The organism is Anaerolineae bacterium, from assembly GCA_016931895.1.
Classification (GTDB): domain Bacteria; phylum Chloroflexota; class Anaerolineae; order 4572-78; family J111; genus JAFGNV01.
Genome location: JAFGDY010000163.1, coordinates 1 through 41,738 on the forward strand (window position 1 = coordinate 1; position 41,738 = coordinate 41,738).

A 41,738-nucleotide genomic window follows, 5' to 3' on the forward strand; every position below is an offset into this window, starting at 1 on the left:
TTGTTAATGAACCCTTTGATCCAAGATTATTTGCCCCTATGTACCAGACAATCACCCTAAAAACTTTTGGGATACACCACTAGCAGCCATAGCCCACCGGTTTCTGCCGGCGTGAGGGCTACCGCAGGGTAACAAAGGAGCCTGGTTTACAGGCCAGGCTCTTTTTTCTTGGTTATTTCATTAGTACAACATCCGTTCAACGCGAACCAAAGTGGCTATGCTGTATTACGGGTTATTCTCCACGCCAACAATCAACTCGTCCTCGGCCAGCCGTTCCCCAGCCGGGCCAAAGGTGGGCAGTCGTTGGCCGGTGGCGGCATCATACAAACCCAGGGCAATGTGGTCAACCTGGGCATAATCAGCGGGCGGTAAAGGGTGAATGTCTTGCACAATCTCGCCGGGCTGCCATTGGCTGGTGGGGTAATGTCCACTGACCGGCGGGCCATCAGCTTGGCTGCGCACAAAGCCGTCGGCAGCGCGCAGGTGAACAAAAATGGTGTAATCGGTGGCGGGTGATGCGGCGGATTGCCAGTAGAGGATGAGGCGAGAAGAGGAGTGTGAATTGTGAATTGTGAATTGTGAATTGTGAATTTCTAACGGTTTGGACATAAACTGTGTGGGAGTTGCGGGTAAATCTACTGTAATTTTGAGGAGGCGAATGGTTTGGTTGGGGCCGAAGGTGGCCAGGGGAGGAGGGGTGAATCGGTGCGGGTCATTGGGCAAGACATGGTAGAGATAATCGCCCGCAAATTGGCCGAGGGGATAGAGGGCAGGGTTACACTCGGCGCGCCAGCGGTCGGTGGTTTCCCATTGAGCGCGATCCAGGGGAGCTTCGCCGGGATGAACGAGGAGGAACAATTGTGAATTGTGAATTGTGAATTGTGAGTTATGAATGAGGGACCGTAGGGCCTTGATTGACTGTTCATCAGGGAAGTTGGCCAGGGCCTGGGCCAGTTGGGGCTGGCGGGGCGGGGTGTAGCCGGAGTAGCCGTTGACCAATCGCCACCAGCCCAGGGTGCTGGCGTAGAGGCGTTTGACCTCTGGATATTCCGGGGCCGGGGCGCTGTGCAACGGCAGTTCAACCAGGGCAAAGTTATTATCGGGTTGAGCGGCCAGCCAGGCGTAGACCGGGTTCAGGGTGTCTCGATTTTCTACCGGGGCCAGGGGAAGGGGGATGGAGAGGGTTTCGGTGAGCAGAAGCAAGACACAGAGAGGGAATAAGAGATTAGAGATTAGAGATAACGATTTGCGATTTGCGATTTGAAATTTTAAGTTTGCAAAGCCAAAGGCAGCCAGAGCGGCGAGGGCAAACAGGGCCGGAATGATCCAGCGAGAAGGAACCCGGACGATGGTGCTGGGGGGGGAAAGGGTGGCGAGGACAGCATACGGAGTAGGGAAGACCAGGGCCACGGAAAAAATCAGGATGAAGAGTAAGGCGTAAAACCTGGCCCTTGATGCCTGCCACCTGACCCTTGACCCTTGGTAGGTTAAAGCTACGAGGGCCAATATTGGCGCGATAATGCCCACAAACAACACATGCTCTTCGGTGAAGCCGGGCCGGCTGCGGAAAGTTTCGGTGAGAGGGCCAAAGATACGATTGAAGGGTGCGGCCGCGGCAAAGTCGGTGGGGGCGGCGGCCAGGGAAAGGGCCAGGGAAAGCGGGCGAGCGGCGCGCAATTCATCAACGATGGCAAGGTAAGGGAGGATGAAGGGCAGGATGAGCAGGGTAACAAGTAGCAGGGTAGCAAGTAGTAAAGTAAGAGGTGGCAAGGTAGCAGGAGGGGATGGCTTGAAGTAGCGGGCCAAGAGGACGGCGAACAGGTAGAGAACAAAGATTAGAGCGGTGTAGAGGGCCAGGTACCAGGAGGCGAGAATTTGGAGCAGTAAGAACAGAGTTAGGGCCAGGCAGAGAAGCAAAGGGACAGGCAGGGAGGGGAGGGAAGTTTTTTGAGATTGGCGGGTTCTTCTGAGTAACAAATCAAGAAATAACAGGGCAAAGGGCAACCATTGAAACGTGAGTAACTGCAAATGAGCAATGGCGGCAAAACGATAGGGGTTGAAGGCAAAAATCAAACAGGCAAGAAAGGCCGCATCACGCCGGCCCGTCCAGCGGAGGGCCAGCAAGTACATCCCAAACGCAGATAGGGGAAAGGTGAGCAACAAACTTAGATTATATGCCAGGATTGGCTCGCCGGAGATAAGTTGCAGCGGCAGGGACAGCAAGGCGGTGCTAAAAAGATGCTCGGAGTAGGCCAGCGTATTGGCCAGGGGATGAAAAATATTGGCATTGAACAGGTTGAGCGGGTCGGTGAGCAGGGCGTGGCTATCCCAGGCCAAAATCCAGGTATTGAGCAGGGGGTCGCCGATGTCGTTGGGCACGACAATGGTCAAATTGAAGATGAGGGGGTAAGTCAGGATCAGGGTGAGCAGGATGTAGACGAAAAAAACAAAAAAACTATGTCTCAGAAGTGAGGTCAGCAAACTCATTCTCGGCAATCTACAATCAATGGTCTGCGCTTGTTTCATGGCGCTACCGAGATAATGAAACTATTATTGGGCAACGGTTTGCCGGCAGCGTCGGCGGCGGGCAGGCGTTCGCCGGTGGTGGGATGGTAAAGGCCAACGGCGATGGCGTGGAGTGAGTCCGGCGAGGCCAGGCGGGAACCGATAGGGCGCGCATCGGTGATGATTTGTTGAGGCAACCAGTCAGAAAGAGAATACAGGCCATCGTAGGGGACACCGTCGGCCTGGACTAATAAGTTGCCCTCGGCATCAAGCAGGTGAATGAAAATGGTGTCGTTTTGCTCAAGAAACTGATCAGTTTGCCAATACAACACCAGGGTGTCGCCCTGGACATGAACCTGCCGGAGCGTGACGTGCGGGCCAAAGTGAGCCAAAGGCGTAGCAGGCAATTGGGGAGGCGGCGCGACCAACCACACTGAACCAAGTTTAAAGTTTGTAGCGCCATCCGGCCAGATTGACAGCCGCTCGTCAGTTTCACGATTGTAGAGTCCCACGTGAACATCATAGCGAATGGGAGGCAAGTCTGTTGGCACTTTGAGCGAAAGGGGGTTGCGCAAATATAAACCGGGCGGCCAATTATAGGTGGGAATATCTTCGGGGGTATCTTCGTCAACTGCGGCAAAGGTTTGTTGGTTTGGCGCGTCGAGATGAAGAAAAACTGAGTAACTTGTGTTCAAATCGGCCAAAGCGCGCCAGTAAAGCGTAACCGTCAGCAATTCGCCGGGGGAGATGGTTTCCGGTAAATCGTCAAAGCCGACCAGCCGGATTTGGTTGGCAAAATCAACCCGCACCACGTGGTCGGCGGGTTGGGGCCGGTCGGGGTCTGATTGCAAAGTAAACAGGGGAGCCAGAGGACGCGAAAGCAGGTAAAGGGCAAAAAACGACACCGCTGCTATCACAAAGAATCTGGGAGAGATGGCCGTTGCATGGGGGTCGCCAATCCCTGTTCCACTATCTCGTCGTCCACCTGTCTCATTGATATATTGCTTAAAGAAAAAAACAGCAATCAGGCCCAAGACAAACAGCGAGCTTACGGTCAGCCCCAGCCCGATGGCGCGCAAAGGGGTTGATTCCAATTGCAGGGTCAGGCTGTGCCGGCCGGCGGGAATAGTTGTTTGAATCAAGCCGGTATTTGGGGTCACGGTAAAAGCAACGGGTTGGCCATCCAGGTAAACCTGCCAGCCGGGCCAGTAAAGGGTGCGGATGGTAGCCACAAACTTTTCAGGCGTATTAATTTGCCAGGAATCGGACTCGGCCTGGTGGCTCAGAGTTTCCACGTTTGCGCCGGGCGGCAGAGAGGCCGGATCAATTTTTTGCGGCGGCCGGCCGGCCTCGTAATCGGGGCGAAGAGTTTTGGGGGAGGGGTGCTGCCGGGCGCGGCGAGGCAAAAATTCGCCGGTGCTGGTGGTGCCAATGGCGTAGGAGGCTGCTTCGTAGGCAAAAGCCTCCGCCGGAGAGGGCGTGCCCCAAGAAATGAATTGGGAGGGGAAGAGATAGTAAACGTTGAAGGTAATAACCATAAGGATAGACAGAAAAAGGATGAGGTCCAAATTGCGATTGGCAATTTGCAATTTGACAATCCAGAAAGCAGCCGCAGCCAAAACGCCGGCGCAAAAAATTGCCGGGCCGAGCATGCGCCAGGGGAACTCGGCCAGTTCGATGAAGGGCACAGATTCCCATAGGAACTGGGATTGGGGCAGGGCCAGGAAGACGTAGAGTAAAAAGAAAATGGTGAAGAAAAGGGTGTGACCGATACGTGATTGGATCATGTCACTGCGAGCGATAGCGAAGCAGTCTCCCCTTTCGAAGTTGGAGATTGCTTCGGCCTGCGGCCTCGCAATGACGCCTGAACGTGTGTGTTCGGCTTCATTCTCGACGCCATCCCGCGAGGACGGTCTGACTGCCTTGAAGACCAGGAAAAGCAGGGCCACCATTCCTAACACCGCGCCCATGATTTGAGGCAGGCCGAGGCTGAAGGGAAAGGCGGGATTGATGGTGGTCAGGTCAAGGGGCAACGGCGGGGAGAGCAGTTCTGAGAGGGGTATAAAATTTTCCCGAAAATCAAAAAAACCCTGGGTGATGCCTTCCAACTTAATCTCGTGCCGTTCGCCAAAAGCCGGCAGCCAAAAAATGGCGGCCAAACCCAGGCCAAGAAGCCCGGCGGCAATGGTGCGGATGAGCAAAGGCATAAACCAAAATGCCTGTTGACCCGTTGGCTCGCCCCCTCGTCTCCTCGACTGCCAGGCTGTCAGCATCAGCAAAAAAAGTGAATAGGCCACGAAGAGGGGGGCAAAGAGCATAAAGCTGATGTTGTGGCTCAATAACAAACCGGCCAGCGACACTGCCGCCGCCAGCCAATAACGGGGCCGGCCGGTGGTAATGAGGCCGTGAAAGGCCCAGAAGATAAGGGGGTAAAAAGCCAGGCCGGTAAATTGGCCGTAGTTGCCTTGAATATAAGCCTCACGCAAACGGTAAGGGGCATAAACATACACGGCTGCCGCGAGCAGCGCCGGGGCAGGCCCATAAAGGCGGCGGGCAAAAAGAAATATACCCAAGCTATACAGCAGAAAATCAAAAATGATAACCGCCTTCATGGACTCGTCGAGGGGCAGGCCGGAAAGATGAAAAATTTGGGTTAGTTGATAGAGGGCCGGCGGAGCGTAGCTAAAAATGGGCATGCCGTGTCCAAAAGCCAAATCGGCGCCCCAACGAGGGTAGAAGTGGCCCTGCTGCCAGGCCTGGTTCAGTTGGACCTGCCGCATCAGGTGCACCGGGCCATCGGCGGTGTTGGGCAGGCCGGCATGAATGAGCAGGGGCATCACCGCGAAAAATGGCAGGAGTAACGCCAAGAGCAAACCATAGTCCCAAATCACGATTTTCAATTTAAGATTTACGATTTGTGATTTCATAAGTCAGCCAATTTACCGCTCGCCAACCGTCACGGTCGTTAATTCCACAAAGTCAAGCCCGCCGGTTGTGGTCAAACGCGCCAGCGTCAGCGGGTCGTACAGACCCACCACCAGCAAATACTCACCGGGCGCAACCTCGTTCAGCGGGATGGAGCGGGGGTCCAGGATGGTTTGGTCCGGCAGCCAAGTTGACGTGGGGTAAGCGCCGTCCAGGGGAGGGCGGTCAAAACCGGCCACCAGATTTTGATCCAGATCAAACAATTGGGCAAAAACCGTGTAATCTTTTTGGGGCGTTTGGTCACTTTGCCAGGCCAGGGTAAAATCAAGCCGCGTCTCAGTTTGGGCCTCAAGTTGAAAGCCGGTCAGATAAATAGTATCACTATCATTGCTAAAAATCACATCCAGTTGTTCAGCCAACGGCGTTATCTGGCCTGGCGCCGGTTTGACCCTGATAATGGTCAACTGCGCCGTATCACCGCTACCATCGGCCAGAGGCAGCAGGCGATCCCGGTCGGGGTCAATCAAGCCCACCCGCACAGCGTAGGCCAGGGGCGGGAGGTCCGGCGGCAATATCAAATCGTGTTCATCGCGCACGTAACGGGCCGTGTCCCAATGAAAGGTGGGCAGCACGCTCTCCGTGGTGGCGTCGCCGGGGGTGTAATTGGTGGCGTCGGCGACGGTGGTCCAATCGTTCAGGCGGTCTAAATGCACAAAGGGCTGCAAATTGGCCTTGATGGGCGCGGTATCGGTTGCCCAATACAGCACTACCTGCAACCGCCCGCCCGGAGAGACAATAGGCTTATCCAGGTCATACCCGATCAGACGAAGGCCATCGGCAAAACGGATGTCGGCTTTATGGCCCGCCGGGAGCGCCTGGCCGGGCGGCGATTGAATTGTGAAGACGGAGCGTAATAGGGGTTTGAGCCAAAAAGCACCAATTACGGCCAAAGCCATCGCCAGTAGAATGATCAGGATTTTTTGGCGAGGGGCAGGAGAGCGCGCTTTTTTATCTTGTTTTTCGACGCGACGTCTACGGCTGACTTGCCAAGATAGGCCGGCTACCAGCAAACTCACCATCGCCAGGCCACTCCAGAGCATGGCCGTCACTCGAACCGGCGTCTCGCCAAAACGGACGGTCAAGGTGTGCTGGCCTGCCGGAAGGTCAATCAGCATCAAGCCGGTGCCGGGTTCAGGCGTGATGTTGACCGGTCGGTCATTTATCCAGGCTTGCCAGCCGGGATAATAAAAATGAAAAAATCGTAGGGTAAAGTCTTTTGGGCCGTTAAGCCGGTAGATGTGCGTGATGGCATTTTGTTTGAGCAAGATGGCCTTTGTGCCGGCGGGCAAGCTGGCGTAATCCAACCGTCGGGGATTTTGACCGGCCAGAAACGCCTCCAGCAGGGGCGAAGTGGTGGGGGCCTGGCTTACCGTTTGGGGCAGGTATTCGCTCACCGTGGTCGTCCCTACCGATTGGGAACGGCGCTCATAATCAACCTGATCGGCCAGGGTGGGCTGGCCGTATTGGGCAAAGGGGATCACGGGGTATAACAAGGGCGCCACCGCCACAATTTGGATGGCCACGCACACGGCTACCCCCAAACGCCGGACTTGGGACGGCAGCAAGAGCAGCGCCGCGCCGGCCAAAAAAGCCAGGCCCAAATTGGCCAGGCTCAATAACCGCCAGGGGAATTCGGCTACCTGCAAAATGGTAAGGGTTTCCCAAACCGGGCGAGAGAGAGGGAGGGTCAGGAAAATGCCGGCAGCCGCAACCAGGGCAAAAAACAGGATAAAACAGACGGGGGAAGCGCCTGGGGCAATGGCCCGTTTTTTGATGAGTAACCATAATCCCGTTAATAGTCCAAAGAGCGCCAAAATCAAAGTGACCACGCCCAGAGTCAAAGGGACGTAAGGGTTGGCCGCGCGGGCGTCCAGGGGGTAAATCCAGGCGACCAGTTCAGACCAATGCGGGTAGCGCACGTAAAAAGGGCTTTTTTCCAGGTAGATATTGGCCTGGGCGCGCGTGTAAAATCGCTCGGTAAAAGCGGGCAGCCAAAAGAAGGCGGAGAGGAGCAGACCCAAGGGAATGGACACCAGAGGCAGTAGGCCAACAATGAGCCGATAGGGTTTAGCAGAAAAATGAGAATTTAGAAATGAAAAATGAGAAACTTTTGAGGCCTGGCTTGCCCCTGACGGAGTTCGGACTGAAAGCCAAAATAGCATTAATCCATAAAGGCCCACGACAGGCGTAAACACCAGCACCTGGTACAAGTGACTCAACATTACCCCGGCGTAAAAAATGGCCGCCAGGATCAGCCAGCCCCAAAAATAAGTTCGGGCCGAGCGAGTCATGGCCCATAACGTCCAGGGGAACAGACCAATGGCCAAAAATTGAGGCACGTTGCCGCCGTAAAGCAGCGCCTCGCGCAAGGCAAAGGGCGCAAACGCATAGGCTACGGCGGCCACCAACCCGGCTTCAAGGCTGCCTAAAACATCGCGCGCCAGCAGATACATGCCAGTTGCGTAAAGTAAAATTGTGAGGATAATCAGAATCTTGAGCGCAGTCTCTAAGGTAAAGCCGGCGCCATAAAAAACCAGGGCCAGGAGATGTGGCAAGGGCGGGGTAAACACAAACAGTGGATACCCATAGCCAAACGCCAGATTGGGCGCCCAACGCGGCACAAGCACTCCCGGCGCCCAGGCTTGTTTGTATTCCAACGTGCGGTAAAGATGAATAGGCATGTCGGCCGCCGCAGGCAGGCCCGGCTGCCACAGGCTTTGGATGATGAGTAGAGTCAGTAGAGCGGCAATGATTAGCCCAACGTCCATTCTATTGATAAAATGTGAAGCGTAACCCTTGACCTTTGCCACTTGACACCTGACATTTAACATTTGACCCTAAAAATCAGAAATTGGACTATACCATTAACCCTATGACTGAACAAAATTTAACCCATCAACCACAAATATCCATTATATTGCCCACTTACAACGAAGCAGGCAATATTGAAACGTTGCTTGACCGGACTTTACAAGCGTTGAGAAATTACCCCGGCGGGGTTGAGGTGGTGGTGGTTGACGACGACTCTCCGGATGGCACCTGGCAGGTAGTCGCCAAGAAAAGCAAAAACGACGCGCGGGTCCGGCTGATTCATCGAAAAACAGAAAAGGGGCTAACCAGCGCCCTCAACCGGGGCATTCAAGAGGCGCGGGGACAGTGGGTGGGCTGGATGGACTGCGATTTGAGCATGCCGCCTGAAGAATGGCCTCGCCTGGCCGAGGCCCTGGCCCAGGGCGCGGATATGGCTGTTGGTTCGCGCTATGTGCCGGGGGGTGGGGATGTGGCCCATTCTTTCACGGGGCGGCTGTTCTCGCGGATAATTAATCTGTGGGCCGGACTCATCCTGGATTGGTCCCTTAAAGATTACACCAGCGGCTTTATTTTGGGCCGCCGGGATATCTTTGCTAAAATCAACTTGCGGGGCGATTACGGCGAGTATTGCATTGACCTGCTCTATCGCGCCAAACGCGCCGGTTACACCATCCGCGAGCTGCCCTACCTGTGCCTTCCCCGCGAGGCGGGGGAGAGCAAAACTGCCGCAAATGTGTGGGGCTATCTCAGCCGGGGAATCAATTACGTTATCACCGTATTACGCCTGCGCTTTAAGCCGGATTAAATCTGCTAACTATCGCTTGACTCCAAGGCTTTAATCATCTGACCAACTTCAGAGGATTTCTGTTTGATCTCAGCCTGTATGCCCGCCACCGTCCGGTCAATCTGGACCAACTGCTCTTCGCTCTCGGTGAGTTGTTTGACGTAACGCCCGCGCAGCCGGCCTTCTTCCCCGGCGGTCGAAAGCACGGCCATATTTTTCTGGGCCTGCTCTTGCGCTTTGTAAATCTTCTCCCGCTGCTTTTCCTGCCCGGCCACTTCTTTTTCCAGGCGGTCAATCTCAGCCCAGGTATCGAGCAAGGCTTTTAGCCCAGAATAGGCCCGCTCATCCAGAAATTTATCCTTAAAGTACTGCTGCAAGCCTTTATAAGAAAGACTGCGCAACTCTTCGCGGTGGACCCGCAAAAAACGTTCTTGCACGGCAAATTTAGCCAGTTTGCCGGGTGAAACTTTCACCTGGTACCGGTACGTGTCGAGCGTTTTTTCCGCGGGGTCAGGGGTATCAAAAATAGTATAGTTGGTCCGGGGGACGTGCTCAAGCAAAACGGTTTTGGCTTCAGCCGTGCGATTATCCACCTGGTAAATGAGCCGGCGAATATCGTACACGTTTTGCAGCAGATAACCCTCTTTGATATTTAGCGAACGAAGTTGACTCTCGGTTTTGACTTCTTCTTTAACGTGAATACCCAACTCAACCGCGTAAGAAACAACAGCCTCGGCCTGGTCGGCGGTGAAAGGCAGCACGGCTTCACCCACGTACTCGCCCCTTTCCAGGATGGTAACCGGGCCACGTTCCAGGGTCAGGCCGGTGGCATTTTTGAAGCGAATGGTCGCCACCGGATGGGTGGGCATTTTGGCCCCGTTGTAAATCAAATCCTTTTTAAAACCCAACTTGCTGCTGACAATGGGCACCATGGCCGACTGCCCCCGGCCCACCGTGACCGGGCTGCTGACGTTGTATTGAAACAATTCGCCCAGGGCCTGGCCGGTGGCGGCGCTTTCTACAGAATCGGCCATGGCTTCCGCGGAGACGCTCGGAGGGGCCGTCATTTTCATCATGCTCCTCATCATAGGAGCCGGGGCAGGCATACCGGCCCCCAAAGTTGGCGCCTCTGCGCCGGCCGTTTCGGCCACAGCGCCATCAAACATAATGGGCGCGGCGGCCACTCGCTTTTCTTCTTTTACCACCGGGCGCTCCGGCGTGTACGGCGTGTACAAATCGTACACAAAAGAGATGGGCATCCCGGCCGTGAGCGAGAGCGAAATATCGTGCAGGTCTTCCTCCAACCGGTTGTCAAAAATGCCCCAACCTTGTAAGAGGGCTTCCGGCTTGCCGGCTGAAGGGTCATCCGCCACCAAACGGTAGCTGACCCGCCAGGTGGGGGCAGGGGCAATGTAACTCACTTCTAAATCGTGCGAGCCGGGGCTGAGCCGGATGGTAATGGAACGATGCGTCTCCTGGCCCAACGCGGTTTGCAGGAAAAACCGCAGGTCGGCGGCAGAGACCTCGTCAAACAACTCAATGCCCTCGATGCGGTCAATGGGGACAATCGCCACCGTTTCCGAATCTTCCCGCAAAATGGAAACCAGCGAGCGTTTCAAGGGTTTTTCGTTCACTTCATCCAAGCCCAGCAAAACGCCCGTGGTGGTGGCGCCATCACTTGACAGCAGGGCCACCTTGCGCCCCCGCAGGGCCATGAGTAAATCCCGCGTGCTGCGGGTTTTGTCAAGAATAATGGAACATCCGGCCAGTCGCTCTTTGAGACTTTGGGGGGTGTCGTAATCCACGCCGCGCACCTGCCCGCCGCCGCGGTCAATCACGGTCAAACTTTTGAGCAAGTCGTCCATTTCCTCGCGGCGAAAGGTCAGCTTGATCTCCTCGCCTTCCACCCGGCCCCGGCGGCAAAAATAGCCAACGCCGTGTTTGTAGAGCGTCATGTGCACAAGGGGTAAATTACTCATTTGTTCTCTCCTGAAGATGCGCCGGCTTCCGCCAGCATTGTTTTGACCGCGGCCACAATTTCCGGCACCGAGGCCATCATTAACAAATCCGCTTCAAGCTTGGGTTCCAGCACCTTTACGCCCCAGCCAAGCAGGGTTTTGATGCTCTGCGCTACCTGGGGATGATTGGCCAGAGCCATATTCATCGAAGGCACCACCATCACCGGCCAGCCCGCGCCAATGGCCTCGGCAATTAGCGAGCGGGCCAGGGTGTCGGCAATACCGTGACTGATTTTGTTGAGGGTATTAAAGGTAGCGGGGGCCACCACGGTCAGGCAAGGGGCGCGGCCATCAAGCAGCACCGGGTCAAAATAGCTGTCAACCAGAGTATGGCCCGGCTGGTCGGCCAGGTTGTAGGAACTGATGATGTTGCGGGCGGCGTCGGTGAGAACGGTTAAAACAGGCAGTTCAAATTGGGTGAGCGCCTTGAGTAAATCGGGGGCGCAGCGAGCCGAACTGGCCCCGCAGACAATGAGATAGATAGCTTTTGGTTCGGTCATTTTTGACAGCCTCATTTTTTTTGCCGGGCCACCAAAATGGTTTTGGCCACCTGATAGCTCAAGGCATACTCCCGCTGATTAACCTCCAGCGTCAACGAGCCTTCGTAAGGCGCGCGGGCCAACAATTGAATACTTGTGCCCGGATAAAGGCCCATTTCACCCAAATAACGGAGCAACTCCGGGTCATCATCATCCACTTCAACCACCACCAATTTATCGCCCGTTTGCATGTCAACCAGGCGGCCACTCTTTTGCTGCCGCACCACCCCGGTCCGCGAAGGAATGGGCGCGCCGTGGGGGTCAAACTGGGGATCGCCCAGGGCGGCGGCCATCCGTTCTTCCAAATCCTCGCTAATTACGTGTTCCAGTTTTTCGGCCTCAGCGTGAACCTGGTCCCAGGGTACGCCCAAGGCTTCGGCCAGGTATAATTCAATCAGGCGGTGGTGGCGGACAATTTCCAGGGCCAATTTTTCGCCGGTGGGCGTAAACTTTACGCCCTGATACGGCTCATAGGTCAACAAATTCAACTCGGCCAATTTTTTGCACATGTTTGTTACCGAGGCCGGGGCTATTTTTAAATAATCGGCCAGGGCAGAGGTAGACACCTGCTCATTTTGCTCTCGCAGCTTGTAAACGGCCTTGAGATAATCTTCCATTGCTTGACTGATGACGGGTTGACTCAATGAACGCGCCTTTCCGCCTGGTTATCAGGTGAGGTAAAATGCCAAAGGCTTAAAACCTGCTTTGAGTGTATCTCAGATAACATTAAGTGTCAAGAACCATTGATAATCAAGTTATTCCAGGTGATGGTCCAACCGTTCAGTGAAGAATCAACAAAGGCCGGGCTTCGATTGAATTCCCGGCCTTTATTGTTTATCGCCGACTTTTTAGGCAGCGCTTTTTTCTGCCTCAGCCTGACACTTTTCCTCCCACAATTTGGGGTCGCGGCCATACAGGTCAACCAGTTCCCGCAGACGATCTGACCCCCATTGGTTCAATGCCTCGGGGCGGTAACGCCAGTCCCAATTGCCACCCAGGGTCGAGGGTGTGTTCATCCTGGCGTCAGTATCCAAATTCAACACATCCTGCAGAGGGATAATGGCATAACGGGCAGACGAAGCCATGGCCAGGCGAATGAAATCCCAGACAATATCGTGGTCATCACGGGCCAGGTAACGGCGGATTAAATCCTTTTCTTCAGGCGTACGCTGGCGGTACCAGCCCAGGGTGGTGTCGTTGTCGTGGGTGCCGGTGTAAACCACTGCGTTACGACCGTAATTATGCGGTAAAAAAGCATTAGAAGCATTCAAATCGCCTGCCTCTTTGCTGTCAAAGGCAAATTGTAAAATCTTCATACCGGGGAAAGCAAAATGGTCGCGCAACGCCTCAACCGCCGGGGTAATTACGCCCAGGTCTTCAGCCAGGATGGTCAATTCACCCAAGGCCGCTTTGGCTGTTTTAAACAACTCCATGCCCGGCGCTTTGACCCATTGGCCCTTGACCGCAGTTTTTTCGCCTGCCGGAATTTCCCAATAAGCCTCAAAACCACGGAAGTGATCAATGCGGATAATATCCACTAACCGAAGCGTGGCTGCCAGCCGGTCAATCCACCACTGATAATTCTGCCTGGCCATCGCTTGCCAATTGTAAAGCGGATTGCCCCACAATTGGCCGGTTTCGCTAAAATAATCGGGGGGCACGCCGGCCACCACGGTCGGTTGTCCTTTTTTATCTAAATGGAACAACTCACGATTGGCCCACACGTCCACACTATCGGGAGCCACAAAAATGGGGATGTCGCCAATAATTTTAACGCCCCGCTCGTTGGCGTAACGCCGCAAGGCGCCCCACTGCTCAAAAAAGTAGTATTGCTGCACTTTTTTCACGGCAATGGCCCCGGCATGTTCCTTTTGCCAACGAGCCATTGCCCGGGGTTGGCGCAGGGCTATGTCTTTATCCCAGTAGGTGTTCCACATAGCCCCAAAAACGCCGGCTTCTCTGGCTTTTTGGTCAAAATGATCTTTGACCACCATAAAGAGGGCAAAGTCGTCCAGCCAGCCGCTGTGTTCGGCGCAAAAAGCGTCAAAATCATTCCGGCGTTCCGCAGCGGCGTAACTTAGAAAATTGCGGGCGGCTTTTTCCAAGAGCGGGGTTTTCCACTGAATCACCCGGCCATAGTCAACCTGGTCCAGAAGGAAATCGGGCTTGCCGGCCAGGTCTGCCTCGACCAGGTCGCCCGATGTCGCCAGCCGGTCCAGGCTGATCAGCAGCGGATTGCCCGCAAATGAAGAAAAAGATGCGTAGGGCGAGTCGCCATAACCCGTTGGGCCCAGGGGCAGGACCTGCCATAGGGATTGTTTGGCCCTAACCAGGAAGTCAATAAATGCATACGCGGACTGCCCCAAATCGCCCAGGCCGTAAGGGCCGGGAAATGAAGTGGGGTGTAACAAAATACCACTTGAGCGGGTTAGTTCCATATTTAGCGCACGTTGTAATAAGCTTTGATACCCGGATACACTGCGGTTTCTTCCAGCATGTCCTCGATGCGGAGAAGCTGGTTGTACTTGGCCACCCGGTCGGAGCGAGCCGGAGCGCCGGTTTTGATTTGCCCGGCGTTGAGGCCCACGGCCAAATCGGCGATGGTAGTGTCTTCGGTTTCGCCGGAGCGATGGGAAATGACGGCGGTCCAGTTGGCCCGTTTGGCCATTTCAATGGCGGCGATGGTTTCGCTCAAGGTGCCAATCTGGTTGAGTTTGATCAGAATGCTGTTGGCGGCTTTCATCTCGATGGCTTTGCTCAAACGCTCCACATTGGTCACCAGCATGTCGTCGCCCACCAACTGCACCTTAGCGCCAAGGGCCTGGGTCAGAGCCACCCAACCGTCCCAGTCGTCTTCGGCCAGACCGTCTTCAAGGGAGATGATGGGGTAGTTCTCTGCCCAGCCCTGCCACAGTTTGACCATATCGTCGCTGGAAAGGGTTTTGCCCTCGATGCGCAGGGTGTACTTACCGTCTTCATATAACTCAGAGGTGGCCGGGTCCAGGGCGATAAAAATCTGCTCGCCCGCTTTGTAACCGGCCTTGGCAATGGCTTCCATGATCACGTTCAGGGCTTCGTTGTTGCCGCCCTTGAGCGCCGGGGCAAAGCCGCCTTCGTCGCCGGTATTGGTGTTGTAGCCTTTGCTTTTTAACACGGCCTTGAGCGCGTGATAAATCTCCGCGCCCCAGCGCAGGCCCTCGCGGAAGCTCTCCGCGCCGTAGGGCATTACCATAAACTCCTGGAAGTCGGTGGTTTGCCAGCCGGTGTGCGCCCCGCCGTTGAGAATGTTCAGCATAGGCACCGGCAGGGTGCGGGCGCTCACCCCGCCCAGGTAGCGGAATAATGGCTGGCCGGTGCTTTCGGCGGCGGACTTGGCCACGGCCAGACTCACGCCCAGGATGGCGTTAGCCCCCAGTTTGGATTTGTTGGGCGTGCCGTCCAGTTCAAGCATATAAGCGTCAATGCCTTCCTGGTCCAGCGCATCCCAACCAATCAGTTCCGGGGCAATTTCCTCATTAACATTGGCCACTGCTTTTTCCACGCCCTTGCCCAGATAACGGCCTTTATCGCCGTCGCGCAATTCCAGGGCTTCGTGCACCCCGGTTGACGCGCCCGAAGGCACCGCTGCCCGGCCAAAAGCGCCGTCTTCCAACATTACCTCTACCTCAATGGTAGGGTTGCCGCGAGAATCAAGAATTTCTCGGGCCAGCATATCTTCAATCATACTCATGATTTTCTCCTAACTTTAACTGAATGATGATGATGATGGTTAAACACAAAATGAGTGCAGGCCCGGTGAGGCTGCACTCGCAATTATTAAGGGAACCGGCCCGTATCTTACACGCAATGTTCAACTTGGGCAATTTTAAGGGGCCATCCTATCCTGATTTTTTTAGACCAAGGGACCGAACCTCTCTGAAAAGCCCGACATAGGCTCCATGTCGTTTCGAGCGTAGCGAGAAATCTCTACGGCGTAATGTTTTCGAGCGAGATTCCGGGGATTTCTCGGCCTATGGCCCATTCGCTGCGCTCAGGGCAGGCTCTCGAAATGACATGCTTTTCAGACGGCTTCTCAATGTTTTTGTCTCTTCCCCTCAACCGGGCTATAATCCAGCCGTTATGGCTGGCGTGCGGCGTTCTCCCCTATTTTTCATTATTCTGGCAATTTATTGGCTGGCGGGGGGATTATACGCCTTTCTGACCCCTGCCTGGCAAGCGCCCGACGAACCGGCGCATTACAATTACGTGCGCGCGGTCACCACCCAAACCGGCTTTCCGGAGTTGACGGCCAACTGTTATAACCAGGCTTACCTCGATGAATTAACCTCGCGCCGTTTTCCGCCAGATATGTCTATTGTCCCCATCTGTTATGAATTTCATCAACCCCCGTTTTATTATCTGCTGGGCATGCCGGTGTTTGTGCTGAGTGGCGGCTCGTTGCCGATATTACGCTTTTTATCTATGGCCGTGCTGGGCGGAGCCGTCGTCGCTCTGGCCTTTTTTATCGGGCGGACCATCTTCCCAAACCGGCCGGCCATCGCCTACGGCGCAATGGCCCTGGTCGCTTTTACGCCTATGCACCTGGCCATCCTGTCCTCCATCAACAACGATACCCTGGCCGAACTTATCCTGGCCGCCATCCTTTATATCCTGGTTCAGCGGCTCATGCCGTCTGACCAGGTTGCCCCTTCCTCCTACATTAAAAATGATTGGTTACTGGGCCTTTTGTTGGGCCTGGGCCTGGGCGCCAAAACCACAGTCTACATTGCCCTGCCCCTGGTGGCGGTAGCCCTATGGTGGACCTCCACCCCAAAAACAGAGCAAGGGGCCGGGAGGGACTGGCGCAAGTTGGCCAGGCAAGCAGCCGTGGTTTTTGGGCTGGCCTTTTTGATCATCCTGCCGTGGTTTGGGCGCAACGCTCTCATTTACGGCAATTTTGACATTTTGGGGCTAAAACAACACGAGGCGATTGTGGTGGGCCAACTGCGCACCACCGATTACCTGGCCGAGGTGGGCTGGCCGGTCTACCTGAGCGACTTTGCCACCACCACGTTCCATAGCTTTTGGGGACAATTTGGCTGGATGGCCGTGCCCATGGACGGCCGCACCTACCTGCTCTTGACCCTGCTGACCCTCATCGCGGCAGGTGGGCTGATTGGCTTTGCCTGGCGTATCCGCTCGCCCCGCCGGGCAACCGGGCCGGAGTACAACCTGTCAGCCGACCAGTGGCGCGCTCTGGGTTTGCTGGGCCTGGCCACCATGCTGGTAGGGTTGGCCTATGTTGGGTATAATCTGAGTTTCCGGCAGTTCCAGGGCCGCTATCTCTTCCCGGCCTTAATCCCCCTGGCTATCTTTTTTGCGATGGGACTGAGGGAAGCGTTCTCTCCAAGATGGCGGTGGTGGCTGGCGACCGGCCTGGCCACTGGATGGGTCTGGGTAATAACCACCTCTCTGCTCAAAAATGAGCCGGACAAATGGGCTATCCTGATCACCGGGTTGGTTTTTGCGGCGGCCGCCGGGCGGGCGCTGCTGGCCCGCTATGGGTTCATCCCCACCTCTTGGGTGATGATGGTATGCTACGGCGCGTTGGGTTTTCTGGCCCTGGCCAGTCCGTTTTGGTTTATTATGCCTTACCTGACCCCGTGACCTTGATTTTAGCTCCCTAACCACGCACCTCACTCTCGCCACACTCGATCATCGCCCACCCGTTTGGTGAGCCGTTGTTCATCGGTGTATTCCAGCAGCGCCAGGGCGTATTTGCGGCTGGTGCTAAAGGTGTCGCGCACCTGGGCCACGTTGACGGTTTGATTCTGCCCCAAATAAACCTTGAGCCAATCCATAAACTCCCGGTAAGTTTCGGCCAGTAGAATGACTTCATCCGAGAGACGGACCAGTTGGCCGCTTTCCACCAGGGCCAGTAGCACGTCCTCGCCAATGGCGGCGGCTACGTCTTTGGGCAGCGGGGTATTATAAGGAGCGCGTTTAAAATCGGCCAGGAGTTGGTCAATGGCGGCCTGCTGTTGGGCATTGAATTTAACCTGGTGGTCGGCCAAACGGACCATCGTTTCGGTGGCCGCCAACGCATCTTCCTGCTGCCCGCGCTGAATGGCTTCGTTGAACAGGCGGGTTTCCAATTTGAGCCGGCTTTTTAATTCGCCGCGGGGCATACCCACCCGCAAGGGGTAGCGGGTATGATAATTGGCCAGCGCGGTTTTGATTTGACCCAACAGGTTGGCCCAACCGGCGCGAGAAACTACTAACAATTTTGAGGCAGCTAAATCAGCCGGTGGTTCCGTTCCTTCGTTGGAGAGAAAAAAGACCTGGCCGTTTTTAAGTAAAACTGCCAGCGCCGCCGAAGCAGTTTCGGGGGGCAGGCCGCACTCGGCAATGAGTGTTCGCCCGGGTAGGGGACCGCGCCGGTCCAGTTCGGCCAGCAGCACGTCTTCAGGCGCGCCGGCCAGGAGGGTCTCCAGGCGCTCAATTACTTCCGGCCGAAACCGGCGATGGCGACGGCGCGGCAAAGCGTCCACAATGACGCCCCCGCCAATGGTCAAGGAGGGCGAGGGCTGGCGGATGATGAAGTGATCGCCCTTAATGGCGGGGATACGGTGGGCCAAACGCAACTGCACCCAACCGGCCTGGCCCGGGTCGAGCTGGCGCGCGCCCAACAGGCGGGCAAACCCCATCACCTCGGTGGAGCCGGTAAATACCTCAACCTCCTGATGATGGCGCAGCGGCCTGGACGGGTCGGGCAAAAGCCTTAGATAAACATCAAGCAGTTGGGAAGGCTCCAACCAGCCGGGAGTAGTCAGCACATTGCCCCGGCTGAGTTCACTGGCGCTGAGGCCGGTCAGGTTGACGGCTGTCCGCGAGCCGGGGTCGGCCAGCTCAACGTTTTTTTTGTGGGATTGCAGGCCCCGAATACGGCTTTTTAAACCCTGGGGCAAAATCTCAACTTCCTGGCCCGCCTGCAACCGGCCATCGAGCAGCGTGCCGGTGACGACCGTGCCAAAGCCGCTAATGGAAAAAACGCGATCAATCGGCAGGCGGGGCCGGCCTCGATTGCTACGGGGAGGAATTTGGGCCAAAATTTGATCCAGGGCGCCAACCAGGGTGTCAAGCCCCTGCCCCTGCAAGGGGGCCACGGGAATCAACGGCGCGTTAGCCAAAACCGTACCGGCCACGGTTTCGACAATATCGGCCTGCACCAATTCCAACCACTCTTCATCCTTCACCAGATCAATTTTGGTGACGGCAATAACCCCACGAGGAATCTCCAACAGGTCCAGAATGGCCAGGTGTTCGCGGGTTTGGGGCATCACGCCTTCGTCGGCGGCCACCACAAACAGGGCCAGGTCAATCCCGCCCACCCCGGCCAGCATATTTTTGATAAAATCCTGGTGGCCGGGCACGTCCACCAGGCCAACCGGCTCGCCGGAAGGCAGGGTCAACCAGGCAAAGCCCAGGTCAATGGTCATCTCCCGCTGCTGCTCTTCTTTGAGCCGATCAGGGTTGATGCCGGTGAGGGCTTTAACCAGGGTGGATTTGCCGTGATCCACGTGCCCGGCGGTGCCAATCACGCGCATCCGTTAATCCTGTTCTTCCGCTAACTGCTCAAAGTGTTGCTGCCATTCCTGGGCGGCTAAAGCCCTGGCCTGCACATCCTCTTCAATGATTTGCAGAATCAGAGTCATCTGCTTCTCGATGGTCTGGTTGAATTTGGTAATCTCGTCGGTGCGCTTCTGCAAAGTTTCCATATCTTTTTGCAGACTTTCGGCCTGGGTCTTCCACTCCATGTTTTGCTTCTGCCAGCGTTGGCCGTAACCGGCTTGTAACTTTTCCATTTCGGACCGCTGGCGCTTTTCGGCCAGGCGCTGGAGTTCTTCGGTTTGGTGCTGCTCGCGCTGCAAACGTTCCTGAAAATCCTGCAAGGAGGTTAAGGCCCGTTTATTGAGTTGATAGTGCTGGGCATATTTCTCCATCAGGTCTTCATACTCATCCATGCGGCGCTGGAGTGTTTCGGCCAGGTCATTCCAGGTTTTCATCTGGCGCTCGCGCTGGGCGGCTTGAAAATCCATGTGTTCGCGGTGACGACGGATCTCCTCTCGCACTTCTTCCAGAGCAATCTCGTACCGGCTAAATTGGGAAATTTGCTGCTCGAGCATTTGAGTTTTGGCCAGGCTTGCCTCCAGCTTTTTATTGAAGTCAGGCAAGCCGGCCTGCAATTCCGCTACGCGCCGGGCGTCGGCGCTGCGCTGATCTTCCATATATTTTGCCGCTCGCACCCGTTCGTCTAACTGTTTGTGCAGCCGGTCCAGGTCGGCCTGAAAAGCATTGACCGTTTTATGCAGCCGTTCCAGTTCAGTCCGGGCCAGCGTTATCTGATCATCGTAACGCCGGGTTTTATCCAACTCTCGACGCAACTCGTTTAGGGCTTTGGTATGCGTGTCAAACTGAGTAGCCGTGGCCTGGGTTGTACCCATCCCTCCCGGCTGGCGACGACTGTATCGCTCCTCAAGTGTCTGCAACAATTCATTCCGCAAACGATTCAACTGTTCCTCGAATTGAGGCACGCGGGCCAGGGTCAAGCGGGCTTCGGCCAGGTCCTCTTCTAACGCCTGAAGCCGGCGAGCCTGTTCTTGCGCCTCGTAGGCTTGCGACTCGACCTGTTGCTGCAACTCGGCCATTTTGGCCTGGTCTGCCTGATGTTGCTGCTCTAAATAATCCAGTTGAGCAGATAAATGTGGTTGTTCCATCTGTTACTCTCTCCCGCCAGACCTGCAAGGCATCCGGCCTATATTTGACGAGATTTATTGTATCACGACTCAGGAGTGACAGCAAAGATTTGCCAAATCAGGAACATCCTTTGGGTGCGTCCCAAAACTTCGGCGGTAGGGACAGGACATTGTCCTGTCCCTATCCTATGGTCTAAAAACTGGGCCAGACCCCATCATGTTTTGGGGGGCTTGCTCTCAAGGCAAAGTTTTGGTAAGATACTGACGTTTTTAGCCCAAAGAGGTTTGACAATGTGCAATACCCGCTACCCCGATGCGCCCCGGGTGGCCGTAGGCGCTGTGATAATCCATCAAAAAAAGGTGCTGCTGGTGCTGCGAGGCAAACCCCCGGCGCAAGGCAAATGGGCTATTCCCGGCGGCAGCGTAAAATTGGGTGAAACGCTCCAGGCCGCCGCTGAACGTGAAACCTTTGAGGAAACCGGCCTGCGCGTGAAAGCGGGGGAGGTGCTTTATACGTTTGACGCCATTGTGCGCGACGAACAAAGACGGGTGCAATTCCATTACGTAATTCTGGACTTACGCGCCGAAGCGCTTGAACCGGCCCAATCTTTGACTCCCGGCGACGACGCGCTAAATGTAGGCTGGTTCAGCCTGGCCGAGGTGGACCAACTGGACACGCCTGTGTCTGACACCACGTATGCCCTGTTGCGGCAAATATTGGTTGATGAAATAAATGACCGATCCTAACCAATCTCCCCGGTATCGCTTGCGCCTGACCTTTGCCAAAAAAGCAAGCCTTAAGTATATCTCTCACCTGGATTTGGCCCTGGCCTGGGAGCGGGCGCTGCGCCGCGCCCAAATTCCGCTGGCCTATTCGCAGGGATTCAACCCCCGCCCCAAAATGCAAATTGCCTCCAGTTTGCCGGTGGGCGTCATTGGCCGGGCCGAAATTATGGACATTATCCTCACCCGCCCCGTTGCCGCCGCTGAAACGCTGGTCCACATTCGCGCCGCTCTGCCTAGCGGTATTGACCTGCACTCGGTTGCAGAAATTCCCCTCAAGGCCCCCACCCTGCCCCACCTGCTGCGCCAGGCCGAGTATCGCGTGGTGGTGGAAACCGATCTATCGGCCGAAGCCTTGACCGACCGGATTGAGGTCCTGTTAGCCGCTGATGAAGTGATCCAGACCCGGCAGCGTAAGGGGCAGGGGGAAGTGTTTGATCTACGCCCCTGGCTACACGAACTCCGCCTTGAGACAATAAGTGGTGGTGAAGTCCATTTACACATGCGTCTCACTGCCGGGCAGTTTGGCCATCTCCGCCCCACAGACGTATTAAATACGTTGGGCCTGGCTGAGAATTGGGCTGAAATCGAACGAACCCGGCTTATATTTGCAGACGCGCCAAGGGATTAGTTTTTTTCCCTTTTCAAAATTCTCACGTTGGACTTCTCTTTATCCCAATATTATGTTATAATCTTATGTGAAATTTTTATGTCATCTTGGGGTACATTCCAAATTGTAGGAATTTGGCATAAACCAGGGGGATTCGGGGAAATACCCCCGTGCCCCCCAATCTGTGCCCAAACTTTGGACAGACCCTCATCTTGACACCCTGTGGGAATTTGGTCAAAGAAAGGATAAGCAGGCAATGAAAAATTATCCACGGCAACTTGCCACTATAATAGTTATTGTGGGAATATTTTTATTGGCCGTTAGCGGCAATACGGCGCTGGCGGCGCGGGGAGAAACAGTAGAAATTACCAGCCCTTCAGAAGGAGAGAGCGTTTCGGGCCTGGTGACGGCAACCGGAACCGTTGACTTTATGGATTTTATGAAATACGAGGTTTTTCTGAAAACCGGCAACCAATTGATGTGGGCGGCCACGGTTTTTGCCCCGGTGATCAACGGCAACCTGGCCTATCTGGATACCCGTACTTATCCCGACGGTTTGTACCAACTGATCATCCGCACGGTTAAAACCGATAGCAATTACAACGAATACCCCGGCCCCACCTTTGCCATTGAAAACAACCTGGGCGCGCCCCTGCCCTATCCCGAGGTGGAATCAAGCCCGCTCTATCCGCCCGAAGCCGGAGCCTCGGCGCGGGTGAGAAATTGCAGCGGCGACAACCTCAGTTTCACCTACGGCAGTCCCCAGGGTTTTTGCAGCGCGGATGATCTATGGATACCGTACAAGGAGCAAAACAGCCCAACGTGTCCTTACGTAGACCTGCTGCTCATCCCGGATTGTGAATACCGGGGGTCGGCTAACGGGCAGGGGCAAACCAAGGGGGCTACTTACAGCTTTGTGGCGGAACACGGTAAAATTTATGAAATCATCTATTCCGGCGGCCAGCAAATCTACATTGCCGAAATCGAGGGTGACGAACGAGCCAGCACCGACACCGGCGGCCTGGCCCTCGACGACTCGACCCGCTACCAGGAAATGAGCACCCCTGAGGCTGTTGCTGCCGGCGCGGACGAAGCGGCTAAACCAACTGTGGCCGCGCCCGTCACGCCAGATGCAGCGCAGGATGAGACGATTTTGCCGGTGTCCGGCGCAGGACGCGAAACCAATACACCGTTTATGGTGGCAGCGATTGGCTTGATTTTGTTCTTGCTGGTGGCCGGGATGGTGGCGGTAATGCGCAAACGGGGACATTCAGCAGCGAACTGAGAATTTAAATAGTTTATTTCACCAGAAAGCACGCCAGGGCAAGAAATTTATCTTGCCCTGTTTTTTTACAACGTATCAGAAAACAAAATACCCCCCAGGCCCACAATAACGCCCAAATGTAACAACCACTGCCCGGCGGTCAAAAAAGAAAGCGCCGGCAGAAATTGAGCAATAAAGCTGATAATTACCAAAATAAGCCCGATGATGACGGGCAGCCCTTTGATCAGGGCCATTTTATCGAGCATGAGCAATTCCCTCCTGAGATAGTAATTGAATATGTTCCATATTTAAATTGCAGGCTGCAAGCGGTAGGCCCGGATCAGGCCCAGCAGGTGATGGGGAACGTGGGCTTCAATGTTGATTCCTTCAGCCTGGTAGGTTTCTTGGTTGATAATGGCCTGCTCGTGGAGCAGTGAGACCAAATCCCCCCGGCTGTAGGGAATAAGCAAGGACACCATTTCCCTGCTCTGTTGTAAAATCCCCTCTATTCTGTCTAACAATATCTCCAAACCCTGTCCGGTTTTGGCGCTGATGGCCAGGCTGTTGGGATATTGCGCCATCTGCTCAATGACCTGCTCTGGATTGGCTAACCGATCAATTTTATTGAGCGCCACCAGCATGGGCGCTTCAGTGGCGCCCAGGTCGGCCAACGTTTCCGCCACCGTGGCCGCCTGCTCGGCTACGTTAGGATGGGTCAGATCAACCACGTGCAAAATCAGGTCGGCTTCAGTAATCTCTTCCAGGGTGGCCCGAAAAGCGGCAATCAGGTGGGTGGGTAATTTTTGAATAAAACCAACCGTGTCGCTGAACAGGATTTCGTTTCCGCTGGGCAGGGTCACCCGGCGGGTGGTCGGATCAAGCGTGGCAAAAAGTTGGTCGGCGGCCAGAACCTCGGCTTTGGTCAATTTATTGAGTAGGGTACTTTTGCCGGCATTAGTGTAACCGACAATGGAGACCACCGGAATCCCGGCCCGGCGGCGCTGGTTGCGATGACGCGCCCGGTGCGCCCGCACTTTCTCCAATTCCCGCCGGAGATGGGTAATCCGATGCCCAATCTCCCGGCGGTCAACCTCAAGCTGGGTTTCGCCGGGGCCGCGCACCCCCACCCCGCCGCCCACTCCTCCGGCTCGACCGCCGGCCTGGCGGGCCAGGTGGGTCCACATCCGGGTGAGGCGGGGCAAGCGGTACTCGTATTGGGCCAATTCCACCTGCAATTGTCCTTCGCGGGTGCGGGCATGGCGGGCAAAAATGTCCAAAATTAAGGCCGTCCGGTCCACCACCTTAACCTTGAGCAACTTCTCCAATTCGCGCTGCTGGCGCGGACTCAACTCGTCGTCAAACAAAAAAACATCAATGGCCAGTTCATCCCGATAGGTTTGCAACTCCTCAATCTTGCCGCTGCCAATCAAGGTCCCGGGCTGGATACTTTCCAGGCGCTGGTAAGTGGCGCCTTCAACTTGCAAGCCGGCCGTATCGGCCAAAGCCGCCAGTTCTTCCAACGAGTCCTCCACCTTGAAGGCGGAATGGTTATCTCCCGGCCGCTTCTTTAACTCCACACCCACCAAAAAGGCGCGCTCAACAGGAGACGCGGTAAAAATAAGTTGGTTGTTTTTGGTAGAAATAGGTTGACTCCTTTCACTATGATATTCTATCATAGCTTCAAACTTCTACCAATCCAGCGCCATCCCGCCAGCCGTTAACCTGTCCTACGCAAAGTGACATCCCCGGCCAGGAAGGTCATCAGCGAGCCATCGGCCTGTTGCAGCAGTAACGCGCCATTTTCGTTCACATCAGCCATGATGCCCTGGCGCACATCGCCCTCCACACCAATAATAGTTACCGGCTGGCCCAGGCCCACCAATCGGCTGCGCCATTCCCGATGGGGCAACACGCCCCCCTGCCGCAGCGCGTCGTAACGCCGCTCCACATTCGACAGGAATTTTTGCAGAATTGGCAAACGAAGCTGGTCGGTATCCCGGCCCAAAATCAGCGACAGGCTGGTGGCGGTTTGGGCCAAAGGCGTATCTCCATTCCCAGATTGTCCTGTTTCTTTCTTGAAATCGAGGTTGACGTTCAAACCCACGCCAACCACCACCCAATTCGATCGTTCCCCTTCAATGTCCACCTCGGTCAAAATTCCGGCCAATTTTTTGCCATCGTGCCACACCAAGTCGTTGGGCCACTTCAGGCCGGGGCGCAGGCCGGTATGGGTTTCAATGGCATTAGCCAGGGCCAGGGCGCAGAGCATGGTCAGGCGTTGGCTTTGGGCGGGCGTCAGCCAGGGGCCGGGGCGGAACAGCAACGACAGCAGCAGGCTGGACCCGGCGGGGGCATACCATTTTCGTTCCAGCCGCCCCCGGCCGGCCAGTTGCTCTTCGGCAAGATAGAGCAAACCTTCCGGCGCTCCCTGCCGGGCCAATTTTTTTAGCTCGGTATTGGTGGAGCCGGTTTTTTCGGTATAAATTACATTTTGGCCAAAGGTGTAAGTTGGCAGTTTATGGCGCACCAAGTCGCCAGAAAGTCGGGCCATAAATATTATAGTAATCCCTTCCCCCTGATTGGCAAATTCGCTCATTCCATCTCTCTTTGGTAAAATATACAATTTGTGCGGGCAGAAAAGCGGCGGATGTTATTTTACCGCAAACCCTAAAGATTTTTGACACTCAAATGGAGCTGAGCAATTCAATTCAGTTCCTACGAGGGCCAATGAAATCTTCTGCAAAATCAGGAATTTCTTAATCAAGAAGTGAGTGAGCCAAGTTGGATAGATTATACACCCCCTGGCGAATGAAATACGTAACCTCAACCGAGCCGCAAAGGGAGGAGTGCGTGTTCTGCAACCACCTCCGCGCCAACCCCAGCCACGACCGGGAGAATTACCTGGTTTACCGGGGACAAACCGCTTTTACAGTGATGAACCTTTACCCTTATAATACCGGCCACCTGATGGTTTTACCCAACGAGCATGTAGCCACCCTGGCTGAGACTTCTCCCACCACCCAGTTTGAGATAATTACCCTGGTCACCTATTTTACCGGGTTACTTTCGACCCTGATGCAGCCCGATGGATTCAATATTGGCCTTAATATGGGTCGGGTGGCCGGGGCAGGCATTGACCACCATTTGCACGTTCACCTTGTACCCCGCTGGAGCGGCGATACCAACTTTATGTCTGTGTTTGGCGACACGCGGGTGTTACCCGAAGCGCTGGTTGATACCTATGACAAAATTATGACCTGGTTAAAAGAGCAACCACCACAAATCCCATCTTTGGCGTAAGCCCGGGGATCACGTCCCTACCGAAATTGATCCAGCAGACCCTCGGAGTCTGTCCCAATTTTTAGGCCTAGGGTAGGGACAGGACAATGTCCTGTCTCTACCGCCAAAATTCTGGGACGCAGCAGGCCCTCATTAGCCACTTGACGCAGCCCCCAAATTGAGATACTATTCTGTAACAAACAACAATACCACCCTCCAGACTTTCCCCTAAAAAAATAACCACCGGGCCGCATTAGCCCCGGGCCAAGGAGAGAAGCTATGTCAGACCTCATCGGCAAAACCATCGGACAATACGAAATTGTTGAAAAAATTGGCGTGGGCGGGATGGCTACCGTTTACAAGGCTTACCAGCGTTCCATCAACCGTTACGTGGCCGTTAAAATTTTGCCCACCCAATTTGCGCACGATCCCAATTTTGTCAAACGTTTTGCCCAGGAAGCCAAAGCTATTGCCGCCCTGGAACATCCCCACATCCTGCCCGTTTATGATTTTGGCACCCAGGAAGGTTTAACCTACATGGTCATGCGTTACGTAGAAGGCGGCACGCTGGCCGACCAGATGGGCAAACCGACATCCGACAAACGCATTGTAGAGATTGTGGGTAATATCGCCAGAGCGCTGGAATATGCCCACCGCCAAGGGGTGGTCCACCGGGACATCAAACCCAGCAATGTTCTCATTGACAAACAGGGTGAGGTGCTGCTCACCGACTTTGGTATTGCCAAAATGATGCAAGATTCCGGCGGCACCCGCTTGACCGGCACCGGCAGCATTTTGGGCACGCCGGAATATATGTCGCCCGAACAGGCCGAAGGGGTGAGCGTGGACCATCGCAGCGACATCTACTCTCTGGGTGTGGTTTTGTATGAATTACTGACCGGCCAGCCCCCCTTCCAGGCTAAAACCCCCCTGGCCGTGGTGCTGAAACACGTCAAAGAACCATTGTCGCCGCCGCGCACGATTAAACCTGATGTGGCCGAGCCGCTGGAGCAGGTGGTACTCAAGGCTATGGACAAAAACCGCGAGCAACGCTACCAAACCGCCGCCGAAATGGAGCAAGCCTTAAAAGATGCGCTCCGCGAAATTGAAAGCGCCGCCCCTACCACCAGCATTCCTCCCTCTAAAACGCAAGGAGTAGCCCCTCCGGTGCCCACGCCGGCCAAAGGGCGGAGCACAATGAGTACGTTTTTAGTTATTGGGCTGGTGGTGGCCGTAGTATTGTGCCTGGGCGCAGGGGGTATCTTTGCCCTGGCTGCTCTCTCTGGCAGGGGGGAGCGCGGCACAGCCACGGCCGTATCGGGAGATGTGTCCGTGTCTGACGGTCTTTTCCCAAAAACCCCTGAACCTACTGCAGAACCCACCGCAGAATCTTCCGACGCGCCTACTCCCACCAAATCAGGCGTGGAAGTTGATACGATTCTCCCCCCGGTTAACCTGGATAGAGCAGAACTGTTCCGGGAGAGCTTTGATTCAAACGAGAATAACTGGACCATTGGCCAGGAAATAGATGAATATGGCATCTACAACGCCGAGATGGTTGATGGTCGCTATCGTATGAGTCAAAAGGCCGATAAAGACGTGTTTATCTGGGAGTACCTGACCGGCGGCAATTTTGATAACTTTGTGGTAGCGGTTGACGCCTTCCCGGTTGAGGCCAATACCGACGCCTATGGTTATGGCCTTGTTTTGCGCAATAACGCCAATACCCAAAGCCTTTACACCTTTGAAATAGAAAATGATAGTTTTAAGGTGGATCTGTTAGCGGATGGTAATTGGAAAACACTGGCTGATTGGAAATCGCTGGCGGCCATTAATGTTGGTGGGCCGAACCAACTGATGGCCAAAGCAGCCGGCCCGGCCTTGACCTTTTATGTTAACGGCCAGGAAGCCACCACCGTGGAAGACAACACCCTGCTGGACGGCTCGATTGGTGTAGCCCTTAATCTTCACCAAGCAGGGGACAGCGCGACCGTTGATTTTGATAACCTGGTGGTATACGCCCTGAACGATGAGGAACTGGCCGGCGTCAGCGACATTATCTTTGAGGAGTATTTCGACTCCGATGCTAACGGTTGGGCTACCGGCGAATTTGAAGATGACTACAGCCAGGATGAAATCACCATTGAGGATGGCAAATACACCTTACGCGCCCTCACCAAAAAAGCCGCTTACATTGAAAAAAAGCTACCCAATCGAGAGTTCTCAGACTTTGTGCTCACTCTGGAAGCCACCCCCCACGATACCGCCGAACATTACTCCTATGGTATCGCTTTCCGCGAAGACAGCGAAGCCAATGTTTACACCTTTGAAATTGGCAATGATGGCCTCTACGCCGTTTTCCTTTATGATAACGAGTGGATAAAACTCAAAGATTGGTCCAGCGCCAAAGCCATTAAACCAGGCCAAACCAACCAACTCAAGGTGATTGCCCAAGGTAGCACCCTCACCTTCTTTGTCAATGACGACCAATTGACCACCCTCACGGACGATACCCTGGCCAAAGGGCAAATTGGCCTGATTTTGGACATGTTTGAAGAGAATCAATCCGCCGCTGTGGATTTTGACAATTTAGTTATCAGGAGAATAATCGAGCCGTAAAACATAATTGCCACCAAGTTGCCCGGTTGAAATAATGCGGTTAGGATCGTAGAACCGGGTTTGAACGAATATGAATAAAAAAGACCGCAGCGGTTTTTGAAACCGCTGCGGTCTTTTTGAATCCAACGTAATCCCAAAGAAACCTTTTAGGCTCATGTGTAGAACCTGCGCATGTCGTTGCGAGCAAAGCGACGCAATCCCCGTTCAACGGGGGGGAGACCACTTCGCCTCCGGCTCGTGGTGACATGTCCGCACACATTTCACCCATGAGCCACCTCTTATTTATCCCCATATCACCGGCTCAACGACCAGCGCCCTTTCTTGGGCCAGCAGTCCCTCCATCATTCTATCTGCGACAAAATTGCGACAAAGCGGCGACATTTCTGTGACATTTACCTGCTATTCTATTTTACAGGAGGGTAACAGCCCCCACGAAACGGCAATGAGAATAACAATGGCATTACGAAGGAAACCACACCGGACAGGTTTTCATGAAGTAGGGACAGCGCCTGGCGCCTGTCCTCTGGGACGACCACAAGGGGACGCCCCTACATTACCGGATTAATTTCTAAAAATCCATAAAAACCTGCCAGTGGGCCAGAAAGGAGGTGGCTATGCTCAAACTGGTAGCGTGAGCGAATAGACGATATGCCCAAACTTATAAAAGTCAACCAAAATATTAAAATAAGGAGAATCACAATGAAACTTAAAAAACTTTGGAGCATTAGTGTCGTTGTCACCGTGCTGCTGGTACTGGTGACGGTAGGGACCGTGATGGGACAGGAACCGGAGTCATCGCCGCCCCCGGCCGAAGGGGAAGGCGATTTTGGAGCAGAAGCTGAAATCGGCATCATGGCTGTGCCCGCTAAAACGATGAACTACCAGGGCTATCTGACCGATAACAGCGGCAGCCCCCTGAACGGCAGTTACAATATGGTGTTTAGCCTGTGGGATGAAGAGGCCGCCGGCGCCGGCAACAGGGAATGGGGAGACGAAACCCACACCGGCGTGTCCGTTTCTAACGGGATTTTTAGCGTGGTTTTGGGTGAAACTGTGCCGCTGGACCCCTATACTGATTTTGACGAACAGTTGTACCTGGAAATTGTGGTCAATGGCACCACCTTGCCCCGGCAAACGCTGCGGGCCGTGCCCTATGCAATGGGCCTGACGTCGGGCGCTCGGGTTATGGGCCAAACAGACACAACGAGCCAGTACGGCCTTTATGTGGAAAACAAAAATGGACGCGCGCTTTACGTTGATGGGGTGGGTGACAACATCTATGGTATTTATAATACAGATGTTACTTACTCCGATGAGGGTTTTGCCGGCCGGGATACTTGTGTTTTTGCGCCCACCTTGAACGCCGTTTTGCCGTATCTCGCCAGTGGCTACCACCTTTCCCCGCAAAATGGCAACTATACGGCGGTTGTAGGAGAGGCCGGCGGTGGCAGCGGATCAGTTTATATCCCGCTACAGGTTGAAGTTCCCTACGGCCGGGAGTATGTACTCGACCAGGTCAGGGTTTACTACAAAGTAGGTGGTGGGGCCAGCATTACCTGGGCCGGGATTATGGGCATGAATTTTGATAACGGCGGCATGCTCACCATTGGTAGTAACAGTAACACTTACTCAAGCGCCACGGCCACCTCGTTTGCGATCACCCCTACCAATCCCTACACCATCACCACTACAACGGCCCCTACCGGGATAACCCTCTCCGTTAATACTCCCGCCGGTGGGGACATGATTCATCTGTATGGGGTCAGGCTACAACTGGATAGCAGTTACGAATACTAAGGAGGAATAGCATGGCGGTTAGAAGAGTGGTAGTATTTTTTATCTTGCTGGTTTGCGGTTTGTTTTTGGTAGGAAGCGTGCTGGCTGCCGACGGGGTGGTCCTGCGGCGCAGTGTCGTTGGTGGGGGCGGCGGGCCGGTAACAGACGGCAGCCTTTACCTCCTTAACGGCACGGTGAGCGAGCCTGTTGCCGGCGTTGTTGTTGTCGGGGGTAGCTATGGCCTTAGTTCCGGATTTTGGTGGGCCGGCGGATTCGGCGGAACCACAGTTTACCTACCCCTGATGCTAAAGAATTAGGCTCCTGATGATTTGTAGGGGCAATACCCGGCCCTTGCCCATAGGGCGACCCCAAGGGTTTGCCCCTACATTATCGGTATCAAATTCAAATTCCAACTGTTTTACGTTGGGCAATTTTTCAGGCGTTTGGGCTTTGATTGGCGACTATTGTCGCCCGGTATTCATCTTCGATCAGCATGACCATAGGCCCAGCCGGTCCCATCACATACTCTGCATCTTAATATAAAAAACTCTCTTCCTCTTCCTCGACACCAGGCGCATTTTTTGCGGGGATAAACTGTCAGCACATTCCCCCGCCCTCCGCAGACCCTACAAGGAAGGATGAATAAGTTCTTGCCGCTGCCACGACACCAGGCGCAGGAGGCAAGTTTGTAAGTTACATGGCGGTTGTAGTCAAAAACCATTTGGGGGCGGCCAAAAATTGCCTGCCATACTCCCAAAATCATCCCGACAAACAGGCAAATAAGCAACCCTCTCAGAAAATAAGTCTGAAGAATGTTAAAATTGACGCCGCCATGCCAATAACCCAAAAATAAGCCCAAAAACGCCCCAAGTACTGCCCCCCCAACGGTGTACCGAATTACCAAGACCACCTTGTCCTCTCCCCACGTTCAAGTTCAATTGTTGACCCTCAATGACGGCTGGAACCAGCCCACATTATAGGCCAGTCGGTTAACTCTTGGCAAGGCTACACTTAAGAGTTCAGGGCAATCGTATTATCATATAAAAAACCCTGCTCCATTATGGGGCAGGGTTGCCGGCAATTGCCATCAGGCGGAAAAATTCGCCAGTTTTTATGTTTCCGGCGCAAATATCTCTAACTCTGGATGTTTTTTGGCTTCCGCCACAATTGGCCCCCGCACGGCAAAACCAATAGCCAAACCGCTTCCTCTTATCACCAACAACTTTACCCCAATCCCAACCCCGTACTTCTTGAGTGTTTCCGGAGGAATGGCGACGCCGCCGTGACGTAGTTCAACCCAACTATACGGTCTGCCATTGTACTCGATAACCTCTCCTTCAGGCAACCGGTACTCTCTCAGCCCTGAATGGACATCCAGCACGGCACCCAGAGGAGACTTTCTGACAGCTTCTGGAGAACCTAAGCCAAACCCACCTGATGTCCGACTGCCGGGCACCAGGATTAACTTCTCCTTTTCTTGCAGACGGTACTCCGCCAGGGCTTCAGGGGGGATGATAATCCGGCCGGCGGCCCCCACCCGGCACCAACCAAACGTGTGCTTGCCGCCTTTGACCAGTTGCGGCATGGACCAACTCCTCTTTTAATGCGGGAATTCTTTTGATACTTTGGAGTCTGTTTGACGCGACAAATTTGCCGCGTTCTGTTGACAATTTGCCCCAAAATGTCATTAGACCCGAAACAGGAGATTCTTCGCTCCCTTTGGTCGCTCATACTAATGACATAATCCGAAATGTCAACAGAACCTAATCCCCTTTTCCAGCTTTACTTGTTGGCCTCAATACGCAAGCCTAATGAGGCCAACGCCGCCGTCAGGCCGGTCCGCAAATCGCTCAAGGTCTGCACCTCACTCCAGTCAATCCCCAGATCAACAATGGCTTCGGCCACAGCATCAGAAACCCCCGTAACAATAGTGCGCGCCCCCTTAAGCCGGGCCGCCTGGATGGTCTTATTCAGGTGATTAACCACGCCGGTATCCACAATCCCCACACCGGTTACGTCAAGGATCACCACCTTGGCCCGATGTTGGCTGATGCCGGCCAACAGGTTACGAGTAATGTCCTTGGCGCGTAGACTGTCTATGCTGCCAATCAAAGGCATCACAATAATGCGATCCATAATCGGTATGACCGGCGTCGAGAGTTCCTGGATGGCGTGTTGTTGAGTCTTAATGATTTCCTCTTGCAATCGGGCGCGTTCGGCTTCTGCCTGTTTCTGGACCGTAATGTCTGTAATTACGCTCAACCCGCCAACAACTTCATTGTCACGAATGATGGGATAGGTGCGACTCCCCGTCCAGCTTGGTTGTCCATCAGGCCCCGGTGCCTCAGTTTCGAGATAAGTTTCTTCCCCCCCTTGTAGCTTTTCCAAAGACCGGATAGCTTGTTCACGTGCTTGGGGGGGAGTTAAGTCTACGGTATTCATCCCCAGCAATTGTTCTCGTTCCAAGCCCGGAAGACTTCGGCTGACGAACTCGATGTTGCCCTGGGCATCTGATTTAAAAACAATATCAGGCAATACCTCAAAAATTGAATTCAATTCGGCAATCTGCTGCCGGGCTTCTTGCAACTCAGCAAGAAGCTCTTCTCGAGTTTTTTCATTATTATCCATCTTGGTATCCTTATTGTATTACTCAAATGACAAATCATTCAATAACTGTATTACCCGTCTGCCGATATTTTTACTGCGTTTTTTCGGCCAGGTGTTCGACTCCAACTAAAAAAGCTCTTGCGCAATCAGGGCTATTATTGGCAAAAACCCGCGTATACTTTTTCCAGGCAAACCCCATCATAGCACGTCTTCTGGGGGAAGTCCAGTTCTATTTGAGATTCCTCTGTATTTTTTATTTTGGCTTGATCCTTGCGGTTTGTGTTTCTCTACCACTCATCGTAAAATGAGACATCATGAACACACCACAATTTGATTACGATTATATCATCATTGGCAGTGGGTTTGGCGGCTCGGTGGCGGCGTTGCGGTTAGCGGAAAAGGGCTACCGGGTGCTGGTCATGGAAAAGGGCAAATGGCTGGCCGGAAAAGATTTTCCCCAAACCAACTGGAATCTCAAAAAGTGGCTGTGGCTGCCCACGCTCAGATTCTTTGGGCTGTTCAAGATTACGTTTTTCCGGCACATTACGGTTTTATCGGGCGTAGGCGTTGGCGGCGGCTCGCTGGTTTACGCCAATACCCTGGCTACGCCCAAACCGGAATTTTTTCAGGCGGATAGCTGGGCGCATCTGGCGGATTGGGCGGCAGAACTCAAAGAGTTTTATCGCACAGCGCTGACCATGCTGGGCGCCACCCCCAATGCTTACCTGGCCGTCGGCGATAAAGCTTTGCAGCAACTGGCCCAACAGATAGGCCGGGAAAACGACTTTGCCGTCACCACGGTAGGCATTTACTTTGGCCAGCCGGGCCTTACCGCCCCGGACCCCTATTTCAACGGCGCCGGGCCGGACCGAACCGGCTGTAATTTCTGCGGCGGCTGTATGCTGGGGTGTCGTTATGAGGCCAAAAATACCCTGGATAAAAACTATCTGCACCTGGCTCAACAAAAAGGGGCCAAAATTCAGGCCGAGACAGAAGTGTACGACGTGATTCCACGGGGGCCAAATGGAACGCAGGGTTATACCATCAAATGCAAATCAGCCACCACGCTTTTGAAAACAAGGGGGACCTACACCTGCCGGGGAGTGGTGTTGGCCGCGGGCGTGCTGGGCACGGTAAAACTGCTTTTGGATTTGAAACAATCTTCGTTGCCCAATCTCTCAAACAAAGTGGGCGCTGGGGTGCGGACCAATTCGGAAAGCCTAATGGGGGTGACGGCTTTGGACAAAGACACGGTTTTTTCCGAAGGTATCGCCATCGGCTCAATTCTGCATACCGACACAAATAGCCATTTAGAGCCGGTGCGCTATCCGGCCGGTTCAGGCTTTTGGCGGCTGCTGCAAGCGCCGCTGGCCCACGGGCCCAATGTAGTGGTCCGGTTGGCCAAAATAGCGGCCGATTTTATCGCTCATCCCGGCCAAAATCTAAAGGTTATTTTTGTGGACGACTGGGCCAAACGGACGCAAATCCTCATGTTTATGCAAACACTCGACAGCCGGCTCTCTTTTTCCAGGGGATTGGGAGGGATGAAAACAACCGTGGAAAAGGGGGAACAGCCCACGGCCTTCATCCCGGAAGCCAAAATATTGGTCGAGCAGTACGCCCGGTTGGTCCGGGGCAAGCCGATAGCCTTGTTAACGGAAACGCTATTGGGCATCCCGACCACGGCCCATATTTTGGGAGGCTGTGTGATGGGGCAAACCCCCGCTGAGGGTGTGATTGACAAAAATAACCGGGTCTTCGGTTATAAAAATATGTTTGTGTGTGACGGTTCAATGATCTCGGCCAACCCCGGCGTAAACCCCGCCCTGACCATTATGGCCCTCACCGAACGAGCGATGAGCAAGATACCGGGGAAGGACGACGAATGACGAATAACGAACGAGGAATGACGGACAACAACTTTGGTCGTTGGTCCTTCGTCGTTGGTCGGTTTGGTCGTTACTCAAAATGAAAATAGAGGTGAACTATGAAAATTTGTCCTTATTGCGCCGAAGAAATTCAAGATGAAGCTGTTAAATGCCATTATTGCGGCGAGTTTTTGGATGGCCACCCGCGTTCTCAGCAACAGGTGGTCGTGGCGCACGGAGCCTATTGGGGCTATGAGTACCGCTCTAAACTTGAAGTGTTGGGCTGGCCGCTCATTCATATTGCCCAGGGCATTAACCCTGAAACGGGACGGCCTCGCGTGGCCAGGGGCATCATTGCCATTGGCAACATTGCCATCGGCCTGATTGCTATTGGGGGGATCGCATTGGGGGGCTTTGTGCTGGGTGGTTTGGGGCTGGGTGTAATTGCCGTGGGCGGCGTTGCGGCCGGCTGGGTGGCCCTGGGCGGCATGGCTCTGGCCCTTTACCTGGCCCTGGGCGGCATGGCCGTTTCCCTGGTGTACGCCATTGGAGGCATGGCCCTGGGGCCGCACACCATCAGCGCGTTAGGCGCGGATCCCGAGATGTTACAAATGCTGGAGAAATGGTTCCCGGAAAGCAGCACCTTTTCAGCGGGTGGGCGTTAAGACAATAGCAACGCTCCCACCGACCCGGCAATTAGCCATTGCGCGGCAAAGTAGGTGGACAGGCTCAAGGCGCGGGCAAACTTGTGCGGGCCACGAAAACGGTTGAGGGCCAAGATGGAATCTGATACCACAAACAGCACCGCACCGACGAAGGCCAGCAGCGCCACTGCTCGGCTCAATTGAACCAGCCAGCGGGCCCAGGCCAGCCAGGCCATCACCAAGATTACGGCAATATAAATGATCACGGGCAGTTTTAATTTTCCCAACCCCGGCGATACCATCATATAAACAACTACGCCGTAAATAACCAGCAAAATCAACGGCCACCAGGCCAGCGTGTCAAGGTCTGAGATGAACGCGGCAATATAACATAGGTGCGCCACCAGAAAGGCGCCCAGCCCGGCGGCAAAACGGTCCCAGGGCGGCATCAGCAGCGCATCGCCCGCCATTGAAAAAATCAAACCGGCCAAAACCAGATATTTGTAAACCGGCGGCGTAGCCTGCCCCTGCATAGCGATGAGCACAATGCAGGCCATTGTCAACGGTTTAAAAAGGTGGATGTGCCGCACGGGGCCGCGATATTCGGCGCGGATGAGGATAGCGGCAAAGATAATGGTCAAGATGGTCAGCACAACGATGAGCATTTTTCCTCCTATGTCACAACCTTTTTTATTTCCGACCAAAGTCGGCCCTGATCTGGCCCCACGCCTGGGTATCCCACTCGAGTATTTCGTTGGCATAGGCATTGTTCTCAAGCCATTGCAAGGCTCTATCAGCCAACTCCCACACTTTTTCGGTGTCCTGATTCCGGGGTAATCTTGAACCGACCGTTTTGCGTTGAACCCACCCAATGGCCGTTCTGGAATCTGAATAAACAGGTTTTTTTTGACCCTGTTTTTTGAGCAGGGCCAGGGCATGCACAATGGCCAAAAACTCGCCCAAGTTATTGGTGCCGTTTTCAAGAGAGCCAACGTGAAACAACTCCCGGCCGCTTTGGGTGTAAACGCCCCGGTATTCCAAGTTGCCGGGACTGCCGTCACAGGCGGCGTCAACCGAAACGCTGTCGGCCACAACTTCGGAAGGCAAACTCAAGGCCGGGACGGGGCCGAGACATTTTTCCCAGCCCAAGGCAAACGCTTCGTTTGCCTGGTCTTCCCGCGTGTAAGCCTTGTATTTGGCCCCCGCAAAACCAAGCACCTGCTCGCTGCACTCGGCCCAGGTGGAGTAGATGCCCGACTGCCGGCCCACCCAAACCACGTAGTATTTTTTAGCCAAGATATCGTTACTCCGTTGTTATCGCCATAGCCTCCTGGCCGACCAGATTTTCCAGTCCCTGCCGATAAGCCTGGCCAAAAAGCGCGCCATAAATGGCGATAAGATACATGGTGACCGGCGCGGTCAGGAAGGGTATCAAACAGCATAAAATAATCGTACAGTAAAGCAGTGTAAAGGCGGAACTGAGCACCATTGAGAGCAACATAATCATCACGTAAGCCATCAAAAAGCCGCCCACGTTGGCCCGAAAAACAGCCCACCATTCTTTAAAACGAAAAGCTGCGCCAAATTCATCGGTTGCCACCACGTGGCCCATAATGGCGGGCATCACCAGGCCAATCGCCAGGGCCAGGAGCATGCCCACCCCAAACAAAATAAAAAAGCCCACCATCCCCAGCACCGTGATTACGGCAAAAACTCCCCCGGCTGCCTCGGCGTTCTCTTCCCCGGCTATGGCCATCACCGGCACTCCCAAAAACGGCAGCACAAAGAACATGGCGTAACCAATAGAAAACAACACCATCACCGGCAGCATATAAATAAATACTACTCCCAATAACTTCAAGCCATCTACCAATAGTTTGCCCCAATCGTCCCATTCCGGCAGATATGGTTCGCCTTTTTCCACAATAATCCGGCGCATGATTTGCATCATATACCCGTAAACAAAAAAGAACGGCACCAGGGGCACGGCAAAACCGGCCAGCACCACTAAACTGCCAATTAGAAATTTATTCTTCCAGTTTTTATCGCGGAACGGGTAGCCCAATAAGGTTTGGAGATAAGCGGTGGTGAATGATTGCGTAGTCATAATTTTTCCTCCATCAATTTTTTGCCATAGTGAATGTCAAGGTAGCAGGGTAACAGAGTGGCAGGGTAACTGCCTTTCTACCTTGCAACCTTATTACTTTGCTCCTTGGAATCTAGTAACCAGGTGTTTTATCTGGGCATAAGTTTCCTCCGGTTGTCCGGCCAGGTCAAACCAGTCTATCCGCGGGTCGGCCAAGCGGAACCAATTATACTGCTGGCGCATAAAGCGCCGGGTTTCTTTTTTAATCAGGGCCACCGCTTCGGCCAGGCTGAACTGGCCCTGCAAGTACTGCCCAATTTGACGATAACCCAAACCCGACAGCGCCGGCAAGCGCCAATCATAGCCCGCCGCGGCCAGCCCTTCAACTTCGGCCACCAGGCCGCTATCCATCATTTTTTCGACCCGCCGGTCAATACGATTATAAAGGATTTCCCGGGGCATGGTCAAACCAATGAGCAAAGTGTGGTAAGGCGGGGGATTTTTCTGTTGGTGTTGGCTGATGGGCACGCCCGTTTTTTGATAGACCTCCAACGCCCGGATAACCCGGCGTACATTGCGCGGATCAAGCTTTTGGGCCGCCAACGGGTCAACGTCCTCCAGTTGGGCATGGAGCGCCTCAGCGCCAACAGCCTCGGCGCGAGCGGCCAGTTTGGCCCGGAGGGCGGGGTCCGGCGGCACGCGCGGGATGCCCCAACCTTCCACCACCGCCCACACCCACTGCCCCGTGCCGCCCACCAATAACGGCAGCCGGTTCCGGCGATGAATGGCCGCGATAGTCGCGTAGGCCCGTTCCTGAAACTCGGCCAGGGTCAGAACTTGGTCCGGGTCAACCACGTCCAGCAAGTGGTGGGGCGCCAGGGCCTGCTGCGCCGCCGAAGCTTTGTCGGCGCCAATATCCAGGCCGCGATAAATCTGGCGCGAGTCCGCCGAAACAATCTCGCCGCCAACATCTTGGGCCAGCCGCACCGACAAAGCCGTTTTGCCCACCGCCGTTGGGCCAATAACGACCAGCAGAGGTCTATCACTCATTTCGCCTGCTTATTTTACAATTGGTAAATCTTACCAAATTTTTGCTTGATGTAACTCAGATAGGGGCCAACTTCTATCTGTTTGGCTCCCGTCACCTGCTCAATCAACTCGTTGGCCGTGAACTTTCGGCCATGCCGGTGGATGTTGTTTTTGAACCAACTCAAAAGCGCGCCAAACTCGCCCCGGCTGAATTGTTCCGGCAGGTCAGGTATATCTTGCCAAGCTCGATGGTAAAATTGCAGCGAAAGCACGGTGCCCAGGGTATAAGTGGGGAAATAGCCCATCATCCCCGCCGACCAATGGACATCCTGCAACACGCCCAGGGCGTCATCGGGCGGGGTGAGGCCCAGGTATTCCTCCATTTTGGTGTTCCAGGCGTCGGGTAAATCGGCCACATTGAGGCGCTGCTCCAGCAAGGCCTGTTCCAACTCAAAACGCAGGAAAATATGCAGGTTGTAAGTCACCTCGTCGGCCTCAACCCGGATGAACGAAGGGGCCACTTTGTTGATGGCCCGATAAAAAGTATCCAGTTTGACCTCTTTAAGTTGGGCCGGAAAATATTCCCGCAAACGAGGATAATAAAACTGCCAAAACTCCCGGCTGCGGCCCAAAACGTTTTCCCACAGGCGCGATTGGGACTCGTGGATGCCCAACGAGGCGCCCTGGGCCAGGGGCAGTCCTTCCAGGGCCGGGGCGATATTCTGCTCGTATAAGGCATGGCCGCCTTCATGCATGGTGCCAAACAAACCGGGGTTCAACCAATCTTGGTGAAAACGGGTGGTTACGCGCACGTCGTTGATGGAAAAACTGGTGGTAAAGGGATGGGCCGATTTATCCTGCCGCCCCCGTTCAAAATCATAGCCCATCGCCTTTAACACGGTCAGGCCAAAATCCCATTGGGCTTGCAGGTCAAAATCTTGATGCAGGCAAGCATCATCCACCGTTTCAACTTGGGCCGAAATAGCGCGAACCAGCGGCACCAATTCAGCCTTGAGCGCCTCAAACACCCGGCTCACCTCAGCAGATTTCATGCCCGGTTCAAAATCGTCAAGCAAGGCGTCATAAATGGCCTCCTGGTAGCCGTACGCCTGGGCTTTTTGAATGTTCAAATCCACAATTTTGGCCAGGCTGTTTTGGAATTGAGCAAAATCTTTTTCCGCCCTGGCCTTTACCCAAATTTGATGGCCCAGGACAAACGTCCGGCTCATCTCCTCAACCAGAGACACAGGCAGTTTACGCGCTTTTTCGTAATCTCGTTGGACCACGCGCACCAGGCTGGCCTCATCAGAATCGTATGCAAATCCGGCGTCAGCCAGATCAGCCAGCAGCACGCCAATTTCGTCGGCAATGAACAATTCGTGGGCCATTGTTTCCAGGGTGGCAATTTGTTCGGCCCGGGCCTCTGCCCCGCCGGGCGGCATATTGACCTGCTGGTCCCAATGCAGCACGGCCACGGCGCTGTTGATGTTTTGAATCTCTTTGAGTTTGGTGGTCAAAGTTTTGAATTTTTCGGTCACAATGATTTTTCTCCTTTCAAATTAGCGACCGGCCCTTCGAATGACGAAGGACAAATGACGAAAATTGCTCGCCGGTCGGGAACGCCTCAAGGTGGATATTAAAAATGCCGGTCATGATTTTAGCCGACCGGCGATTTAAAGGTTACTTGCTGGGAATGGTTTGCCTATTGGGGCTTAGTTTTAACCGGCGAGGCAAACCCGGCCGTCACAATGGCCACAAGCAAAAAAACAAGGCCAAACCCGGCAAAAACAAACCCCATAACAAGAAGAACCGTGGCTGCTTCGGCTTGACTGTTAAAATAATCCTGGCGATTACCACCGGAAAGAAAATCCGCGTTCAGGCTGACCCCGTCATTGGTCTTCACCTGGCCGATGACAAAAACCGGGTTGCCCATCCGAAACCCTTGATATTCCAGCGTTTCATATTCAATGGGGTTCAACGTGGTTTGCCAAACTTCGGGCGCGTTAAGCAGGTCGTAATCCGTGTTCCCCACTCTCACCCGGCCCTCCGGCAAATCCAGCCATAAGGCCGGCGTCACCCGTTCAACCAGGGACCATACTTCGTCACATTCGTAATCGCCATCGTCGTCTTCGTCATCCTCGTCGTCACATTCAATCCCCTGGTATTGGCGGGCAATGTAAGCCACCAACCCTTCAAAACGAGGGGTGTTTTGCTCACTTATGCGTCCCTCAATCGCAACCGGAGTTCCTGAAGAAATATCGCCCAATTGGGCCAGGGTGTAGAGCGGGATTTGGGCGGCCTGTTGGGTTTCCTGTTGGGTATGGAAATACCCCCATAAAAAGCCCCCACCAATCACGGCAAAAACGGCGCCAATAAAGCCAAAAACCAGGCTGATCAGATGTTCTTCAAACCAGCGGCCCATTCCGCCATTCCTTTTATTGGCCTAATCGCCGTTTGCACTCGTCCAAGATTTCTGCGGTGCGGCTGGCTCCAACGCGGGTCACGCCCAGCGCCCGCACTGCCAGCAATCTGTCTAACGAGCGCACTCCACCCGCTGCTTTAACCTGAACGTGCGCCGGAGAATGTTGGCGCATTAACTGCAAATCCTCGTCCGTGGCCCCGCCCGGAGCATAACCGGTCGAGGTCTTGACCCAATCGGCATTCAGCTCGCCGCAGATTTCGCACAGTCGGATTTTCTGGGCGTCATTCAGATCTTGAATTTAGAATAAAAAATGGGCGGGCTGCGAGTTGCGCAGAACCGCCCTTGGGTAGAGAATTTGGCTATGAACACACAAA

Annotated in this window: 32 protein-coding genes and 1 pseudogene; 11 read left to right on the forward strand and 22 right to left on the reverse strand. The window is 54.4% G+C overall.

Annotated elements, in window-relative coordinates; genetic code table 11:
* Window positions 1-225 precede the first annotated feature (225 nt).
* Genes JW953_12485 through JW953_12495 form a run of 3 tightly spaced genes read right to left on the reverse strand, consistent with a single transcriptional unit; the run spans window position 226 to window position 8,300 of the window.
* On the reverse strand, window positions 226-2,481 hold the full coding sequence (locus JW953_12485; protein MBN1993509.1) for a hypothetical protein: 2,256 nt from the start codon (window positions 2,479-2,481) through the stop codon (window positions 226-228).
* 41 nt (window positions 2,482-2,522) lie between these two features.
* On the reverse strand, window positions 2,523-5,432 hold the full coding sequence (locus JW953_12490; protein ID MBN1993510.1) for a glycosyltransferase family 39 protein: 2,910 nt from the start codon (window positions 5,430-5,432) through the stop codon (window positions 2,523-2,525).
* A 12-nt stretch (window positions 5,433-5,444) separates the two neighbouring features.
* Window positions 5,445-8,300, reverse strand: a complete 2,856-nt coding sequence (locus JW953_12495; GenBank protein MBN1993511.1) for a hypothetical protein — start codon at window positions 8,298-8,300, stop codon at window positions 5,445-5,447.
* Window positions 8,301-8,362: 62 nt separating this feature from the next.
* Between JW953_12495 and JW953_12500 the strand changes: the two genes are divergently transcribed.
* On the forward strand, window positions 8,363-9,106 hold the full coding sequence (locus JW953_12500; GenBank protein MBN1993512.1) for a polyprenol monophosphomannose synthase: 744 nt from the start codon (window positions 8,363-8,365) through the stop codon (window positions 9,104-9,106).
* Between the two features lie 5 nt (window positions 9,107-9,111).
* Here the strand turns inward: JW953_12500 and JW953_12505 are convergent, their stop codons facing one another.
* The 5 genes from JW953_12505 to eno all read right to left on the reverse strand — a co-directional run bounded on the left by JW953_12505 (window position 9,112) and on the right by eno (window position 15,372).
* A complete protein-coding gene (locus tag JW953_12505) occupies window positions 9,112-11,064 on the reverse strand; it encodes a hypothetical protein (GenBank protein ID MBN1993513.1) in 1,953 nt (650 codons plus the stop codon).
* The gene (locus JW953_12510; protein ID MBN1993514.1) at window positions 11,061-11,603 is read right to left on the reverse strand and encodes a hypothetical protein; all 543 of its coding nucleotides are present in this window, start codon (window positions 11,601-11,603) and stop codon (window positions 11,061-11,063) included. The genes JW953_12505 and JW953_12510 overlap by 4 nt, the downstream gene beginning before the upstream one ends.
* Before the next feature lie 11 nt (window positions 11,604-11,614).
* Window positions 11,615-12,259, reverse strand: coding sequence for a metal-dependent transcriptional regulator (locus JW953_12515; GenBank protein ID MBN1993515.1), 645 nt, complete (start codon window positions 12,257-12,259; stop codon window positions 11,615-11,617).
* A gap of 231 nt (window positions 12,260-12,490) precedes the next feature.
* Window positions 12,491-14,080: a 4-alpha-glucanotransferase gene (gene malQ / locus JW953_12520; protein ID MBN1993516.1), complete on the reverse strand. Its 1,590-nt coding sequence runs from the start codon at window positions 14,078-14,080 to the stop codon at window positions 12,491-12,493.
* A gap of 2 nt (window positions 14,081-14,082) precedes the next feature.
* Window positions 14,083-15,372, reverse strand: coding sequence for a phosphopyruvate hydratase (gene eno, locus JW953_12525; GenBank protein ID MBN1993517.1), 1,290 nt, complete (start codon window positions 15,370-15,372; stop codon window positions 14,083-14,085).
* A gap of 323 nt (window positions 15,373-15,695) precedes the next feature.
* On the opposite strand from eno, the gene JW953_12530 reads away from it, so the two are divergent.
* On the forward strand, window positions 15,696-17,288 hold the full coding sequence (locus JW953_12530) for a hypothetical protein (GenBank protein MBN1993518.1): 1,593 nt from the start codon (window positions 15,696-15,698) through the stop codon (window positions 17,286-17,288).
* A 29-nt stretch (window positions 17,289-17,317) separates the two neighbouring features.
* Here JW953_12530 and selB read toward each other — a convergent pair whose 3' ends face one another.
* Both selB and JW953_12540 read right to left on the reverse strand, forming a co-directional pair.
* The gene (gene selB, locus JW953_12535; protein ID MBN1993519.1) at window positions 17,318-19,228 is read right to left on the reverse strand and encodes a selenocysteine-specific translation elongation factor; all 1,911 of its coding nucleotides are present in this window, start codon (window positions 19,226-19,228) and stop codon (window positions 17,318-17,320) included.
* Window positions 19,229-19,231: 3 nt separating this feature from the next.
* Window positions 19,232-20,398: a hypothetical protein gene (locus tag JW953_12540; GenBank protein MBN1993520.1), complete on the reverse strand. Its 1,167-nt coding sequence runs from the start codon at window positions 20,396-20,398 to the stop codon at window positions 19,232-19,234.
* 270 nt (window positions 20,399-20,668) lie between these two features.
* Here JW953_12540 and JW953_12545 point away from each other — a divergent pair, with 270 nt between their 5' ends.
* From JW953_12545 to JW953_12555, 3 genes are all read left to right on the forward strand, one after another.
* Window positions 20,669-21,124 carry an NUDIX hydrolase gene (locus JW953_12545; GenBank protein MBN1993521.1) on the forward strand — a complete coding sequence of 152 codons (456 nt, stop codon included), beginning with the start codon at window positions 20,669-20,671 and terminating at the stop codon, window positions 21,122-21,124.
* On the forward strand, window positions 21,111-21,791 hold the full coding sequence (locus JW953_12550) for a DUF2344 domain-containing protein (protein MBN1993522.1): 681 nt from the start codon (window positions 21,111-21,113) through the stop codon (window positions 21,789-21,791). The genes JW953_12545 and JW953_12550 overlap by 14 nt, the downstream gene beginning before the upstream one ends.
* A gap of 235 nt (window positions 21,792-22,026) precedes the next feature.
* Window positions 22,027-23,055, forward strand: coding sequence for a hypothetical protein (locus JW953_12555; GenBank protein ID MBN1993523.1), 1,029 nt, complete (start codon window positions 22,027-22,029; stop codon window positions 23,053-23,055).
* Window positions 23,056-23,120: 65 nt separating this feature from the next.
* On the opposite strand, the gene JW953_12560 is transcribed toward JW953_12555, so the two are convergent.
* From JW953_12560 to JW953_12570, 3 genes are read right to left on the reverse strand one after another with little or no spacing between them, the layout of a single operon-like run.
* Window positions 23,121-23,300, reverse strand: a complete 180-nt coding sequence (locus JW953_12560) for a hypothetical protein (GenBank protein ID MBN1993524.1) — start codon at window positions 23,298-23,300, stop codon at window positions 23,121-23,123.
* A gap of 42 nt (window positions 23,301-23,342) precedes the next feature.
* A complete protein-coding gene (hflX, locus tag JW953_12565; GenBank protein MBN1993525.1) occupies window positions 23,343-24,710 on the reverse strand; it encodes a GTPase HflX in 1,368 nt (455 codons plus the stop codon).
* 41 nt (window positions 24,711-24,751) lie between these two features.
* Complete coding sequence (locus JW953_12570) at window positions 24,752-25,630, reverse strand: biotin--[acetyl-CoA-carboxylase] ligase (GenBank protein ID MBN1993526.1); 879 nt, start codon at window positions 25,628-25,630, stop codon at window positions 24,752-24,754.
* Window positions 25,631-25,815: 185 nt separating this feature from the next.
* On the opposite strand from JW953_12570, the gene JW953_12575 reads away from it, so the two are divergent.
* The 4 genes from JW953_12575 (at window position 25,816) to JW953_12590 (ending at window position 31,025) form a co-directional block, all read left to right on the forward strand.
* On the forward strand, window positions 25,816-26,334 hold the full coding sequence (locus JW953_12575) for an HIT domain-containing protein (GenBank protein ID MBN1993527.1): 519 nt from the start codon (window positions 25,816-25,818) through the stop codon (window positions 26,332-26,334).
* A 258-nt stretch (window positions 26,335-26,592) separates the two neighbouring features.
* A complete protein-coding gene (locus JW953_12580; protein MBN1993528.1) occupies window positions 26,593-28,932 on the forward strand; it encodes a protein kinase in 2,340 nt (779 codons plus the stop codon).
* 699 nt (window positions 28,933-29,631) lie between these two features.
* Window positions 29,632-30,729, forward strand: coding sequence for a hypothetical protein (locus JW953_12585; protein ID MBN1993529.1), 1,098 nt, complete (start codon window positions 29,632-29,634; stop codon window positions 30,727-30,729).
* Window positions 30,730-30,740: 11 nt separating this feature from the next.
* Window positions 30,741-31,025 (forward strand): hypothetical protein, encoded by a 285-nt coding sequence (locus tag JW953_12590; protein MBN1993530.1) that lies wholly within the window; start codon window positions 30,741-30,743, stop codon window positions 31,023-31,025.
* Between the two features lie 794 nt (window positions 31,026-31,819).
* Here JW953_12590 and JW953_12595 read toward each other — a convergent pair.
* Together JW953_12595 and JW953_12600 are read right to left on the reverse strand one after the other, a co-directional pair.
* A complete protein-coding gene (locus JW953_12595; protein MBN1993531.1) occupies window positions 31,820-32,293 on the reverse strand; it encodes a hypothetical protein in 474 nt (157 codons plus the stop codon).
* A gap of 197 nt (window positions 32,294-32,490) precedes the next feature.
* Window positions 32,491-33,336, reverse strand: a complete 846-nt coding sequence (locus JW953_12600) for a PAS domain S-box protein (GenBank protein MBN1993532.1) — start codon at window positions 33,334-33,336, stop codon at window positions 32,491-32,493.
* A gap of 293 nt (window positions 33,337-33,629) precedes the next feature.
* Here JW953_12600 and JW953_12605 point away from each other — a divergent pair, with 293 nt between their 5' ends.
* Window positions 33,630-35,204: a GMC family oxidoreductase gene (locus JW953_12605; protein ID MBN1993533.1), complete on the forward strand. Its 1,575-nt coding sequence runs from the start codon at window positions 33,630-33,632 to the stop codon at window positions 35,202-35,204.
* Between the two features lie 98 nt (window positions 35,205-35,302).
* A complete protein-coding gene (locus JW953_12610; GenBank protein MBN1993534.1) occupies window positions 35,303-35,848 on the forward strand; it encodes a hypothetical protein in 546 nt (181 codons plus the stop codon).
* On the opposite strand, the gene JW953_12615 is transcribed toward JW953_12610, so the two are convergent.
* From JW953_12615 to JW953_12645, 7 genes and pseudogenes are all read right to left on the reverse strand, one after another.
* Window positions 35,845-36,492, reverse strand: a complete 648-nt coding sequence (locus JW953_12615) for a lysoplasmalogenase (protein MBN1993535.1) — start codon at window positions 36,490-36,492, stop codon at window positions 35,845-35,847. The two genes, JW953_12610 and JW953_12615, sit on opposite strands and share 4 nt — an antisense overlap.
* Window positions 36,493-36,517: 25 nt before the next feature.
* Window positions 36,518-37,126 (reverse strand): ribonuclease H family protein, encoded by a 609-nt coding sequence (locus JW953_12620; GenBank protein ID MBN1993536.1) that lies wholly within the window; start codon window positions 37,124-37,126, stop codon window positions 36,518-36,520.
* Between the two features lie 4 nt (window positions 37,127-37,130).
* Entirely contained in the window at window positions 37,131-37,934 is an 804-nt protein-coding gene (locus tag JW953_12625) for a DUF4013 domain-containing protein (GenBank protein ID MBN1993537.1), read from the reverse strand.
* Window positions 37,935-38,027: 93 nt separating this feature from the next.
* The gene (gene miaA / locus JW953_12630) at window positions 38,028-38,963 is read right to left on the reverse strand and encodes a tRNA (adenosine(37)-N6)-dimethylallyltransferase MiaA (protein MBN1993538.1); all 936 of its coding nucleotides are present in this window, start codon (window positions 38,961-38,963) and stop codon (window positions 38,028-38,030) included.
* 14 nt (window positions 38,964-38,977) lie between these two features.
* Window positions 38,978-40,480, reverse strand: coding sequence for a carboxypeptidase M32 (locus JW953_12635; GenBank protein ID MBN1993539.1), 1,503 nt, complete (start codon window positions 40,478-40,480; stop codon window positions 38,978-38,980).
* Between the two features lie 164 nt (window positions 40,481-40,644).
* The gene (locus JW953_12640) at window positions 40,645-41,364 is read right to left on the reverse strand and encodes a hypothetical protein (GenBank protein ID MBN1993540.1); all 720 of its coding nucleotides are present in this window, start codon (window positions 41,362-41,364) and stop codon (window positions 40,645-40,647) included.
* Window positions 41,365-41,377: 13 nt separating this feature from the next.
* Window positions 41,378-41,638: pseudogene (locus JW953_12645) on the reverse strand (deoxyribose-phosphate aldolase).
* Window positions 41,639-41,738: the final 100 nt, after the last annotated feature.

What these genes read in the sequence shown, in the direction of transcription:
- JW953_12570 (MBN1993526.1), bottom strand. Translation starts at nt 25,630, where the DNA reads ATGAGCGAATTTGCCAATCAGGGGGAAGGGATTACTATAATATTTATG.
- JW953_12625 (MBN1993537.1), bottom strand. Translation starts at nt 37,934, where the DNA reads ATGACTACGCAATCATTCACCACCGCTTATCTCCAAACCTTATTGGGC.
- JW953_12595 (MBN1993531.1), bottom strand. Translation starts at nt 32,293, where the DNA reads ATGCCGCAACTGGTCAAAGGCGGCAAGCACACGTTTGGTTGGTGCCGG.
- JW953_12585 (MBN1993529.1), top strand. Translation starts at nt 29,632, where the DNA reads ATGAAACTTAAAAAACTTTGGAGCATTAGTGTCGTTGTCACCGTGCTG.
- JW953_12550 (MBN1993522.1), top strand. Translation starts at nt 21,111, where the DNA reads ATGACCGATCCTAACCAATCTCCCCGGTATCGCTTGCGCCTGACCTTT.
- JW953_12615 (MBN1993535.1), bottom strand. Translation starts at nt 36,492, where the DNA reads ATGCTCATCGTTGTGCTGACCATCTTGACCATTATCTTTGCCGCTATC.
- JW953_12605 (MBN1993533.1), top strand. Translation starts at nt 33,630, where the DNA reads ATGAACACACCACAATTTGATTACGATTATATCATCATTGGCAGTGGG.
- JW953_12510 (MBN1993514.1), bottom strand. Translation starts at nt 11,603, where the DNA reads ATGACCGAACCAAAAGCTATCTATCTCATTGTCTGCGGGGCCAGTTCG.
- JW953_12545 (MBN1993521.1), top strand. Translation starts at nt 20,669, where the DNA reads ATGTGCAATACCCGCTACCCCGATGCGCCCCGGGTGGCCGTAGGCGCT.
- JW953_12490 (MBN1993510.1), bottom strand. Translation starts at nt 5,432, where the DNA reads ATGAAATCACAAATCGTAAATCTTAAATTGAAAATCGTGATTTGGGAC.
- hflX (MBN1993525.1), bottom strand. Translation starts at nt 24,710, where the DNA reads ATGATAGAATATCATAGTGAAAGGAGTCAACCTATTTCTACCAAAAAC.
- JW953_12600 (MBN1993532.1), bottom strand. Translation starts at nt 33,336, where the DNA reads ATGGATAATAATGAAAAAACTCGAGAAGAGCTTCTTGCTGAGTTGCAA.
- JW953_12540 (MBN1993520.1), bottom strand. Translation starts at nt 20,398, where the DNA reads ATGGAACAACCACATTTATCTGCTCAACTGGATTATTTAGAGCAGCAA.
- malQ (MBN1993516.1), bottom strand. Translation starts at nt 14,080, where the DNA reads ATGGAACTAACCCGCTCAAGTGGTATTTTGTTACACCCCACTTCATTT.
- JW953_12530 (MBN1993518.1), top strand. Translation starts at nt 15,696, where the DNA reads ATGCTTTTCAGACGGCTTCTCAATGTTTTTGTCTCTTCCCCTCAACCG.
- JW953_12610 (MBN1993534.1), top strand. Translation starts at nt 35,303, where the DNA reads ATGAAAATTTGTCCTTATTGCGCCGAAGAAATTCAAGATGAAGCTGTT.
- JW953_12640 (MBN1993540.1), bottom strand. Translation starts at nt 41,364, where the DNA reads ATGGGCCGCTGGTTTGAAGAACATCTGATCAGCCTGGTTTTTGGCTTT.
- selB (MBN1993519.1), bottom strand. Translation starts at nt 19,228, where the DNA reads ATGCGCGTGATTGGCACCGCCGGGCACGTGGATCACGGCAAATCCACC.
- JW953_12555 (MBN1993523.1), top strand. Translation starts at nt 22,027, where the DNA reads ATGAAAAATTATCCACGGCAACTTGCCACTATAATAGTTATTGTGGGA.
- JW953_12500 (MBN1993512.1), top strand. Translation starts at nt 8,363, where the DNA reads ATGACTGAACAAAATTTAACCCATCAACCACAAATATCCATTATATTG.
- JW953_12580 (MBN1993528.1), top strand. Translation starts at nt 26,593, where the DNA reads ATGTCAGACCTCATCGGCAAAACCATCGGACAATACGAAATTGTTGAA.
- JW953_12515 (MBN1993515.1), bottom strand. Translation starts at nt 12,259, where the DNA reads ATGGAAGATTATCTCAAGGCCGTTTACAAGCTGCGAGAGCAAAATGAG.
- eno (MBN1993517.1), bottom strand. Translation starts at nt 15,372, where the DNA reads ATGAGTATGATTGAAGATATGCTGGCCCGAGAAATTCTTGATTCTCGC.
- JW953_12560 (MBN1993524.1), bottom strand. Translation starts at nt 23,300, where the DNA reads ATGCTCGATAAAATGGCCCTGATCAAAGGGCTGCCCGTCATCATCGGG.
- JW953_12505 (MBN1993513.1), bottom strand. Translation starts at nt 11,064, where the DNA reads ATGAGTAATTTACCCCTTGTGCACATGACGCTCTACAAACACGGCGTT.
- miaA (MBN1993538.1), bottom strand. Translation starts at nt 38,963, where the DNA reads ATGAGTGATAGACCTCTGCTGGTCGTTATTGGCCCAACGGCGGTGGGC.
- JW953_12590 (MBN1993530.1), top strand. Translation starts at nt 30,741, where the DNA reads ATGGCGGTTAGAAGAGTGGTAGTATTTTTTATCTTGCTGGTTTGCGGT.